This is a genomic window from Actinomadura vinacea (assembly GCF_039532545.1).
In the GTDB taxonomy this organism is placed as follows: domain Bacteria; phylum Actinomycetota; class Actinomycetes; order Streptosporangiales; family Streptosporangiaceae; genus Spirillospora; species Spirillospora vinacea.
Window position 1 is genome coordinate 113,103 of record NZ_BAAARW010000039.1, and the last position, 56,658, is coordinate 169,760.

Here is a 56,658-nt window from a genome sequence, read left to right on the forward strand (position 1 = left end):
CGCCGCAGCCGATGCCCGTGGCCAGTGCCGCCTTCCCGAACTCGCGCCACTCGTACAGGACGCGGGCCCGCCCGTACTGCGGCTTGCCGCGCGGCGGCGGGCCGCCGGCGAACCGGTGCGCGAAGCGCTCGTCGGCCCAGCGGACCATGCTGTGCCCGAACGCGACCGAGTAGCCCAGGTAGGCGGCCGCCAGGCCGTGGGTGACGTTGGCCGTGGCGCCGCCGCGCAGGTCGATGACCGTGGCGGTCAGCAGGACCACGTCCAGCAGCGGGACGCACACCAGCAGCGCGGCCCCCAGCCCCCGCTTGCGCAGCAGGTAGCGGACCGACAGCCCGGCGAGCAGCACCACCCAGAAGCCGATCTCGCAGGCGGCGATCAGTGCGAGCAGCAATGTTCCCCCTCGTTTCCGCCCTCGCGGGGCGCGGTTCTTCCTTGTGCGCCGTCCCTTCGATGGTTTCGCGGCGACCCGCGGCGCGCCTCCTCACGGACGCCGAAAACGGGGGTCGTCCGAACGATGTACGGCGCGCCGTCGCGGAGGCGGAGGCGGAGGACCATCGGAGGATGCTGAGATGGGAGCGTGCCACCGACCAGACCATCCGCGCGGCGCCCGCGCGTCACCCGGACCGACACGCTCGTGGCCGTGGCCGCGCTGGCCGGCGGCCTCCTGCTGATCGCGGCGAAGGGGTACGCGACCTGGGACGCCGGCCAGGACCTCGGCAAGGGCTGGCGGGTGGTGGCGCTGCTCGGGCTGGTCGCGGCGATCCCGTTCCGGCGGACGGCTCCGCGCGCGGCGCTGCTGGCCGCCACCCCGGCCCACCTGGCCGACGTGGCGATCGGGCCGGGGTTCGTCTCGGCGGTCATCTACGGTGACCTGCTGTACGCGGCGAGCCTGTACGGCCGGCGCCGGACCGCCGAGTGGCTGCTGGGTGCGACCATCACGGGCACGCTCGCGATGGCGGGTTTCGTCCTGCTCCAGTGGCACGCGGTCAGCGCGGCCGTGGTCGTCGCGGCCCTGGCCGGGGTGACCTGGGCGTTCCCGGTGATGACCGCGATGGCGGTGCGCGAGCACCGGTTCACCGCGCAGGCCGAGCGGCAGCGCGCCGAGCAGGTGGCGCGGCTGGCCGAGCTGGACCGGCGCGGCGCGATCAACGCCGAGCGGTCCCGGATGGCGCGGGAGCTGCACGACGTGATCGCCAACCATCTCAGCGCGGTGGCGCTGCACTCCTCGGCGGTGCTCAAGGTGCCCGATCTCGATCGGGACGGGATCAACCGGGCCATGGAGATCATCCGGGAGAACAGCGTCCAGGGCCTCGCCGAGATGCGCCGGATGATCAACCTGCTTCGGGAGGGGGACGGCGAGGGCCGCGACTCGCCCGCCGCGCCCCGCCTGGACGGGCTGGAACGGCTGGTCGGGCACACCGGCCGCTCCGACCTGAGCGCGGCGCTGGAGGTCGAGGGCGAGCCGCCGGAGCTGCCCGCCGCGGTCGAGCTGGCCGCGTACCGGATCGTGCAGGAGGCGCTGACCAACGCGCTCAAGCACGGCGGTCCCGGCGAGGCCCGGGTACGGCTCGGCTACCTGCGCGACCGGGTGGTCATCGAGGTGTGCAGCCCGCTGGGGCCGGACGGCCCCCGGCTGCCCGGATCGGGCGCCGGGCTGATCGGGATGCGCGAGCGGGCCGCCATGCTGGAGGGCACGTTCGAGGCCGGTCCCCGGGACGGCGTCTGGCGGGTGCGCGCCGAGTTGCCCGTCGCGCTGGAGCGGGAGGACATGGAGAGGGAGAGCGCGTGATCAGGGTGCTGGTGGCCGACGACCAGGCGGCGGTGCGGGCCGGGCTGGTGCTGATCCTGGGCTCCGCGCCCGGGATGACCGTGGTCGGCGAGGCCGCCGACGGGGAGCGGGCCGTGGAACTGGCCCGCGAGCTGCGCCCCGACGTGGTCCTGATGGACATCCGGATGCCCCGCCTGGACGGCATCTCCGCCACCCGGGAGATCGTCGGGTTCGCGGACGTGCTGGTGCTGACGACCTTCGACGTGGACGAGTACGTCTTCGGCGCGCTGCGGGCCGGCGCCGCCGGGTTCCTGCTCAAGGACGTCGACGCCGACCGGCTGGTGGAGGCGGTGCGCACGGTGGCCGCGGGGGAGGGGATCATCGCGCCCCGGGTGACCCGCAGGCTGATCGGCGCGTTCGCGTCCCGGCCCGCGCCCGCCCTGGCGCCGGCCGGCGGGCCGGCCGAGCTCACGCCGCGGGAGCGGGAGGTCTTCGCCTGCCTGGGGGAGGGGCTGTCGAACGGGCAGATCGCCGAGCGCCTGGAGATGGCCGAGACGACCACCAAGACGCATGTCAGCCGGATTCTGGGCAAGCTGGGGCTGCGCAGCCGCGTCCAGGCGGCCATCCTCGCGCAGGAGACGGCCGCGGCACCCGGCCCGCCGGGCGACGCCGCCGGTCCGGGTGCCTGACCCTTCCCCCGGTGGTCAGGGCTGGTCAGGGGCGGTCAGGGCGACAGGCTGCGGATCAGGTCGGCGACCCGGACGATCCCCAGGCAGCGGCCGACCTCGTCGATGACGACCAGGTCGTCGTACACCCGGTCGTTCTCCCGGCCCGCCGCCCGCAGCGCCGCTACGGCGGGGACGGTGCGGGGGACCAGGCGGGGCGTGTCGGCGAGGTTGGCGGCGGGCTTGTGCGCGTACAGGGCGTGCCCGTACGCGCCCGACAGCCGCAGCAGGAACCGCGTGCGGTCGACCGTCGCCCAGGGGCGCTGCCGCTCGTCGAGCAGGACCACGCAGGTGGTGCCGGTCTCGGCGTTGAGGACGTCCAGGACCTGGCCGGCGGTGGCGTTGTGCGGCGCGGTGACCGCGGGAAGGGTGAACTCCGAGACGCGCGGGCCGAGGCTGTTCTCGGCCCGTTCCTTGCGGGGCTCGTCCTTGGCGGTCACCGGCACGGTGACGCGCATGCCCGGCCGCCATTCCGGCGGCGCCAGCGCGGGACCCTGCACCAGCCGGACGCCCAGCTCGCGCTGGGCCAGGACCTGCTCCTCGGTGGCCAGGCCGGGCGCCAGGACGTGGGTGCCGAGCCGGTGCGCCAGGTCGACCAGCGAGGACACCAGCGCGGCGCGGCGCGGATCGGACCCGGCCCGGCGGGCCAGTTCCGGATCGATCTTGACCAGGTAGGGGGATCCGTCCACCAGCAGGTCCAGCGGGGCGTGCACGGCGCCCAGCCCGGCCAGCCCGATCAGGTAGCCGGCCTGCCGCAGCCGGCGCATCGCGGTGCCGACGGCGGGTCGCTGAGCGGGCGGGAACCCGCCGTTCACACAGAGGATGATCTCGTTCGGGCGGCGTCCCGCCTCGCCGAGCCCGTGGTGCAGCTCGCCGAGGAAGGCGTCCCCGTGCGCGAGCGTCTCGGCGCGCAGGCCGATCTGGAGGGGCAGCGGGGTGCGCAGGTCGGCGATGGCGCGGGCGGCGGCCACGGCCCGCCGGACGTCCTCGCCGGCCGGATCGACGCGCATCGGGGGCCGGTCGTGCGCGTGCGCCTCGGCCGCCTGCGCCGCCGGTGGGCCCGCGTGCGTCTCGACCGCGACGACGTGGCCGGTGTCGAGATCGACCACCGGCTGGAACACCGCCCGGGAGGGGAGCAGGACATCAACGGCTGACACATCCGCATCATGCCGTATGAAAAGGGATGAAACTGCACTTGTTAGGAGATGTTTACGCACAATTCGTCGGCGACGCCCCTGGTCACCGCGGGTATGCCGGCCGCCGGCAACGCCCCGTCACCGTCATTCCGGCAGGGCCGCACGCCCTCGGCACGGCCTTACAGGGTGCGCGCGGCCGCGAGCGCCGACAGCACGTAGGTGCCGCCGGCCAGCGCCGCGAGCCACACGTACGGCATGACGTCGGCGCCGCGCAACCCCTGCACCACCACCGCGCCCACCAGCGCGCCGGTGACGACGTCGCCGGTCATGGCGGCCGCCCGCAGGTGGGCGCGGGCCCGGTGGCCGCTGCCGAAGCCCTCACTGATCGTCAGTGCCGGCTCGTTGCGCCGGTAGGCCAGGGCGGCGGCGTAGCCGGCCAGCACCGCGAGCGCGATGAGCCCGGTGTTCGTTCGTCCGTCGGCCGTCAGCACCGCCGCGACCACCGCGCCGGCGCCGAGCACGAGCGCGGGCACGATCCACCGGCTGAGGCTCCGGTTCTCGGGGGCGATCCACATGACGGCCATCCTTCCTGATCGGCACCGCGAACGGGGCGCGCAACGCGCCGTTTTTTGCGTGCCCCTGCCCGCCCGTCTCCCCTCCCGTTTCCCTCGCCGCGCCCAGCCCACTCCGGTCCGGGACACGGGGAGGCATCCGGTTGATCGTCCCGAGCGGCGACCCAGCCGGTATCTTGTGGCCTCGTGGCGCAATTCCGAATGAACGGCTCCAAGATGCTGGCCGTCGATCTGGCCGGCGAGACGATCAGAGCGCTGAACGGGTCCATGGTCGCCTACGAGGGGCAGATGTCCTTCAAACGGCAGGGCATGACCGGGGGCGAAGGCCTGCGCGGGGCGCTCAAGCGCCGCATCGCCGGCGAGGGCATGACGCTGATGGAGATCAGCGGGCAGGGCACCGTCTACCTGGCCAGCGAGGCCACCGAGGTCACGCTCGTGCCGCTGCCCGGCGACACGCTGTTCGTGGAGTCGGAGAGCCTGCTGGCCCTCGACGGGCAGCTGCAGACGGGCGTGGAGTTCATCGGCCTGCGCGGCATGGGCACCGGCCAGGGCCTGGCCACCACCAAGGTGAACGGCCACGGCACCGTGGCGATCCTGTCCAACGGCCCCGCGATCGCGCTGGAGGTCACCCCGCAGATGCCGCTGTGCGTCGACCCGCACGCCTACATCGCCCACCACGGACAGCTCCAGCAGGACGTCGTCACCGACGTCAACTGGCGCACCGTGCTCGGCCAGGGGTCGGGGGAGAGCGTGCAGTTCCGGTACCAGGGGCACGGGCTGGTCTACGTCCAGCCGGCCGAGCGCGGCGGAATTCTGGAGATCTGAGCATGCCCGGATACGAGTCGATCAACTCCAAGATGCTCCAGGTGGCGATCGCGCCCGGCCGGGAGGTCTACAGCAAGCGCGGCGCGATGCTCGCCTACACCGGTCAGGTGTCGTTCGCGCCCACCAGCACCGCCGGGCAGGGCGTCGGCGGCACCCTCGGCCGCGCCGTCGCGGGCGAGCACACCTCGATGATGCACGTCACCGGGCAGGGCACCGCGATGTTCGGGCACGCCGGGCTGCAGGTGGAGGTCATCGAGCTGAACGGCGCCGACACCCTGGTGGTCGAGGCCGACCGGCTGCTGGTGCACGACGCGACCCTGCAGGTCGGCACCATGTTCATGGGAAAGGACGGCGGGATCGGCGGCGTGATCCGCGGCGCGGTCAGCGGCCAGGGCCTGTTCACCACCACGCTCAACGGGCACGGCTCGTGCGCCCTGCTGTCGCACGGCGGCGTCATGGAGCTGCCGATCAGCCCGCAGCGCCCCGTCCACGTCGACCCGCAGGCCTACGTCGCCCACCGCGGCCAGGTGCAGAACAAGCTCACCACCGCCATGGGGCTGCGCGACCTCGTCGGACGGGGCTCCGGCGAGGGCTTCCAGCTGGAGCTCAGCGGCACCGGCGCCGTCTACGTCCAGGCGAGTGAGAGGAAGATCTGACCGTGAACATGCCGCCGCCCGGGCCCGCACCTGCCCCGCCCGCCACGTTCAACGCGATGACGCTGCCGTCCAACGACAACGTCAACCCCTACTCCTTCAGCGTGGACCTCAACGGCCAGTGGTTCGCCCAGAAGGGCAAGATGATCGCCTACTACGGGCAGATCAGGTTCGAGGCGCTCTCGGCCGGCCCGCTGGACTCGCTGGTCGGCGCCACCTTCCACTCCCCGCTGTACGCGCACGACTGGATCGTCGCCCAGGGGCAGGGGAAGCTGGTGCTGGCCGACCGGGGCTTCGACGTCAACTCCTTCGACCTGGACGAGGGAAACCTGACCATCCGGGCCGGGAACCTGCTGGCCTTCGAGCCCGGCCTGGAGCTCAAGCAGTCGATCATCCCGGGGTTCCTCACCCTGATCGGCACCGGCCGGTTCGTGGCCGCCTCCAACGGCCCCGTGCACTTCGTCGAGCCGCCCATCCGGGTCGACCCGCAGGCGCTGCTCGGCTGGGCCGACTGCCCCTCGCCGTGCCACCACTACGACCACTCCTACATGAGGGGCGTGCTCGGCGCCGCACGCATGGTGTTCGGTATCGGGGGCACCTCGGGCGAGGAGCACCAGTTCGACTTCACCGGGCAGGGCACCGTCCTGATGCAGTCGTCGGAGGCCGTCACCAACGAGGACACGATGCTGCGCGACCTGGAGGGCCAGGTCGGCATGCTCGGCACCAACGGGCTGCAGCGGCTGCACCAGACGATCGGGCAGCGACTGGCCGCCGAACGCCAGGAGTGACCGGGCCGGAGCGGGCAGGGCGTATGCCCGCTCCGCTCCGGCCGCCGTGTCTCCACGGCTACATCTCGGCGGGCTTCATCAGCCGGAACTCCACCCCGAAGGGGTCGTTGACCGTGGCCATGCGGCCGTAGGGCGTGTCCTCGGGCTCGGCGAGGACCATACCGCCGTTCTCCCGCACCAGCTCCGCCGCCTCGTCGGTGTTCTCCACGTCGAAGTAGGTGTACCAGGCCGGCGAGGCGGTCCCTGGCACCCCCATGACCCCGCCGATGCCGTGCCCGTCGGGACGGTGCAGGACGATGTAGTCCATCTCGCCCTGGATCGGCTCCAGCGTGCAGTCGAACACCGACCGGTAGAAGTCGGCGGCTCGCCCCGAGTCCGGGGCCACCAGCTCGTTCCAGACGAACGAGCCGGGCTCGTTGACGATCCGGGAGCCGATGTGCGCGCGGCCCTCCCACAGGCCGAACTGGGCGCCCGACGCGTCCTTGAGGATGGCCATCCGGCCCTGGTCCATCACGTCCATCGGGGGCTCCACGACGCTGCCGCCCGCGTCGGTGACCCGCTTGACGGTGCCGTCGCAGTCGTCGGTGGCGAAGTAGACGCTCCACCAGTGGTCGGCGCCGGCGTCGGGGTTCTCCATCATCCCCGCCACGGGCTCGCCGCGCAGCAGGCAGGCGTGGTAGTGGCCCGCCTCGGCGCCGTAGTCCTGGAACTCCCAGCCGAACAGCCGGCCGTAGAACTCCGCTGCCTGCTGCAGATCGGGGATGCCGAGGTCGAGCCAGGTGGGCGTGCCCGTCGGCGGATTGCCGGTGAGAAGGGTCATCGGACGCACACTCCTTCGTGTGGTTGTTCGTGTGGTTGCGGTTCGCTCGTCGGATTCGTGTCCGTGCGGTGCTGCGGCGTGCCCCCCGGGGCGCGGCCGCGTCCTGTCGCCACCGCGCCGGCCCCTCGTCCGTACGGACGGGTCCGGGCGCGGCCGGGACCGGCCTCCGGCGTCACGTACACTGATCAGATGCTGTCGTTCCCGAGCTGACCGGTCCCAAGCGCGTCATGGTCACGGATCGTGACGCGCTCTTTCGCGTCCGTGCGATCTCGCTCGCCAGGGTCCCGCGCCGGGTCCCGCCCCCTTGCCGTTCCTCCGAGCCACACCCCCGTGCCAGTCGTCCGTGTCAGTCGTCGTGTCCTCCGTCAGGGGAAGCCCTCACCGTGATCATTGCCAACGACATCGAGCTGCGCGCCGGATCCCGGCTGCTGATCGAAGGCGCCACCTTCCGCGTCAACCCCGGCGACCGGGTGGGCTTCGTCGGCCGCAACGGCGCCGGCAAGACCACCCTCACCAAGGTCCTGGCCGGCGAGTCGCAGCCCGCCCAGGGGGCCGTCACCCGCTCGGGCACGGTCGGCTACCTGCCGCAGGACCCGCGTGGCGTCGACCTCGAGGAGCTGGCCCGCGACCGGATCCTGTCGGCGCGCGGCCTGGACGAGGTGATCCGCGAGCTGCGCGAGGCCGAGGAGCGGATGGCGACCGCGACCGACGGCGACCGCGACCGGGCCGTCCGCCGCTACGGGCGGCTCGAGGAGCGGCTGCACGTGCTCGGCGGCTACTCCGCCGAGGCCGAGGCCGCCTCGATCGCCTCCAGCCTGGGGCTGCCCGACCGGGTAATGGCCCAGCCCCTGGGGACCCTCTCCGGCGGGCAGCGGCGCCGGGTCGAGCTGGCCCGCATCCTGTTCTCCGACGCCGACACGCTGCTGCTGGACGAGCCCACCAACCACCTGGACGCCGACTCGATCGTCTGGCTGCGCGACTACCTCAAGTCCCACCAGAGCGGCCTGGTGGTGATCAGCCACGATGTGGAGCTGCTGGACGCGGTGGTCAACCGGGTCTTCCACCTGGACGCCAACCGCAGCGTGATCGACATCTACAACGTCGGCTGGAAGAAGTACCTCGGCCAGCGCGAGACCGACGAGCGGCGGCGAAAGCGCGAGTCGGCGAACGCCCAGCGGCAGGCGGACGCGCTGCTGTCGCAGGCGGACAAGATGCGGGCCAAGGCGACCAAGGCCAAGGCCGCCCAGCAGATGGACCGGCGCGCCCGGCAACTGCTGGCCGGGGTGGAGGGCGAGCGGCGGGCCGACAAGGTCGCCAAGATCCGCTTTCCCGATCCGGCGCCGTGCGGCAAGACCCCGCTCACCGCGGAGGGTTTGTCGAAATCGTACGGATCCTTGGAGATTTTCACCGATGTGGATCTGGCGGTCGACCGCGGCAGCCGGGTGGTCATCCTGGGGCTGAACGGCGCCGGGAAGACCACCCTGCTGCGGCTGCTGGCCGGCGTCGACAAAGCCGACACCGGCACGGTCGTGGCCGGACATGGCCTGCGCGTCGGCTACTACGCCCAGGAGCACGAGACCCTCGACGTCGACCGCTCGGTGCTGGAGAACATGCAGTCGGCCGCGCCCGGCCTGGCCCCGGTCGAGACCCGCAAGATCCTCGGCTCGTTCCTTTTCACCGGCGACGACGTCGACAAGCCCGCGGGCGTGCTCTCGGGCGGTGAGAAGACCCGGTTGGCGCTGGCCATGCTGGTGGTGTCCAGCGCGAACGTGCTGCTCCTGGACGAGCCGACCAACAACCTCGACCCGGCCAGCCGCGCCGAGATCCTGGCGGCGCTGCGCACCTTCACCGGCGCCATCGTCATGGTGACGCACGATGAGGGCGCGGTGGACGCGCTCCGACCGGAAAGAGTGATTTTGCTGCCAGATGGTGTAGAAGACATCTGGAGTGACGAGTTTGCCGATCTAGTGGCGCTTGCGTGACCTGCACGGCATCCCACGCAGATCTTTTCTGGTGGAGTGGGTAGCCGAACGCGCGGGAATGACTGATCATGGCGGGGGATAACGCAGCGGTCACCACATCACTACGGGAGGTACTCGTGGCCGAGACCCTTAAGAAGGGCACCCGCGTGACCGGTGCCGAGCGCGACAAGCTGGCGGCGGAACTCAAGAAGAGGTACGACTCCGGCGAGAGCATCCGCGCCCTGGCAGCCGCCACCGGCCGCTCGTACGGGTTCATCCACCGGATTCTCACCGAATCCGGCGTCAACCTGCGTGGTCGCGGTGGCGCGACCCGCGGCAAGAAGTCCTGAACGGAGGCCCACCACCCCCGATTGAGCGCACCGCCCGACCCGCCGCCCGGCCGAGCACGTTCGGCCGCGGCGGCGGGCGGGCCGGGGAGGACCGTTTCCCGTCTCCGCCGCGCGTCCGGTGCGTGCCGCACCCGGCGCGGCAGGCACGCGGCACGCGCGGAGGAGACGGCGGACGGGAAGGTCGTGGAGACACGACCGGAACCGGCCACGGCCGGGGAGGGGGAAGCCCGGGGCGACCCCCGGGAGCATGACCGGCGGGCCGGCCGGGGAGGGGCCGGCCCGGACGGCTGTGTTTTCGCAGTCCCGGCCCAGGGGCTCGCCTGGCGGCTCGCACCCTGACCGGGCCTGGGCGAGCGCGACATCGCTTCGCGATCTGGCCGGTGAGGCTCGCCTCCGGCATTGCCTCACCGGCCAGGTAACGCGCTCGCGCGTTACCTGGCCACTTCGAGACAGGCCCTAGCCCAGGGCCTCGCGGGCGCCTCCAGGCGAACGCCGTAGGTCGGCACTTTGAGCACGGCCCCCGGGCCGGAGGCCCCGGACGCGAGGGCCGTGCTCTTCAGATTCTCAGCCTCTCGGTTCCCAGCGCAGCGCTTCGCGGCCGCCGCGGGCGAGCGGGAGCCAGACTTTGCTGACGCCCGGCCGCAGTGACAGCCGGGTGCCCGCGGGGTAGCGCAGCGTGTGGTCGTAGTCGGTGGACAGGACGATCACGCCGAGCCGGTGGCCCGGCTTGACGACATAGTCGGTGGGCTCGAAGTCCCAGCGGAAGTCGTACATCTTCCCGGGCGTGACCGGCTCGGTGCGGGACGGGTCGCGCCGGTTGCGGGCGTCCAGCCAACCACGCGTGATGATCTTGAATGCGGCGGTCTCGGTCCGGTGCGCCTGCCGGGTCGTGCACCCGTCGTCGCCCGGGACGCCCTCGCCGAAGCAGACCCGCTCGCCGGTGTCGACGCGCGCGCCGGTCGGACGGGTGTCGGTCCCGTAGTCGACCAGCAGCGCCGTCAGGTACGGCGAGCGGCCGTCCAGGGACGCCCTGACGTCCGCCTTCGGGATGCCGTTGATCCGGACCGGCTCCTTGACCGCGGGGGTGAGGAAGGCCAGCCGGTTGGGGTCGGCCTGGTCCTCGTTCACCAGGAGCTGCTCGGCGGTGCGGGTCCGCCCGGCGTCGACCAGGGACTGCACGGCGCCCGGGCGCGGGCGCGGGGACAGGTCGCCGGGCTGGCCGGCGCCGGCGCCCGCGTTCAGGCTGAGCGGCACGTCGCGGGTGCCGGGGACGGGCCAGTCGCGCGCGGTCTCCCACTGCCCCGGCGCCCGCTCGATGTCGACGCGGGGCTCCTTGGTGATGCCGTTGTCGATGTTGTAGAGCCACCGGTCGAACCAGCGGTGGGTCTGCCGCAGCCACTCCTCCAGCCGCCAGCGGAACGGCGTGGCGTGGTTGGCCTGGTGGAGCCACAGCTTGCGCGGCACGCCCGCTTGCTTGAGGGCGTTCCACCACTGCACGGAGTTCTTGACCTTGACGTTCCAGTCGTTGAGACCGTGCACGACCATGACGGCCGCGCGGACCTTGCGGGCGTCGCGGACGTAGTCCCGCTCGGCCCAGACCCGGCTGTAGTCGCCGGTCACGCGGTCCTGGGTCGCCGTCAGCTCGTCGATGACCTTCTGGCAGACCTCCGGGTTCTGCCGGGTGAGCACGACCTTGGCGAGGATGTCGAGGTCCTCGCCCTGGAACCCGCCCGGCGCGACGACGCCGCCGTTGGCCCGGTAGTAGTCGTACCAGCTGGAGATGGCGGCGATCGGCACGATCGCCTTCAGCCCCTCGACGCCGGTCGCGGCCGCCATGTTCGGCAGGGTGCCGTTGTACGACTGGCCGATCATGCCGACGTTGCCGGTGGACCAGCCGGCCTTGACGGGGGAGCCGTCCGGGGCCCAGCCGCGGGCGCGGCCGTTCAGCCAGTCGACCGCGGCCTTGGTGCCGAGCTGCTCGGCGCGGTCCCCGGAGGTCGGGCAGCCGGTCGAGCCGCCGGTGCCGATGCTGTCGAGGTTGGCGATCGCGTAGCCGCGCGGCAGGAAGTAGTTGTCGTAGTAGCCGGGGAAGATCTCGGCCAGGTTCCGCTTGGCGGCGGCGCCCTTCTTCGCCTGCGCGCCGTCGACGTCCACCGGGTAGAGCGGGATGTCGTGGGTGCCGGCCCAGTACGGGCTGGGCTCCAGGATGGTCGGCACCTTGAGGCCCTGGTCGGTCTCCTTGGGCCGCATGATCCGCATCCGCACCCGGTCGCGGACGCCGTCCCGGTCGCTGTCGACGGCGGTCTCGATGTCGACGGTCTGGGTGACCGCCTCGGCGCGGGAGAAGACGGGCCTTGTCTCGCCGTTCTCCACCTTGATCCTGGGCGGTGCCGCGGGTGCGGGCGCGGCCCCGGCGGGCGGCGCGGTCGTGGCGAGCAGCGCGGCGACGAGGGTGATCACGCCGGCGCCGCCTCGCATGAGGCGTCGGGTCACGGGGGCTCCTGGGGGTGATGAGCCTGACGATGTTGATCACTTTTATCCCGCCGGGCCGGAGGCGTCCAGCACGGCGCCCGGTATCGGCCGTGTCGAGGCGGGAGTTACGCCGTGAGCGGAGCCGGGAAGCCCGCGCGGCACGCGGGCGTTCTAGGGCGCGGACGCTGAGAGGCTTACTTGATTACGCGTCTCTCCGCGCGGACCGGTTCCGGGTGGGCCGGTGCGGGCGGTGTCGAAGAGATCTCGGAGGCTGCAAGTGGGGATGCCGGGGACGCCGGGCAACGGCTGGCAAGTGATGGCCTCGTTCCGCCGCGACGGATCGGTCACCCAGCAGCGGCTGAAGCCCGGCACCGTCAAGCGGATCGCGGGGTACGCCCGCCCGTACACGCGCGAGCTGGTGCTGTTCCTGGCGCTGAACGCGCTCGGTGCCGTGATCGTGGTCGCCAACCCGCTGCTGCTCAAGGCGATCATCGACCGCGGGATCGTGCCCGCGCGGCACGACCTGGTGATCTGGCTGGCGGTGGCGGTGGCCGGGCTGGCGCTGCTGGAGGCCGTGCTCGGGCTGGCGCAGCGCTGGTACTCGGCGCGGGTCGGCGAGGGCCTGATCTACGACCTGCGCACCCAGGTGTTCGGGCACGTGCAGCGGCAGCCGGTCGCGTTCTTCATGCGGGCGCAGACCGGCTCGCTGGTCAGCCGGCTCAACAACGACGTGATCGGCGCCCAGCGCGCCCTCACCACCACGCTGTCCTCGGTGGTCTCCAACGTGATCAGCCTGATCCTGGTGCTGATCACCATGCTGGTGCTGTCCTGGCAGGTCACGCTGATCGCGCTGGTGCTGCTCCCGGTGTTCATCCTCCCGGCCAAGTGGGTCGGCAAGCGGCTGTCCGGCATCAGCCGCGAGCAGATGAAGCTGGACGCCGAGATGAGCTCGCTCATGACCGAGCGCTTCAACGTGGCCGGCGCGATGCTCGCCAAGCTGTACGGCCGTCCCGCCGAGGAGGAGGAGAACTTCTCCCACCGCGCCGCCAGGGTCCGCGACATCGGCGTGGTCGCGGCGATGTACGGCCGGGTGTTCTTCACCGCCCTCACCCTGGTCGCGGCGCTGGCCACGGCCATGGTGTACGGCGTCGGCGGCTTCCTGGTCGTGGACGGCGCGTTCCAGCTCGGCACCCTGGTGGCCCTGGCCACCCTCCTGACCCGGATGTACGGCCCGCTGACCGCGCTGTCCAACGTCCATGTCGACGTGATGACCGCGCTGGTGAGCTTCGACCGGGTGTTCGAGGTGCTCGACCTCAAGCCGCTGATCGCCGACCGGGACGACGCCCGCGTCCTGGGCGGCGACGGCGCCGCCTCGCCGGGCGGGGTGCCGGCGGCACCCGTGAACCTGGGCAAGGGGAGCGCCGCGGCGAGGCACAAGGCGCCGTCGGTGGAGTTCGACGACGTCGCCTTCGCCTACCCGTCCGCGGAGGAGGTGTCGCTGGCCTCGCTGGAGTCGATCGCCCGTGCCGACACCGCGCCGAGCCGCGAGGTGCTGCACGGGGTGTCGTTCACGGCCGAGCCCGGCCGGCTGGTGGCGCTGGTGGGCCCGTCGGGGGCGGGCAAGTCCACCATCACGCACCTGGTCTCCCGCCTGTACGACGTGACCGGCGGCGCGGTGCGGATCGGCGGGCAGGACGTCCGCGAGGTGACCCTGGAGTCGCTGCGTTCCCAGATCGGCGTGGTCAGCCAGGAGGCGCACCTGTTCCACGACACCATCCGGGTCAACATGCGCTACGCCCGTCCGGACGCGACCGACGAGGAGATCACGGCCGCGCTGGACGCCGCGCACATCGGCGAGCTGATCAGGGAGATGCCCGAGGGGCTGGACACGGTCGTCGGCGACCGCGGCTACCGGCTGTCGGGCGGCGAGAAGCAGCGGCTGGCGATCGCCCGGCTGCTGCTGAAGGCGCCGTCGGTGGTGGTGCTGGACGAGGCCACCGCGCATCTGGACTCCGAGTCCGAGGCCGCCGTCCAGCGGGCGCTGCGCACCGCGCTCGCGGGCCGCACCTCACTGGTGATCGCGCACCGGCTGTCGACGATCCGGGAGGCCGACCAGATCCTGGTGATCGAGGACGGCCGGGTGGCCGAGCGCGGGCGGCACGAGGAGCTGCTGCTCCAGGGCGGGCTGTACGCCGAGCTCTACCGCACCCAGTTCGCCCACCAGGCCGGCGGCGCGGCCGCGAGCGGTGACGGGAACGGCGACGGCCGGCGGGGTTCACTGCTTTCCCAGGAGTGAACACCGGTTTCCCGGGAATCACCCGTATCCGCGCGCAGGATGCGGTTTCCTTGTCTTTCTTTCGCCGCGCCGGGACGGAAACCCGACGGCCATCTGCGCGCGTCACAGTCAACGTGAGAGCCGATGGCGCGCGGCGTCCGCCCGATCCGCGCGGCGCGGATCGGCGTGCGGCGTCCCCCATGCGGCGTCGCACGGACACGAAGAGGAGCAGCAAGGTGCGTTTGATGATCGGCCCGGTGCCCAGCCCGGCACGGGTGACCAAGAGCGGCCCGGCGCGCTACACGGTTCTGCTGGTGGGGCTGGGCGCGGCGGGGGTGGCCATCGGATGGCTCGGCCCCCGGTTCCCGGCCTCCCCGGCCGGGCTGCTGCGCCGGCGCTGACCGGCCGAGAGCCGAGAGGCGCCGCCCGCCGGCCCTCGCCCGAGGGCCGGCCCGGGCCCCGACCGGGCCCGCCGGTCAGCCGCCGGTGCTGAGCGGGTAGCCGAGACGGCTCAGCTCGGTACCGGCGATCCGTTCCACCTGGGCGAGCTGGCGCGGGGTGAGCCGCTCCCGCCAGCCGCCGATCCGGGCGTCGCCGCCGTCCCGGTCGTTCCTGCGGCCCTCGCCGCGGCGCCGGTCGCCGCGCCGCCCGTCGCCCTTGCGGAGCTCGCCCTGCCGCGGCTCGCCCCTGCGCAGCTCGGCGCGGCGCGGCTCGGCACGGCGCATCTCGCCTCTGCGCATCTCGCCTCTGCGCATCTCGCCTCTGCGCGGCTCGGCGCGCCCCTCGGCCTCGCGGACCAGGTTGGTGAGCGCGAGCTTGGAGAGCTGCGACCCCAGATACTCCGAGACCTCGTCGGAGACCTGGCCGGGTCGCCGCACCAGATCCTCGAACCGGACGGTCATCAGCTGCTCCTCGGGCGTCTGGGCCCGCAGTTTCGCGCTGAGCCGCACGGAGCCGCGCCACCGCAGCGCGCATTTGACCGCGGCGGCCGCGCGCGGCCAGCGGGTGCGCTCCACGACCTCCTCCACGCCCAGGAACGGGTTGGGGAACACCTCGTCCAGGTTGGTCAGGCCCGGTTTGAACCAGGCCAGGCAGCGCTCGTCGTCGAGCATGTCGGCGACCACGTCCCGGCCGTCCCTGATCACCTGGAGCAGCTGGGCGTCGGGGAAGGCGTCCAGCAGCACGTCGGCGCTGTAGAGCAGGTCGGGGGAGGCGTCGGCGAAGCGGTCGACGCCGCGCGGCTCCACGCACGGGCCGGTGTCGGCCTCGGCGGACTCGGGCAGCCGGCGCAGCCCCGCGGCTTCCCAGCACTCGGCGGGGCATTCCGCGCAGCCGCGCCCGGAGATCTGCCACGCCTCGGCGTAGGCGTCGCGGAGCACCCGGGCGGCGCCCCGGCCGCGGTCGGTCGCGATCGAGGGCCGCCGCGCGAACGCGTAGGTCACCCGGAGCACGCCGGGCCGCCCGACCGTCAGATGGAACCCGGCCGAGCGCTTCACGGCACGGGCCAGCAGGTCGGCACCGGAATGCGGGGAGCCCAGAACGAACACCGGGCGCCGGACCTTGGTCCCGTTGATCACCAGGATGTGCGGCGTTGCCTTCATACCACCGCCCAGTCTCTCACTTCGGCGAGGGTGGGACTCCCCGGCGACCCAGTCCCCTGTGACTGCCCGTAGCCTGCCAGAATAATCAGTCCAGAATGGGGCGTTCCGGTCTTAGCCTGTGACCATGAGCGTGACGACGCTGGCCGGCTGGCTGCCGGACTCGGGCATGATCACCGTACTCACCGGGGCCGGCATCAGCACCGACAGCGGAATCCCCGACTTTCGCGGCCCGCAGGGCGTGTGGACCAAGGACCCGTCCGCCGCGGCGATCTCCACGATCGACGCGTACCTGGCCGATGCCGACGTCAGGCGGCGCGCCTGGCGGTCCCGCCGCGACCACCCGGCCTGGGCCGCCGAGCCCAACGCCGCGCACGCCGCCCTGGTCGAGCTGGAGCGCGCCGGCCGGCTGCGCGCGCTGATCACGCAGAACATCGACGGCCTCCACCAGCGCGCCGGATCCGGCGCCGGCGCGGTGATCGAGATCCACGGCACCATGCGCGAGGCCGAGTGCCTGGCGTGCGGGCTGCGCACGCCGATGCCCGAGGTGCTCGCGCGGGTGGACGCGGGCGAGGAGGATCCGCCCTGCCCCGAGTGCGGCGGCATCCAGAAGTCGGCGACGATCTCGTTCGGGCAGGCGCTCAAGGAGGACGTCCTGGACGCCGCGATCCGGGCCTCCCGCGCGTGCGGGTTGTTCCTGGCCGTGGGCACCTCGCTGACCGTCCAGCCGGCCGCCGGACTGTGCCTGGAGGCGGTGGAGCGCGGCGCCCGGCTGGTGATCGTCAATGCCGAGCCGACGCCGTACGACGAGCTGGCCGACGCGGTGCTGCGCCGGCCGATCGGCGAGACGCTGCCCCGGCTGGTCGGGCTGGCGCTGGGTTCGCGCACGTGACGGGCCTGCCGGGCCGCCCGTCGGCCCTGTCGGACACCGTGTTGACCGCCGCGTCGAGTACCGCGTTGAACCCGCGCCGCCCGCAGGCCGTACAGCACGTTGTGTCTCTGGGCGGAACGTCGGGCGTGTCCATCGCCGGGCGTTCCGGGGCGGGATCGGTGCGGTGGAGGTAACGGTTTGTTGGCGGGTCGTGACCGGCGCCCTCTTCCCCTCCGGCCTCAATCCTGACAAGCTCTATCCGTTGCGGAGCGAGGAGGGATCGGGTTGGTGAGCGGGGTCGCCCGCGCGGGGGCAGAGGACGACCGCCGGAGCGTGTCCGACCGGCCACTTGACCGTACCGCCGATCGCCTGTCCGGATCGGCCGGCGAGCGCGACGGCGAACCGGGCCGTGATCCTGTTCATGATCCGGCTCATCGGCCGGAGGCCGGAACCGGTCCCGGACGTCGCCGGTTCGCCCGGCTGAGACCGGGCGACCGGGTGGTCGTGATCGCTCCCAGCGGCCCGGTGGACCCGGCCCGGCTGGCGGCGGGCGCCGAGGTGCTGCGCGAACTCGGGCTCGAGGTGGACGTGGCAGGCCACGCGCTCGACCGCCGCGGCCTCGCCGGGCCCGAGCGTCCGGGCTGGCAGCGGCTGGCCGGCGAGGACGCCGACCGGGCCGCCGACCTGCAGGCCGCCTGGTGCGACCCGCGGGTGCGCGCGGTGCTGTGCGCCCGCGGCGGCTACGGCGCCACCCGGCTGCTCGACCGCCTCGACTGGGACGCGCTGGCCGCGGCCGTCCGAGGGACCGCTCCAAAGATCCTGCACGGCTCCAGCGACATCACCGCGCTGCACGCGGCGTTCGGCGCCCGGCTGGGCGTCACCACCTCCTTCGGGCCGATGCCCGCCGGCGAGCTGTTCGCCGAGGGGCGGGGCGAGCGGCGCGACCGCTCCCTGGCGCACTTCCGGAAGATCCTTTTCGGCGACCCGGACGAGCCCGCGGTGGCCGGCACCGGCGCGCCGTGCCCCGGACGCGCCGAGGGCCCGCTCACCGGCGGCACGCTCTCGCTGCTCGCCGCGCTGCTCGGCACCCCCGACGCCCCGCCCCCGGCGGCAGGCCGGATCGTCTTCCTGGAGGACGTGGCCGAGGCGCCTTACCGGATCGACCGCATGCTCACCCAGCTGCTCCAGGCCGGCTGGTTCGACGGTGCGGCCGGGATCGCGCTGGGCACCTGGACCGACTGCGGCGATCCCGCCGAGGTCGAGGCCGTCCTGGCCGGGCGGCTGGCCCCGCTCGGCGTGCCGATCATGACCGGAATCCCCGTGGGGCACGGGCCGTGCCAGCTGACCCTGGAGCTGGGCGCCCCCTACCGGCTCGACACCGGCGCGCTGACCCTGGCCGCGTCGCCGCAGGGAGGTGCGCGATGACCGGGCGGCACGCCCGTCCCGACCCGTCCGACGACGGCACCCTGGATTCCCTCCTGGTGCTGGTCGCCGAGAGCCTGGGCTACGCCTCCCGGCGGGTGCCGGGCGACGTCATGCTGCTGGAGGGCGCCACCCGCCTGCACGTCAGCATGCGCAACCTGCGCCAGCTCGCGCGGATGGTGCCGCGCGACGACTGGCCCGCGCTGGTGTCCGACCACGTCACCACGATCGTCACCGCGATCGAGGAACCGCTCGACCTCAGCGACTTCGACCTCGCCCAGCACCTGCTGCGCACCCGCATCTACCCGGCCGAGGCCGACAACGGCGTGCTGGCCGCCCGGCCCTTCGCGCCCGGCCTGATCGAGGCCGTGGTCGTCGACACCCCCACCACCGTGCGGACCGTCACGACCGAGGAGATGGAGGGCTGGCCGGTCTCCGGCGACGCGCTGTTCATGCTCGGCCGCGCCAACGTCCGCGCCGACGGGCCCCTCCAACTGGAGGAGCAGGACCTCGGCGGCGTCCGGGCGGCGGTCCTGCACGGCTGGACGTTCTACGCCGTCACCCATCTGGCCTGGCTGGAGGAGTACCTGCCGATCGGGCCGTACGGCGCGCTGGTGATCGCCCCCAACCGCAGCCTGATCGTCGCCCACCCCGTCCAGCCCGCCGAGGGCGGGCCGCGGGCCCGCTACCGGGCCGCCGCCGCGGCCGCCCGGGAGCTGCAGAGCCAGGCCCACACCGCCTACGAGGACGGCCCCGGCTCGCTGAGCCCGCACCTGTACTGGTGGCGCGCGGGCGAGCTGACCCTGCTGGAGACCCGGTACGAGGACGACGCGCTGGTGCTGCCCGCCGAGTTCGCGTCCGTCCTGACCACCCTGACCGCAGAGCCGTGATCGCATGAGCAGTACTTCCCGTCCGCCGCGCGTCGTCGTCGCGCCCGACTCGTTCAAGGGCAGCCTCGGCGCCGTCGAGGTGTGCGCCGCCGTGGAGGCGGGCGTGCGCCGCGCCTACCCCGACGCCGACGTGACCGCCGTCCCGATGGCCGACGGCGGCGAGGGCACTCTGGACTGCTTCCTGAGCGCTCTGGGCGGCCAGGAGATGGCGCTGACCGCCGCCGATCCGCTGGGCCGCCCGGTGCGGGCCCGGTACGCCCTGTCCGCGCACGGCGACTCGGCGGTCGTGGAACTGGCCGCGGCGTCCGGGCTGCCGCTGGTCGCCGACGCCGACCCCGATCCGCTGCGCGCCGACACGGCCGGGACCGGCGAGCTGATCGCCGACGCGGTCGACCACGGCGCGCGCGAGATCCTCGTCTGCATCGGCGGCAGCGCCAGCACCGACGGCGGCACCGGGCTGCTGCGCGCCCTCGGGGTGCGTTTCCTGGACGCCGCCGGTGACGAGCTGCCGCCCGGCGGCGCCGCCCTGGCCCGGCTCGCCGCGATCGACGACGAGGGCGTCGCCAAGACGGTCCGGGAGACCCGGTTCCGGGTGGCCTGCGATGTGACCAACCCGTTCGTCGGGCCGAGCGGCGCCGCGGAGGTCTTCGGCCCGCAGAAGGGCGCCACGCCCGATCAGGTGCGGGAGCTGGACGCCGCGCTGGCCCGGTTCGCCGACGTCCTCGCCGAGCACACCGGGGTGCGGGTGCATGACCTGCCCGGCGCCGGCGCGGCCGGCGGCACCTGCGGCGGGCTGGTGGCGCTGCTCGGCGCCGAGCCCGCCGGCGGGGCCGAGCTGGTGGCCGACACCGTCGGGCTGCCCGCCGCGCTGGACGGCGCCGACCTGGTGCTCACCGGCGAGGGCCGGGTGGACGGCCAGAGCGCCGGAGGCAAGGCCGTCTCCGTCGTCGCCGCGCTGGCCCGCGAGCGGGGCGTGCCGGCCGTGGCGCTGGCCGGGAGCGTCGCCGGGCCGTTCGAGGAGCTGCACGCGCTCGGCCTCACCGCCGCCTTCAGCCTGGCCGACGGGCCGCGGACCCTGGACGAGCTGACCGGCTCGGCCGCCCGGCTGCTGGCCGACCTCGCCGAGCAGGTCGTCCGGCTGCGGCTGGGCTGAGCCGCGCCGCCGCTCAGCGGCGGGCCGGCTCGGGATCGGGGTCGCCCGCGGCCTCCGGGACGGGCTCGGGCCGCGGCTCGGGCTCCTTGATCTCGAGCACGGGCAGCAGGACGTGCGTGAGCGGGCCGATCGCGACCGCGAACAGCAGCGTCCCGATGCCGACGGTGCCGCCCAGCAGCCAGCCGGCGGAAAGAACGGTCAGCTCGATGGCGGTGCGGACCACGCGGACGGAGCGGCCGCGCGCGGCCAGCCCGGTCATCAGGCCGTCCCGCGGCCCGGGGCCGAGCCCGGCACCGACGTAGTAGCCGGTCGCGAAGCCGCACACGATGATCGCGGCGACCAGGTAGGCCCAGCGGGCGGGCGGCGACCCCGGGTCGGGGAGCAGCCACAGGGACAGGTCGGCGAAGAGGCCCACGAGCACGACGTTGCTGATCGTCCCGATGCCGGGCCGCTGCCGCAGCGGGATCCAGGCCAGCATCACCACCGCGCCCACGATGATGATCCAGGTGCCGATCGACAGGCCGAAACGCAGTGACAGGCCTTGATGGAGCACGTCCCACGGGTTGTTCCCGAGTGCCGATGCCACCTGCAGGGCGATGCTGAGACCGTACAAGGCCAATCCCACGTACAGCTGCACCAGCCTACGTGCCATCAAGGCCATATCGCCACCCTCTCGGACACCTCGTCGCTCACTTTGACCAGTGTCCCGGCAACTGGCCTGGCTATTGAAGAGCCAATATGGAAAAGTGGCCTGTATGGGGACGCGTTATGTGGGCGGCTCGCAGCTGGCCCGGATGCTCGGTGACGTGCCGCAGGAACGGCCGTACTACGCCGCACTCGCCCGGGCGGTGCGCGGCCTGGTGCTGGACGGGCGGCTCGCCCTCCGCACCCGCCTGCCCGCCGAACGCGACCTGGCCGCGGCCCTGGGCGTCAGCCGCACGACGGTGACGGCGGCCTACGACCGGCTGCGCGAGGAAGGGTACATCGAGAGCCGGCAAGGTGCGGGCAGCTGGACGGCGCTGCCGCCCACCACCATGTCCGCGCTCGCGCCCCGTGCCGTGCCGGCGCGCGTCGGCGCGGCCGACACGCGGTTCGGGACGGCGCACCCGCTCGCCGCGACCCCCGGGTTCATCGATCTGGGCTGCGCGACACCCGGCGCGCCCGCCATCTTCGAGGAGGCGGTCGCGGCGGCGGTCGCCGAACTGCCCCGCTACAGCTCCGGCCCGGGGTACGAGCCCGCCGGGCTGGCCGGGCTGCGCGAGATGATCGCCGCCCGTTACGCCGAGCACGGCGTCCCGACCCGCCCCGACCAGATCGTGATCACCACGGGCGCGCAGAGCGCGTTCACGCTGCTCACCCAGACCCTCGTCGAGGCGGGCGCGCCGGTCATGGTCGAGCGGCCCACCTACCCGCACGCGCTGGGCGCGCTGCGGAGGCACGGCGCCCGCCTGGTGCCGGTGGGGGTGAACGAGGGCTGGGACGTGGAGCTGATCGCCGGGAGCATGCGGCAGGCGGCGGTGCGCCTGGCCTACACCGTCCCCGATTTCCACAACCCCACCGGCCTGCTGATGGGGGAGGACGACCGGGCCGCGCTGGTGGACGCCGCCCGCCGCGCCGACGCGCTGCTGGTCGCCGACGAGACCTTCGCCGAGCTGGCGCACGACCCGGCCGCCCCGCGGACCGCTCCGATGGCCGCCTTCGACACCGGCGGCCGGGTGATCAGCGTCGGGTCGGCGTCCAAGCTCATGTGGGGCGGGCTGCGGGTGGGCTGGATCCGCGCGACGGCGCCGCTGGCCCGCCGGCTGACCGTGGCGCGCGAGCCGGTGGACATCGCCAGCCCAGTGATCGACCAGCTGATCGTGCAGGAGCTGATGGCGCGCGTGGAGGAGGTCCGCGCGGAGCGGGCGCAGGCCCTGCTGCGGGGCCGGGACGCGCTCGCCGCCGCGCTGCGGGAGCGGCTGCCCGGCTGGGAGTTCGGGCTGCCCCAGGGCGGTATGTCGCTGTGGGCCCGGATGGGCGCCCCGGTGGCCACCGCCCTGTCGGAGGCCGCCGAACGGCGCGGGGTCCGGGTCGTGCCCGGATCGGTGTTCGGTGCGGACGGCGTGCTGGAGGACCGCGTCCGGCTGCCGTACGTGCTGCCGCCGGAAACGCTGCGCGAGGCCGTCGACCGGCTGGCCGCGGCCTACGAGGAGGTGCGGTCGGCCCCGCCGCCCCGCCCGCTGCCCGCCTATGTGTGAAACACGGCGGGGCGGGCGGCCGCGGCCCCGGAGCCTGGGGGGCGGTCCCGGGTCAGGGGGCGCGCTGGATGTAGTCGACCAGGTACTCCCGCTCGCTCTCCAGCTCGTCGATCGCGCTCTTGACCACGTCTCCGATGCTGACGATCCCGGCCAGCCTCCCGTCCTCCACGACCGGCAGGTGCCGGATCCGGTGCTCGGTCATGGTGCGGCGCAGATCGTCCACGCCGTCGCCGGGGCCGCAGGTGCGCACCTGCGAGGTCATGATCTCCGAGACCGGGCGGTCCAGCAGCGCGGCGCCGTGCTCGTGCAGGCGCCGGACCACGTCCCGCTCGGAGGCGATCCCGGTGATCGTGGCGGCGTCGGGGGAGACGACGACGGCGCCGATGTTGTGCTCGGCCAAGGCGGCCAGCAGGTCCCGTACGGTGGCGTCGGGACGCATGGTGGCCACCGTCGTCCCTTTTCTGCGTAGAAGGTCGCGGATCCGCATGTGCTCACGCTCCGGTGCCGGTTTCGGACGCCGCCCGGCGGGGCCGCGGTGGGGCGGTGCGCCGGGCGCCTTTTGCCAAGGTCGCATGTTCGGGCGGCCGGGAAAACCCCTGAGCGGTAAACGAAGCCGTGGATCAGCCGACGTCCAGGCGGGCGAGCAGCCGCATCAGCCCGGGCGAGAGCCGGGAACCGAGCAGGCCGAGCCGCGCCTCGGCGGTGACCGGAACCAGCGCCGCGTCGGTCCGCACGGCGGAGACGATACGCTCGGCGACGCGCTCCGGCCCGAAGCCGCGCAGCGCGTACGCGCGCGCCGCGCGCCGCCGGCTCGCCTCCTGCTCCGCGGCGGAGACCCCGACGAACGCCGCCGTGCGGGTGATGCCGGTGTTGATCAGGCCCGGGCAGACGGCGCTGACCCCGATGCCCCGGCCCGCCACCTCGGCGCGCAGGCACTCCGACAGCATCAGCACGGCGGCCTTGCTGGTGGAGTAGGCGGGCAGGACGCGCGAGGGCGTGTACGCGGCGGCCGAGGCGGTGTTGACGATGTGCCCGCCCTGCCCCCGCTCGACCATCTGCGCGGCGAACAGCCGGGAGCCGTGGATGACGCCCCACAGGTTGACGGCCAGGACGCGCCGCCAGTCCTCCGCCGAGTGGTCGAGGAAGGAGCCGGCCATGCCGATCCCGGCGTTGTTGACCACGATCTCGGGCACGCCGTGCTCGCGCCGGACCGATTCGGCGAAGTCCTCCATGGCCGCGCCGTCGGACACGTCGATCCGGTAGGGGTGCCCGGCGGTGCCGGCCAGTGCGGCCAGCTCGGCGGTGTGGCGCGCGGTCGCGAGGTCCAGGTCGGCGGCGACGACCTCGGCGCCGCGCTCGGCGAACGCCAGCGCGGTGGCCCGGCCGATGCCGCCGCCTGCGCCCGTCACCACGACCAGGGAGCCTTCGAACGGCCGCCGGCCCCGGCCGACCCGGGCGCGGCGCAGCGCCCGGGCCCCGGCGGCGGTGAGCGGCCCGCCGGAGGTCCCGGCGATGTGCTCGCCGATCCAGCGGGCGACGACGGCGGGGTGGGTGCGCGGCACCCAGTGCCCGGCGGCGATGGTCCGCAGCGACAGGTTCGGGACGCGCCCGCCCAGCCCCCGCACCAGGTGCGGGGAGACGTACCGGTCCCGGGTCGGCACGATCACCTGGGTGGGGACGTCCGTGCGGCGGTCGCGGGGCCGGCGCATCCGGTCGGGCATGTTGGCCCGGTAGAGGCCCACGCCCGAGGCGGCGTCGCGCGGCAGGGTGCGGGCCGGGTGCCCGGGACGGCTCTGGAGGCCCTCGGCGCGCTCCAGCCGCCGGCTGAGCGGCCCGACCAGGCCGGAGCGGAACAGCGTCTCCGGCAGCAGCGGCGTCTGGAAGAAGTAGATGTACCAGGACCGCAGTCCCTGCCCTGCCGCCTGCCTGAGGTTGCGCGGCGTGGGCCGGGTCAGGTTGCGGCGGGTCAGCCGGGCCACGTGGTCCAGGCACGGCCCGGAGATCGAGGTGAAGGAGGCGAACCGGTCCGGCATCGTGCAGACCGCCTCCCACGCCTGGATGGAGCCCCAGTCGTGGCCGACGAGATGGACCTCGCGGTCGGGCGCGGTCGCCTCCAGCACCGCCCGCAGGTCGGCCATCAGGTGCTCGAAGGCGTACCGGCCGCGCCCGAACGGCCGCGACGACGCCCCGGCGCCGCGCACGTCGTAGCGGACCACGTGGTGGTGCTCGGCGAGGTCGGCGGCCACCTCGTCCCACACCGCGTGGGTGTCGGGGTAGCCGTGGACGAGCAGCACGGTGGGGCGGGCCGGGTCGCCTTGCTCGTAGACCGCGAGGTCCACCTCGTCGCCGCGGACCCGCCGCCTCCGGACGGTTTTATTGGACACGCCGTTAATTAATCGCCGCCTCCCGTCCCGGTCAAGACGCCCGCGCAGTGACGCTCACCACGCCGGTGGGCGGGGCGGTGAACACCCGGCTCGGGTCAGCGGCCGACGTCGATCCGGTGCGCCCCGGTGTAGACGTTCATCGACTCGCCGCGCAGGAACCCGACCAGCGTCATGCCCGCGTCCTCGGCCAGCTCCACCGCCAGCGACGAGGGCGCCGACACCGCGGCCAGCACCGGGATGCCGGCCTGCATCGCCTTCTGCGTCAGCTCGAACGAGGCGCGCCCGCTCACCATCAGGACCCGGCCGGACAGCGGCAGCAGCCCCTTGTTGAGCGCCCAGCCCACGACCTTGTCGACGGCGTTGTGCCGGCCGACGTCCTCGCGCAGGACCAGCAGCTCGCCCGCCCCGTCGAACAGGCCCGCTGCGTGCAGCCCGCCGGTGCGATCGAACACCCGCTGCGCCTCCCGCAGCCGCCCGGGCAGCGCGGCGAGCGTCGCCGGGGTCAGCGAGAGGCCGTCGGCCGCGACGTCGTAGGGCCGCTGCACCCGCAGCGCCTCGATGCTGGACTTGCCGCACACGCCGCACGCGCTGGTGGTGGTGAACGCCCTGGTCATCAGGTCGTCCGGCAGCTCCACGCCGGCCGCCAGGGCCACGTCGAGGGTGTTCTGCTCGGTGGTGTCGGCGCAGTAGCGCATCGCCACCAGGTCGTCGGCGCGGCCGATGATGCCCTCGGCCGCCAGGAACCCGGCGACCAGGTCGAAGTCGTCGCCCGGGGTGCGCATCGTGATCGTCAACGGCCGGCCGGCCACCCGGATCTCCAGCGGCTCCTCGACCGCCAGCGTGTCGGGCCTGCGCCCCCGCACACCGGCCGTGCTCAGCTTCAGGACCGGCCTGCGTACGGTGATCCGCCCCATACCGTGACGGTACCTCCGAACGGCCCCGGACGCGATGCGCCTTTCCGCCGGACGGTCACGACGGCGTCAGTCGCGGCGGTCGATGCCCCAGTTGGCGACGACGGCGGCGAACGGCGGAATGATCATGGCGACCACCGACATCGCGATGGCCAGAGGCGGCGAGAACAGCCGCACCACCGCCCAGGCCAGCACGAACAGCGTCAGGCAGGTGCCCATCATGATCCCGTACGCCAGCTTCCGGCGTCGCATACCTTCAGGCTACGCCTCTGCCGCGCGGGGGGACGGTGGCGGAGACGTACGGGAATCGAACCCGCCGACCCGAGATGCTCGGGTCCCTTGGTTTTGAAGACCAGGAAGGCCACCAGGCGCTCGCACGCCTCCGCCGAGCACACTAGCGGTTGTAGAGCGCGTCGATCTCATCGGCGTACTTGGTGTGCACGATCCGCCGCTTGAGCTTGAGGGTGGGGGTGAGCTCCTCGCTCTCGGCCGTCCACTCGGCGGGCAGCAGCCGCCACTTCTTGACCTGCTGGACGCGCGCCAGCCGTGCGTTGGCGTCCGCGACCGCGCGGCCGACCTCCTCCAGGACCAGCGGGTGGACGGCCAGCTCCGCCGGGCCGGCGGGCTCGACGCCGTGCGCGGCCGCCCAGGCCGGGGCGACCTCGCCGTCCAGGGTGATCAGCGCGACCACGTACGGGCGGCGGTCGCCGTAGGCCAGCGCCTGGCCGACCAGCGGGTGCTCCTTGAGATGGTTCTCGATCAGGGACGGTGCGACGTTCTCGCCGCCGGCGGTGATGATCAGCTCTTTCTTGCGGTCCACGACCCGCAGGAAGCCGTCCTCGTCGAGCACGCCGACGTCGCCGGTGCGGATCCAGCCGTCCGGGCCGATCAGGTCCGCGGTGGCCGCGGGCCGGTTCAGGTAGCCGGGGGTGCAGGTCGCGCCGCGCACCAGGATCTCGCCGTCCTCGTCCAGCCGCAGCTCGACGCCGGGGAAGGCGCGGCCGACGGTGCCGAGCTTGAACGAGTCGGCGAGGTTGGCGGTGATCGCGCCGGTGGTCTCGGTCATCCCGTACGCGTCGAAGATCTTCAGCCCCAGCCCGGCGAAGAACCGCGCCACCTCCTCGGGCAGCGGCGCGGCGGCGCTGGACGCCTGCCGCACCCGGTCCAGCCCGAGCAGCGCCCGCATCGGGGTGAGCACGGCGGCGTCGGCCCGTTCGAACGCGGCGGCCAGTTCGGGCCCCGTGGTGTTGCCGTACTCCTGGCCCGAGACGTACCGGCGGCCGGTCTCCAGGGCCTGGGCTACGGCGGCCCGCCTCGCCTCGTCCCGCTCGCCGGCCAGCACCGCCTGGATGCCCGCCATGATCTTCTCCCAGACCCGGGGCACGCCGAAGAACGAGTGCGGCCGCACCTCGCGCAGCACGGTGGTGAGCCGCGCCGGGTCCGGGCAGAAGTGCACGTGCGAGGCCAGCCGGATCGGCAGGTAGTAGCTGAGCACCCGGTCGGCGATGTGCGCGAACGGCAGGTAGGAGATCCCGGACGGGTGGGCCGGCAGCACCGAACTGCCCGCCACCAGCGCGGCCTCGTGCAGCACCATCGAGTGGGTGATCCGGACGCCCTTGGGGTCGCCGGTGGTGCCGGAGGTGTAGAGCAGCGTGACGTCGTCGCCGGGGTCGAGGGCCCGCCCGCGCCGGTCGATCTCGGCGGCGCCGGCGGGGTCGGCCAGCCGCTCGCGGCCGAGCGCTGTGAAGGCGTCCCAGGTGAGGAAGCGGCCGGCGGGGTCGGCGGCACCGTCCGGGCAGGCGGCCGGATCGATCACGATGATCCTGCGCAGCGCGGGGAGCCGGTCCAGCGCGGGCAGCCAGCGGTCGACCTGTTCGCGGCCGTCCAGGACGGCGTACCGCGCCTCGCAGTCCGCCCCGATGAAGGCGATCTGGTCGGCGGCGAGCGTCGCGTACAGCGTGGCCGGGACGCCGCCCGCGTGCACGGCGCCCAGGTCGGCCAGGACGTGCTCGGACCGGTTGGGCATCATCAGCGCCACCGCCTCGCCGGGCTGCAGCCCGAGCGCGGCGAACCCGGCCGCCGTCTCCAGGGCGCGCCGCCGGACGTCCGCCCAGGTGAGGGTGCGCCACTCGCCGTCCACCCGATCCGAGTAGGCGGGCCGGCCGCCGTGCTCGCGGACGGTTCCGGCCAGCTCGGTGACGATCGTCCGGCCCGCCGGCGTCCGCTCCGGCTCCGGCTGCCGCAGCCGGGTCTCCGCCTGGTCCATCAGCGCCCCTCGTCGTCACGTCCGGCGTTCGCGCGCACCGCTGTAAGTGCGCACTTGCACGGCGGTATCGCACCATGCCCGGCCGTTCCAGGGCAAGGGGCCCCGCGCGAACGCGCCCGGTTTCGGGCGCGATTTGCCCTGGTCGTGTCATTGATTCGTACTCTGGGTATTTCGTCGGTGACGGGCCCGCATTCACCTGACCCGACGCCCAATGGCCCTAGGAGTGGACATGACCATCACGGGGATCATCACCGCCATCGTCTTCGGCGCGATCATCGGCGGGGTCGCACGCCTCATCGTGCCGGGCAAGCAGAACATCTCGATCTGGCTCACCGTCCTGGTGGGCATCGTGGCCGCCTTCATCGGCACCTGGCTGGCCAACGCGTTCGGCTTTCACACCAGGGGCTGGAACTTCTGGGAGACCATCTTCCAGATCGTCCTGGCGGTGATCGCCGTGTACCTGGTGGCGGCGTTCTGGCCGAGAGCCGGTACCCACCGGTAACACGGCCGGCCGGCGCCTACGGCGACGCCGTCGGCGAACGCAGGATCGGCCGCAGCTCCTCCAGCACGGCCGGATCCTCGATCGTCGACGGCACCGGCACGTCCCGGCCGTCCGCGATCCCCCGCATCACGCCCCGCAGGATCTTGCCCGACCGGGTCTTGGGCAGCGCGGGCACCACCGAGATCTCCTTCAGCGCCGCGACCGGCCCGATCTGCTCGCGCACCATCGCCACCAGCTCGTCCCGCAGCGCCTCCGGATCGACCACCGCGCCGCTCTTGAGCACCACCAGCCCGCGCGGCAGCTGGCCCTTCAACTGGTCCGCGACGCCGATCACCGCGCACTCGGCCACCGCCGGATGCGCCGCGATCACCTCCTCCATCGTGCCGGTCGACAGCCGGTGCCCGGCCACGTTGATGACGTCGTCGGTACGGCCCATCACCCACACGTAGCCGTCCTCGTCGACATGGCCGCCGTCCCCGGTGAGGTAGTGGCCCGGATGCCGGCCGAGATAGGACTCCACGAACCGCTCGTCGTCCTGCCAGAGCGTCGACAGCGCGCCCGGCGGCAGCGGCAGCCGCAGCACGATGTCGCCGTCGGTGCCCGGCGCGGCCGGAGTCCCGTCCGGCTGGAGCACGCGCACGTCATAGCCCGGCACCGCCACCGTGGGCGAGCCCGGCTTCACCGGCATCGGCTCCAGGCCGCGCGGATTCGCCACGATCGGCCAGCCCGTCTCCGTCTGCCACCAATGGTCGATGACCGGCCGGTCCAGCACCCGGGAAGCCCAGTGGTAGGTGTCGGGGTCCAGGCGCTCCCCGGCCAGGAAGAGCGTGTCGAGCGCCGACAGGTCGTACCCGGCGGGCAACGCCCCCTCCGGGTCCTCCTTCTTGATCGCGCGGATCGCCGTGGGCGCGGTGAACAGCGCCTTCACCCGATGCTGCGACGCCACCCGCCAGAACGCCCCCGCATCCGGCGTCCCGACCGGCTTGCCCTCGTACAGCACGGTCGTGCAGCCTGTCAGCAGCGGCGCGTACACGATGTAGGAGTGCCCGACCACCCAGCCCACGTCGGACGCCGCCCAGAACACATCGCCGGGACCGACCCCGTACACGTTCTCCATCGACCAGCGCAGCGCCACCGCATGCCCGCCGTTGTCCCGCACCACCCCTTTGGGACGGCCCGTCGTCCCCGACGTGTACAGGATGTAGAGCGGATCGGTCGCCGACACCGGGACGCACTCGGCGGGCGAGCCGCCCGCGACCGCCTCGTCCCACTCGACGTCGCGCGGACGGACCAGATCGGCATGCAACTGCGGGCGCTGCCGGACCACGCACCGATCCACCTTGTGCGAGGCCATCTCCAGTGCCTGATCGAGCAGCGGCTTGTACGGCACCACCCGCGACCCCTCGATTCCGCACGACGCCGACACCACAACCTTCGGCCGCGCGTCGTCGATCCGCACCGCCAGCTCCTTGGCCGCGAACCCGCCGAACACCACCGAATGCACCGCGCCGAGCCGCGCGCACGCCAGCATCGCCACCACCGCCTCCGGAATCATCGGCAAGTAGATGACCACACGGTCGCCGCGGTCGACGCCCAGCTCACGCAACGCCCCGGCGAACGCCGCCACCAGGTCCCTCAGCTCCCGGAACGAGAACGTCCGTACCGTACCGGTGACAGGACTGTCATAGATCAGCGCCGCCTGCTCGCCGCGCCCCTCCTCCACATGACGGTCCACCGCGTTGTCGCACGTGTTCAACTCCCCGCCCGTGAACCACCGGTAGAACGGCGGCGCCCCGTCGTCCAGCACCCGGTCGGGCGGCACCAGCCACCGCACATCGCGGGCGGCCAGCCCCCAGAAGCGCGTGGGATCGGCGATGCTGCGTTCGTACGCGGCGGTGTAAGCACCCATGACTCGACCTCCGGAGCGGCGTTTCGCTGCCCCAATACCCAATTCGGGGCGCCTCCCTATAGGGCACACCGCAAGGATCGTTAGTCAAGTGCTGTGTCTATCTGGGGGGCGCCCCCCCCAGACCCCCACGGCCGGGACGCGCGTCCCCTTCAGGCGCTGGCGCTCCTTACGGGGCCGCCCGCCCCTTGGCAGGGGGCTCCGCCCCCCGCACCCCCCGGCTGGGGGGGCTCCGCCACCCCTCGTCCCTCATCCCCTGGGGCTTCGCCCCTTGCCCCCATTTCTGGCGGGCTGGTGTTTAGGCTGGGCGGTGGCGGAGGCCGTTTGCCAGGGCGACCACTGCGGCCAGCAGGGCGCCTCCGGCGCCTATCCAGAAGCACAGGACGTAGGCGCCCTGTGTCGGGACGCCGCTGGTGCCCGCGATGGTGAACGCGGCCAGCACGGCGGCGGTGACGGCGCCCGCGATGCTGCCGCCGGTGGTGCGGACGAGCGAGTTGATGCCGCTGGCGATGCCGCTCTGGTCCATCGGCACGTGCTGGACGGCCAGCGTGCCCAGGGCGGCGTAGGCGATGCCGAATCCGGCGCCCTGGATGGCGCTGAACGCCAGCATGTCGATGGGGTGCGCGTGCGCGATCGCGACCCAGACGTAGCTCAGCGCCGCCACGAGGGAGCCGATGGCGAGGGTGAACGCCGGGCCGATCCGGGCGGTGACGCGGCCGGCCATCGTCGAGGAGAGCAGCATGGTGACGGTGCTGGGCAGCATGTAGAGGCCCACGTCCAGGACCGAGCCGCTCAGACCGTAGCCGAGGCGGTCGCGGGGGGCCTGGATGAAACCGGCGATGAGGGTGAACATCGCGAACATCGCGAAGCCGAGCAGCAGCGAGGCCAGGTTGGCCGACATCGAGTGCCGGCCGACGAGCAGGTTCAGCCGCACCAGCGGTTCGGGCACCCGCAGTTCGACGGCCACCCAGACCGCGCACAGCACGGCGGCCGCGACGAACAGCGCCAGTACGCGGGGGGACGTCCAGCCCCACCGGTTGCCCTGGCTGATGCCCAGCAGGAGGCACACCAGGCAGGAGGCCAGCAGCAGCGCGCCGGGCAGGTCGGGACGGCCGCCCGCGCGTTCCCCGGCCTCGGGCGCGCTGTAGGCGATCAGTGCCAGGCCCGCCACGGCCAGCCCGGTGGTGATCCAGAACACCGGGCGGTGGCTGCTGGTGTGGTCGGCGATCAAGCCGGTGACGATCATGCCGATGGTGCCGCCCACGCCCATGGTCGCGCTGAGCACGCCGATCGCGGTGGTCACCCGCTCGGCCGGGAAGGCGTCCCGGATCGTTCCGATGGCCAGCGGGATCATCGCGACCGACACGCCCTGCAGGGCCCGGCCCGCGACGAGGACCGCCAGCGTGCCGGACAGCGCGCACACCACCGAGCCGGCGGCCAGCGCGCCCAGGCACAGCAGGATCATGCGCTTCTTGCCGTACATGTCGCCGAACCGGGTCAGCAGCGGAGTGGCGACCGCGCCGGCCAGCAGCGAGGCGGTGAACACCCAGGTCACCGCCGTCATCGAGGCGTCGAAGCGGGTCATCAGGCTGGGCAGAAGCGGGATCACCAGCGACTGCTGGACCGAGACGATCAGCCCCGCGGTGGCCAGCGCGACCAGGGTGAGCGCCCCGGGCGCGGGCCGCACGGACGGTTCGAGCCGTTCGGGCGCCTTCGTGATCGCGCCGGACACAGGACCTCCAGGGCCGCGCACGCGCGGCGGTCGGGGGGAAGGACGAAACGGGCGAAGCCCGGAAATGCCGGGAACGCTCCCGGCTCTCGCAGTGTACTTACTTAAGTTAAGTAACGGGCGGGTAGGGTGCCGTCATGCCACCCCCGCCCCCGCCCTCCGGCATCGTCGAGATCGAACGGGCGCTCAGCAAGATCTCGCATTTGCTCACCCGCGCCCGGCGGCACGACCGGACGGTCGCCGAGGCCGGCGTCCCGGTCGACCGTGCCGCCGTGCCGCTGCTGCGCCTGCTCGCCGACGCCGGAGAGCCGATGCGGCCCGGCGAGCTGGCAGCGCGGCTGGCGGTGGAGGCGCCGCACGTGACCCGGCTCGTGCAGCGGCTGGAGAAGGCCGGTTACGTGGAGCGCGTGCCCGACCCCGGCGACGGGCGGGCGCAGCGCGTCCGGCTCCGCGCGGCCGGCCGGGACGCCGTCGACTGCATCTGCGAGGTCGGCCACCGCTGGATGGCCGAGGCGCTGTCCGGCTGGTCGCCCGAGGACCGCCGGCGGCTCGCCGACCTGGTCGACCGCATGGCCGACGACATCGCCGACGTCCATCTCCGCCGCGGATCCCACGACGTGCCCGGGATCGGCTTTGTTGACGGGGTCCGCCGTCCATAGGGTTGGTGGTCGTGGATCCCCGGCGACTTGTGCCCCGTACCGATGCCGTCCTGGCGGACCCCCGCCTGGCGGCGGCCGCGGGAAGGCTCGGGCCCGCGATCGTCCGCTCCGCCGTCGCGGCGGCGCGGCAGCGCGCCCGCGACGGCGAGATCCCGCCCGGGGACGTGCCCGACACCGCGGTCGCCGCGCTGCCCGAGCGCGCCTGCGGCCTGCACCCGGTGGTGAACGCGACCGGCGTGCTGCTGCACACCAACCTGGGCCGGGCGCCGCTGTCGGCGGCGGCCCGGGACGCCGTCGCCGCCGCGGCCGGGTGCGTGGACGTGGAGTACGACCTGGCGACCGGCCGCCGCGGCCCGCGCGGGCGCGGCGCCCTGGACGCCCTGCGCGCGGCCTGTCCCGCGGCGGGCGCGGCGCAGGTCGTCAACAACAACGCCGCCGCGCTCGCGCTGGCCGCCACCGCGCTGGCCGCCGGCCGCGAGATCGTCATCGGCCGCGGCGAGCTGGTCGAGATCGGCGACGGGTTCAGGCTGCCCGACCTGCTCGCCTCCACCGGGGCGCGGCTGCGCGAGGTCGGCACGACCAACCGCACCACCGCCGCCGACTACGCCGGGGCCGTGGGCGCCGAGACCGGATTCATCATGAAGGTGCATCCGTCCAACTTCCGGATCGAGGGGTTCACCGCGGCGGCGGACGTCGCCGACCTGGTACCGCTGGGCGTCCCGGTCGTGGTCGACATCGGCTCCGGGCTGCTGGCCCCCGACCCGGCGCTGCCGGACGAGCCCGACGCCGCCTCGGTGCTGGCCGCCGGCGCCGCGCTCGTCACCGCCAGCGGCGACAAGCTCCTGGGCGGCCCGCAGGCGGGGCTGCTCCTGGGCGAGCCCGGCATCGTCGAGCGGCTGCGCCGGCATCCGCTCTACCGGGCCCTGCGCGTCGACAAGATGACCCTGGCCGCGCTGGAGGCGACGCTGCGCGGGCCCCGGCCGCCGGTGACCCGCATGCTCCACGCCGACGTCGCCGGGCTGCGCGAGCGCGCCGAGGCCCTGGCCGGGGAGTTCCGCGCGCACGGTGTCGACGCCCGCGCCGCCGACTCGACCGCGGCGGTCGGCGGGGGCGGCGCGCCCGGCGTCGGCCTGCCCAGTGCCGCGGTGTCGCTGCCGTCCTCCTGCGAGCCCGCGCTGCGCGCCCGCGGCGTCATCGGGCGGGTCGAGGACGGCAGGCTGCTGCTGGACCTGCGCTCGGCCGGCCCCGCCGCCGACGGCGCGCTGCGCGAGGCCGTCCTCGGTGCCGCGGCCCCGGCCGCCCGGGAAGGGAACTGATGCAGGTCGTCGCCACCGCCGGGCATGTGGACCACGGCAAGTCCAGCCTCGTGCGCGCGCTCGCCGGCACGCCCGCCGGGGAGCGCCGCGGCCTCTCCCTCGACCTCGGGTTCGCCTGGACCACCCTGCCGTCGGGGGAGCGGCTGGCCTTCGTGGACGTGCCCGGCCACGAGAGGTTCGTGACCACCATGCTCGCCGGGGTCGGGTCCGTGCCCGCGGTGCTGCTGGCCGTCGCCGCCGACGAGGGCTGGATGCCGCAGACCGGGGAGCATCTCGCGGCGATCGACGGGCTCGGCGTGCGGCACGGCGTGCTGGCGATCACCCGGTCCGACCTGGCCGACCCCACCCTCGCGCTGCGCCAGGCCCGCGAGCGGGTCGCCGGGACGAGCCTGCGCGGCGTCGAGGCCGTCACCGTCAGCGCCGTCACCGGGCAGGGCCTGGACGGGCTGGCCGCCGCGCTGGACCGGCTCGCCGCCCGCCTCCCCGTCCCGGACGGGACGGCCCCGGTGCGGCTGTGGGTCGACCGCGTGCTCGCCGGCGCCGGCGGCCGCACCGCCGACGGCGCCGCCGTCACCGGGACCCTGGCCGCCGGCACCGTGGCGGTCGGGGACGAGCTGATCCTGACGCCGTCCGGCGAACGGGCGCGGGTGCGCGGCATCGAGTCGGCCAGGGAACCGCTCGACCGGGTGAGCGGTGTCGCCCGCGTCGCGCTCGTCCTGGGCGGCGTCCCGCGCGAACGGCTCGGCCGCGGGATGGCGCTGGTCGGCCCCGGCCGCTGGACGCACACCACCTCGGTGGACGTGCGCACCCGATCCGGCGAGGCGACGGGGCGGCTGCCCCGGCGGCTGATCCTGCACATCGGCTCGGCCGCGGTGCCCGTCGGGCTGCGCCCGCTCGGGCCCGACACGGCCCGGTTGACGCTCAACGCGCGGCTGCCGCTGCACATCGGCGACACCGCCCTGCTGCGCGATCCGGAGCGGCGCGTGGTGGCGGGCGTGCACGTCCTGGACGTCCGGCCGCCCACCCTGGTGCGGCGCGGCGCGGCGACGGCCCGGGCCCGCGAGCTGGCGTCCTGGCCGGACCGTCCCGACGGCGCGCGGGTGCTGCGCCGGCACGGCGTGCTGCGCCGCTCCGACCTGGCGGTCATGGGCTGCGCCGCGCCGCCGTCCGCGATCGGGATCGACGACGAGTGGCTCGCCGACCCCGACCACTGGGAGGACCTGCACCGGCGGCTGGCCGAGGAACTGGCGGCGCACGGCGAAGCCAACCCCTTGGCCCCGGGCCTGCCGCTGGAATCGGCGCGGCTGCGCCTGGGCCTGCCCAGCCGCCGCCTGGTCGCGGCACTGGCCCGGCCGCCGCTGCGGCTCAAGGACGGGCGCGTCCACGGGCCGGACCCCGAACTGCCCCCCGAGGTGGCCGGCGCCGTACGGCGCCTGCACGCCGAGACCGGCGGCCCGTTCGAGGCGCCCGGCGCCGAGCGGCTCGCCGAGCTGGGGCTCACCCCGGAGGCCCTGGGCGCGGCGGCGCGGGCGGGCGCCGTGCTGCGGCCGGCGGACGACGTCGTCCTGCCCCCCGGCGCCGACCGCGAGGCGCTGCGGATCCTGTGCGCGCTGCCGCAGCCCTTCACCGTCGGGCAGGCGTGCGAGGCGCTGAGCACCGGCCGCCGGGTCGCGGTGGCGCTTCTGGAGCACCTGGACCGCCAGGGGCTGACGCGCCGGCTGGGCGACGGGCACGCCTTGTCCGGCGATTCCGTGGAAGGCCGGACCGCGGGAAAATGAATTGAACCGGAGAGCCCTTCTCTGGCGTCATAGATCACGGTCCGGAACACACTTCCACTGTTGGAGAGGAGCAGGTGGTGCCGTACCAGACGCTCAAGGGCGGCCGCGTTCCCATCCGGATGTGGACCGACCCGGCCACCGTCGAGGACGTCGCGCTGGAGCAGCTGCGCAACGTCTCAAGCCTGCCGTGGGTGGAGGGGCTCGCGGTGATGCCCGACGTGCACTACGGGAAGGGCGCCACCGTCGGCTCGGTGATCGCGATGCGCGACGCGGTGTCCCCGGCCGCCGTCGGCGTCGACATCGGCTGCGGGATGACCGCGGTGAAGTCCACGCTCACGGTCGAGGACATGCCGGACGACCTGGCGCTGCTGCGCGGCCGTCTGGAGCGGGCGATCCCGGTCGGCCACCACTCGCACAAGCAGCCGGTGGACCCCGACGCGCTGCCCGGCCTCAAGGAACGCGGCTGGTACGCGTTCTGGAAGGAGTTCGACGACCTGCACCCGGCGGTCCGCGGCCGGTTCGGCCGGGCCCGCGGACAGCTCGGCACCCTCGGCGGCGGCAACCACTTCCTCGAAGTGTGCGCCGACACCGGCGGCGCGATCTGGGTGGTGCTGCATTCCGGGTCGCGCAACATCGGCAAGGAACTGGCCGAGCACCACGTCGAGGCGGCCCGCAAGCTGCCGCACAACCAGGATCTGCCGGACCAGGACCTGGCGGTATTCCTGACCGGCACCAGCAAGATGGACGAATACCGCCGCGACCTTTTCTGGGCGCAGGAATACGCGCGGCGCAATCGCGCCGTCATGCTCGCCCTGGCGCAGGGCGTGCTGACCAAGTATTTCGGCGCCAAGCGCTGCAAGTGGGGCGAGCTCATCTCCTGCCACCACAATTACGTGGCCGAGGAGGTCTACGACGGGGTCGAGCTCCTGGTGACCCGCAAGGGCGCGATCCGGGCCGGCGCGGGCGACCTGGGGATCATCCCGGGGTCGATGGCGACCGGCACCTACATCGTGCGGGGCCTGGGCAACGACTCCGCCTTCAACTCCGCCTCGCACGGGGCGGGGCGGAGGATGAGCCGCAACAAGGCGCGCAAGTCGTTCACGCTGGACGACCTCGCCGAGCAGACCAGGGGCGTGGAGTGCCGCAAGGACGGCGGCGTCCTCGACGAGATCCCGGGCGCCTACAAGGACCTGGAGTCGGTCATGGAGGCGCAGTCCGACCTGGTCGAGGTGGTGGCGCACCTCCGCCAGCTGGTCTGCGTGAAGGGGTGACCCGCACCCGCGGGCGATCCGCCCGGAGGCAGCGGCCCGCCAACGCGCGGGCCGCCGCCGACGGCATGAAGCTGCACCGCCGCACGATGCGCCTGGACGGCCGCGAGCACACGATCATCGGGCTGCGCCCGGGCACCGCCGTGCGGTTCAGCACCAACCTGTTCCACGGCGCCTGGCACGTGCTGTCGGACCAGCACGGGGCGCGGATGCTCGCCCGGCTCCTGTGGGGGCTGGCCTACCAGTCGCGCCCCGGGACGGTGGTGGTGATCGACCGGCCGTTCCTCAGCCCGACGCCGTTCGACGCCGACCCGGCGGACCCGATCGTGATCGTCCCGGCCTGGCACACGCCGTTCGGCGCGCAGGCCGCCCGCGCGCTGGCGCGGGCGCTGCCGCTGCGCGGCGCGCCGGACGGCACGGTGCGCTGGCGCACCCACGGCCTGGACGCCGCCCTCGCCGATTCGCAGGCCTGGTTCGACGGGAACGACCCGCACTGGATGTCCGTGGACCGCGGCCTGGTGGAGCGGGTCAACGGGCTGATCGCGCTGCGGCCCTCGAGCGCCGCGGAGATGCTCCGGTGGGCCGTGTTCACCGGGCAGCTGGACGCCACCCGCCGGTTCGGGATGGACTACGCCTACCTCGGCCTCGGGTGGCGCTGCCACGGCGGAGAGATCCAGATCTTCCGCGACTTCCGGCGGAACGTCTCGGTGGCCCGGCGGGCGCGCTCGGACGTGCTGGCGCGGCCCGGCGCGCCACGGGACGGCGCCGAACTGCGCCCGCTGATCTGGGACCGGGCATACGCGATCAAACAGCGCGGGTCATGCTGACCGCGCCGCCCGTCGCCGTGCTGCACTGCGCCCGCTGCGCTGCCGCGCTGACCGGCCCGGTCCGCCGCGTGCCGCTGCCGGAGCCGGGGACGGCGCCGCCGCTGCACCGGCCGGGCCCGAACCTCATGCCCGCGCGGACCTACGCGACCGACCCCGCCCCGCACTCGGCCGCGCGGCTGTGCGGCACGTACGTGCTCGCCCCCGGCGACGTCCACCACGTGCGGTTCATCCTCGAGAATTGCGAGATCGGCTGCTTCGGCCTGGACGGGTACCACGGCCCCAATCTGGCGTGCGCCGGGTGCGGCGCCGAGGTCGGTTCCCGCGCCGACGACTGCTACATGTGGCAGGAGACCCGGCTCTACCCCTCGGCGGTATGCGCGGAGAGCGCCGCCGCCGACGTCGTCCCGGTGGTCGCGGACGAGGGCCTCGGCCGGCGGCCGTTCCAGGACGGCGGCGACCCCGACTGGTTGTGGTTCGGGAACCTGGCGGTGGCCGCCGCCGGGGTGCTGGCACGGTCCGGGGGAGTGCCCGTCCGCTTCACCGAACGCGTCCTGCCCGTCAGGGACTTCCTGGCCGGGGCCCTGTACCGGACCTCCCACCGCGACGCCCTGCGCGGCCCGTCCGCCGGGCCGGGGGACGGGCCCTCCGTCGTCTGCGACCTCGGCGCGCCGTGGAACCTCACCGTCGGCCGCGACGACGTCCGCGTTGACGAGCACGTCTGGGCCTACCTCGCCGACGACCGCGGCAGGACCGCCGGCACCCGGTGGCGGCCCGGTCTGGCGGCGGTCGTCCACCGGGACGAGCCCGTCCACTGGGCGCACAGCGCGGACATGCTCGGCTACGGCCACTTCACCGGTCACCGCGATGTCGCCCGCGCCCTGGGGCATCGTCCGGAGCGGCACGACCCTTGGCTCGCCGGTCTCCTCCGCGAGCTGGCCCCGTTCAGGCCAGGACGCGGTCGATGAACGCGGTCACGTCGCCCAGCACCTCGTCTCGGTTGGTCTCGTTGAAGACCTCGTGCCGCGCGTCCGGGTAGATCTTCTCGGTGAGGTCGGAGCCGCGGATCGCCTCGATGCCGGTCCGGCTGCCCTCCAGGGGGACGAGCCGGTCGTCGGAGCCGTGCACCCAGAACGTCGGCAGCGCCCCCAGGGAGCCGTGCTCGTTGATCCGCCCGACGCAGTCCTGGAGCGCCCGCAACGTGGTCCGCTTGAACGGGCCGTGCCAGATCAGCGGGTCGGCGGTGTAGGCCTTCCCGACCTCGGGGTCGCGGGAGAGCGTGGCGGTGTCGATGGGGGCGTCGGGGATCTCCTCCGCCGCGAGGAGGTCGGTGAGGACGTCCCAGCGGCCCAGGACCGGCCCCGACAGCACCAGCGCGGTCAGCCCCGCGCCGTGCAACTGGGCGTAACGGGCGGCGATCAGCCCGCCCATCGAGTGCCCGATCAGGACGACCGGCGGCCCGGGATGGTCGGCGCGGGCCGACTCCACCACCGTGCGCAGGTCGGCGACGATGTCCTCGACGTCCTCGATCAGGACCCGCTCGCCCGCGGACCTGCCGTGCCCGAGGTGGTCGGGCCCGCAGACGGTCGCGCCGTGCCGCAGCAGCGTCTCGGCGACGTGCTGGTAACGGCCGAGATGCTCGCCGTAGCCGTGCGCCAGGACGGCGACGTAGCGCGGATCGGGATGCGCCCAGATCCGGGCGGTGACCGCGCCGCGCGTCCCGGCGAACTCCCATTCGCGTGCCGTCGTCGTCACGCGGACCTCCCCGTGCCAGGACCCGCCGCGCGAGGCGCGCGGGCTCGGTGATCGTCTGGCCGCTACCGTCTCCCCTGGTGCGCCGAAACGTCAACCTCGCGATTAGTGTGGAGATCTCAGGCAAATACCAGGACTCACGAGGAAAGGGGCACCCGTGCTGGTCGACAGCTTCGGTCGTACCGCGACGGATCTGCGGGTCTCCCTCACGGACCGGTGCAACCTGCGCTGCACGTACTGCATGCCGCCCGAGGGACTGGACTGGCTGCCCAAGCCGGAGCTGCTGACCGACGACGAGGTGGTGCGGCTGGTCCGGCTGGGCGTGCAGCGGCTGGGCATCACCGAGGTCCGCTACACCGGCGGTGAACCCCTGCTGCGCCGCGGCATCGCCGACATCGTGCGGCGCACCGCGGAGCTGAGCCCGCGCCCGCAGATCTCCGTGACCACCAACGGCATCGGCCTCGCCCGGCTGGCGGCGCCGCTGGCCGACGCGGGCCTGGACCGCGTCAACGTCTCGCTGGACACCCTCGACGCGGAGGTGTTCAAGCGGCTGGCGCACCGCGACCGGCTGGCCGACGTGCTGGCCGGCCTGGCCGCGGCCCGCGCCGCCGGGCTGCTCCCGGTCAAGGTCAACGCCGTGCTGATGCGCGGCGTCAACGACCACGAGGCGGTGCCGCTGCTGCGCTACTGCCTGGACCAGGGCTACCAGCTGCGGTTCATCGAGCAGATGCCGCTGGACGCCCAGCACGGCTGGACCCGGGAGAACATGATCACCGCCGATGAGATCCTCGACCGGCTCGGCGCCGCGTTCACGCTGGAGCCCGACGAGCCCGCCGAACGCGGCAGCGCCCCCGCCGAGACCTTCGTCGTGGACGGCGGCCCGGCCCGGGTCGGAGTGATCGGCTCGGTGACCCGCCCGTTCTGCGGGGCCTGCGACCGGGTCCGGCTGACCGCCGACGGGCAGATCCGCAACTGCCTGTTCGCCACCGAGGAGTCCAACCTGCGGGACGCCGTCCGCGCCGGGGCGTCCGACGAGGATCTGGCCGGCCGCTGGCGGCAGGCGGTCTGGACCAAGCGCGCCGGGCACGGCATCGACGACCCGTCCTTCCTGCAGCCGGCCCGGCCGATGTCGGCGATCGGCGGCTGAGCCCGGTGCCCGCGGACGGGGTCCGCCCGCGCGACCGGCGGTACGACGCGGTGGTGCTGGCGGGCGGGCGCGCGCGGCGGCTCGGCGGCGCCGACAAGCCGGGCGCGGCGGTGGGCGGCCGGCCGCTGATCGGCTGGGTCGCCGACGCCGTCGCGGGCGCCGGACGGCTGATCGTCGTCGGCCCGCCGCGGCCCGGGCTGCCGCACGCCGTCGTCGTGCGGGAGGATCCGCCCGGCGCCGGGCCCGTCCCGGCGCTGCGCGCCGGGCTGGCCGAGGCGCGCGCGCCGTGGACCGTGCTCCTGGCCGCCGACCTGCCCTTCCTGCGCGCCCCCCACGTCGCCGCACTGCTGGACGCGGCGGGCGAGGGCGGGGCCGTGCTGGTCGACCAGGACGGGCGCGAGCAGTGGCTGGCGGGCTGCTGGCCGACCGGCGCGCTGCGCACCGCCCTCGCCGCCTACGCGGGCGGCTCGCTGCGCGGACTGCTCGGCCCGCTGGTCCCGGTCCCGGTGTCCTTGGCGGCGGGGGAGCGGCCGCCGTGGTACGACTGCGACACCCCGGACGCCCTCGTCCACGCCGACCGGCTGGCGGCCCCGTACGATCCGTGATGATCTGACGTGAGCCGGAGGGAGCCCTCGTGCTGGAGGACTGGATGGAGGCGGTCTGCCTGGAACTGGGCCTGGACCGCAAGGACGTCGACCGCGATCTGGTGCTGGACCTGGCCCGGGACGTCGCGCACGGCGTGGCGCGTCCCGCCGCGCCGCTGACCACGTTTCTGCTGGGCCTGGCCGTGGGGCGGGGCGTGCCCGCCCGGGACGCCGCCGCCCGCATCACCGAGATGGCCGAGCGCTGGCGGCCCGAACGGGCGGGCCAGGAGGGCTAGGGCCTGCCCCGAAGCGGCCTCAGGTACCGCGCGAGTGCGCTACCTGGCCGGGGAGGCGATGCCGGAGGCGAGCGTCACCGGCCAGATCGCGAAGCGATGCCGCGCTCGCACCAAGCCCGGTCAGGGTGCGAGCCGCCAGGCGAGCGCCCTGGGCCGGGATTGCAAAAAATCAGGGCCGGTCGCGTTCGTCGACGGGGACCACGTCGCGCAGGAATTCGCGGCGGTCCAGGAACGCCGACAGGCTTTCCCGGTGCTCGTCGCAGGCCAGCCAGATCTTCCGCCGCTCCGGGGTGTGGATCTTGGGATTGTTCCAGCGGAGCGCCCACACGGCGTCGGCCCGGCAGCCCTTCGCCGAGCACTGGAGTTCTTCGGTCACCCGTTCACCTTGGCACAGGCCGCCGCGTCCCGGACCGGCCGGGCGGGGTTTGCGGCGCCCCGCCCCGGACATGATCAGTTCCGTGCGGACCGAGAGCACCGGCACGGACCGGCGCCGCTGGCAGGCGCTTTCGGTGTGCCTGGTGGCCGCGTTCATGACCTTGCTGGACATCAGCATCGTCAACGTCGCGCTCCCCTCGATCCGGGAGGGCCTGCACGCGTCCGAGGGCGCGCTGCAATGGACCCTGTCGGGGTACGCGCTGGCGTTCGGGCTGGTGCTCGTCCCGGCCGGGCGGCTGGGCGACGCGCGCAGCCGCCGCGCGGTCTTCATGACCGGCCTCGCCCTGTTCACCCTCGCCAGCGCGCTGGCCGGGGCGGCTCCGGCGATGTGGTGGCTGATCGCCGCCCGGCTGCTGCAGGGCGTCGCGGGCGGCGTGCTGAACCCGCAGGTGGCGGGGCTGATCCAGCAGCTGTTCCAGGGCGCCGAACGAGGCCGGGCCTTCGGGGCGCTGGGCGCCACCATCGGGGTCGCGACCGCGGTGGGCCCGATGCTGGGCGGCGCGCTGATCTCGCTGGCCGGCACCGAGCACGGCTGGCGCTGGATCTTCTTCGTCAACATCCCGGTGGGCCTGGTCGCGCTGCCGCTGGCGTGGCGGCTGCTGCCCGCCCCGGTGCGCGGGGAGCGGCTCGCCCTGGACCCGGTCGGGGTGGTGCTGCTCGGCGCCGGGGTCGTGACCGCCATGCTGCCGTTCCTGCAGGAGCGCCAGTGGCAGGGCCTTGCCAAGTGGCTGCTCATTCCGGTGGCCGCGGTCGTGCTCGCGGGCTTCGTGGCCTGGGAGCGGCGGCACCCGGCCCCGCTGGCCGACCTGGGCCTGTTCCGGCGGCGCTCGTACGCGCTGGGCGCGGCGATCGCGCTGCTGTACTTCGCCGGGTTCACCGCGATCTTCTTCATCTTCACCCTCTACCTCCAGAACGGCCTCGGCTACAGCGCGTTCTACGCCGGGCTGGCGGTCACGCCGTTCGCGGTCGGCTCGGGGGTGGCCGCCGCGATCGGCGGACGGCTGGTGTCGCGGTTCGGCCGGCCGCTGGTCGCCTTGGGCCTGGTGCTGGTGGCGGCCGGCCTGGTCGCCGTCTGGATCGCGGTCGAGGTAAACCCGGGCCGCGGGGTCGCCTGGGTCACCGCGCTGCCGCTGCTGGTGGTGGGCGTGGGCAGCGGCCTGGTGATCGCGCCCAACCAGACCATCACGCTGTCGGAGGTGCCCTACACCCAGGGCGGCAGCGCGGCCGGGGTGCTGCAGACCGGGCAGCGGATGGGCACCGCCGCCGGGGTCGCGGCGGTCGGCGCGGTGTTCTTCGCGACCCTCGCGGGGACGCGCGGCGACTGGGCGGCGGCGTTCCGGCACGGGCTGGTGGTGATCCTGGGGTTGGTGCTGGCCGCGCTGGCCACCGCGCTGGCCGACCTGGTCGCCGGACGGCGTCGCGCCCGCCCTTCCGGCCCTAGCGGGACCGGCGGGACCGGCGGGACAGCGCGCGAACCGACAGCGCGGCCGCCAGCGTGAGCCCCGCCACCGCCCCCGCCGCCGCGCCGAGGACGAGGTTCTGCCGCCGCAGCCGCGCCGGGATCTGCGCGTACGGGACGGTGGTGAACGACACCAGTTCGTACCGGGAGGCGTACCGTCCGGCCAGCCGCCGTTCCAGGGCGTGCTGTGCGGCCCGCGTCAGGCGGAACACCGGCGAGGACACCCTGTCGCGCATCTCGACGAAGTTGTCCAGGGCCATTTCGGCGATCGCGTCGGTGTTGGGCTTGCGCCGCTCCTGGTAGAGGGCGAGCGCCCGGTCCCAGCGGCCCCCTGTCTCCTCCAGGCAGCGGTCGATCTCGATGCAGTCCTCGAAGGCGCAGTTGGCGCCCTGCCCGAAGAACGGCACGATTGCGTGCGCGGCGTCGCCGAGCAGCGCCACCAGCGTCCCGCCGGCGTCCCGTACCCAGGGCCGGCAGCGCACGGTGACCAGCGAGCCGACCGGGTTGCGGGCGAAGTCGCCCGCGAGGTCGGGCATCAGCCCGGCCGTGTCCGGATAGTGCTCCTTGAAGTGGGCGAGGACCCGTTCGGGGGTGTCGAGCGCGGCGAAGTCGCCCTTCGGCCAGAACAGCGTGCAGGTGAAGGAGCGGTCCAGGTTCGGCAGTGCGATCATCATCGCGGTGCCGCGGGGCCAGATGTGCAGCGCGTCCGGGTCGAGGGCGAAGCCGTCCCCGCGCGGCGGGATCGTCAGCTCCTTGTAGCCGTGCTCCAGGAAGTCGTGGTCGCGGCCGAAGCCGTCGAGCGACCCGCGCACCGCGCTGTAGGCGCCGTCACAGGCAAGGACGACGCCGGCGGGGTCGCCCGGGAGGCCGTCCACCAGCAGCCGGCCGCCCTCGACGCCGGTCACCCGCTGGGAGAAGCGCAGCCGCACGCCCGGGGTGGACTCGGCGGCGTCCAGCAGCGCGTGGTTCAGCTCGGCGCGGCTGATCGAGTTGATCGCGCGGCCGCCGTCGGCGCTGTAGGACTGGAAGTTGGGCGCGGCGTGCTGCCCCCGGGAGGGCGGGTGGACCATGCGGCCGTGCATGGGCAGGGCGCGCTCCAGGGCCTGCTTGCGCAGCCCGACCTGTTCCAGCGCGGCCAGCCCGCGCGCCGAGACCGCCAGGTTGATCGAGCGGCCGCGCTCGGGCCCGGCGGCCCTGGGGTCGGGGCGCCGCTCGTACACCGTCACCTCGATGCCGCGCCGCCCGAGCAGGGTGGCCAGGAGGCAGCCCGCCAGCCCGGCCCCGACGATCGCGACCCGCTCCGCCGTCTCATCCGTCATGGCCGGCCGTCTCCTCGATCTGCGAGCGGACCTCCCAGAGATCCGGGAACGCGGGCGTGAACAGCGTGGAGCGCAGGTAGTCGGCGCCGGCCGAGCCGCCGGTGCCGAGCTTGGCGCCGATCGTGCGCTCCACCATCTTGACGTGCCGGTACCGCCATTCCTGCACGCCCTCGTCGACGTCCACCAGGGCCTCGCAGACCTCGGCGGCGGGCGCGTTCTCGTCGGCGTACACCGCCAGCAGCGCCCGCTGCACGGCCGGGTCGGGCGTCCACGGCGCGGCCGGGTCGCGGTCGAGCGCGGCGCGCGGGACGGCGTACCCGTGGTGGTCCAGGTAGCGCAGCAGCGAGTCGAACAGCGACGGGCGGGCCGCCGCCGCGCGCAGCCGCGGGTCGGCTCGCAGGTCGGAGGCGGGGAAGGCGCGGCGGCCCAGCACCGCCTCGATCTCGCGGAACTGCTCGGACTGGAAGCCGCTGGAGGTGCCCAGCGCGTCCCGGAAGGAGGCGAACTGGCGGGGCGTCATCGTCTCCAGGACGTCCAGCTGCCCCACCACGGTCTTGAGGATCTTGGCGATCCGGCGCGCGGTGTGCAGCGCCCCGGCGCTGCGGCCCTCCTCCAGCCTGCGCTGCAGCAGCTCGGCCTCGTGCAGGATCTGCTTGAACCACAGCTCGTACACCTGGTGGATGATCACGAACAGCAGCTCGTCGTGCGCCCCGGTGCGCGGCTCCTGGCAGTCCAGCAGCCGGTCCAGCCGCAGGTAGCCCCCGTAGGTGAGGGGATCCGGATCACCCTTGGGCATGGTCATCGACGCTCTCCTCGAGCCCGCCGCCCCGGCACCGCGCCGTACCGGCCGATCTTCGGCAGACTATCCCGCGGGAAGGCCGTCCACCAGGAGGGTCTGCAGCGCCCGGCCGAACCCGCCGGAGGAGTCGGCGAGCCGGGCCTCGGCCAGCGCGCTGCCGCCCGGATCGGCGTTGATCCGGGCCCGCATGAAGATCCACTCGCCGACCGGGTCGCGGTGCAGCGCCACGGTGAGGTCGGTGTTGATGATCAGCCATTTGGCGAGGTCGAGCTGGCTGCCGATGCCCGAGGCGCTGTCGGCCAGCGTCAGCGCGCGCACCAGCGGCGAGTCGGCCTCCCCGGCGACCAGCGGCACGCGCGCGCGGGCCCACACCGCGCCGGGCCCGGGACGGTTGAAGGAGCCCTCGACGGGGCGCCACTCCATCGCCGCCAGGTAGCCGTCCGCGTGCATGCCGGGCCACCGGTCGATCGGACGGGACGTCGTGGGCAGCGGCGGCGGGGGCGGGGAATGGTCGGTGGACTCCAGCCGGCCGGGCGCGGCTGCGATCCGCCAGGCGGTGGCGCGGACGATCGGGCCGTCCTCGCCCAGCAGTTCGCCCTCCAGCAGGGAGACCCGGCGGCCGGGCCGGACGGTGCGGACGACGGCTCGCAGCGGCGCGACCGGCACCGGTCCCAGGATCTCCACCGTCACCCGCGCCACCCGCGTGCCGGGGGACGGGTCGTGCCGCTCGAACGCCCGGCCGACCAGCGCCGACACCGGCCCGGCGTGCTGGAAGCCAGGGGACCAGGGGCCCGCCGTCGCCGTGGTGCTGGTGAAGCGGTCCTGGTCGAGCGGCTCGTAGAAGGCCGCGGCGGGCAGGGGCGGCCCGTCTTCGCTCATCTTTCCCTCCCGGTCGGTGTCGCGCGGGATCAGGCTACGGCACGTGCGCTACCCTTCCCGAATCACGTTCGGTTCGCGCGAGGGAGGGTGCGGATGGCCGGGCTCGGCAGGGAGGTCGGCAGGGAGATCGCCAGGGAGTTCGTCGGTCTGCCGTCGCCGCTGATCGGCCGGGCGGGCGCGGGCGGCCACCCGTGCCAGGGCCTCTACCACCGTCCGGCGAGCGGGCCGGCGCCCAGGACGGCGTTCATCGCCGCGCATTACAACGTCGACTTCTCCGAGCACTACCTGGCCTCCTACCTGGCCGAGCGCGGCTACGGCTTCCTCGGCTGGAACACCCGGTTCCGGGGGAACGAACCGTACTTCCTGCTCGACCACGCCCTGGCCGAGATCGGGGTCGGCGTCCGCTGGCTGCGGGAGCGGGCCGGGGTGGAACGGGTGATCCTGCTCGGCAACTCCGGCGGCGGCTCGCTGATGGCCGCCTACCAGTCGCAGGCGGTGGAGCCGAACGTCGTCCCGGTGGCCGGGATGCGGCCCGTCGAGGCGATCGAGAATCTGCCCGCCGGGGACCTGTTCGTCGCGCTGGCCGCCCACTCGGGCCGTCCCGAGGTGCTCACCGCCTGGATGGACCCCTCGGTGACCGACGAGACCGACGCGCTGTCGGCCGACCCGGCGCTCGACCCGTTCGACCCGGAGAACGGGCCGCCCTACGGCGCCGCGTTCCAGGAGCGCTACCGGGCGGCGCAGCGCGCCCGCAACGAGCGCATCACCGACCGGGTGCTGGCCGAGCTGGACGCGCTGAAGGGCACCCGGGCCCGGGACCGGCTGTTCAACGTCCACCGGACCTGGGCGGACCTGCGGATGATCGATCCGGCGATCGAGCCGTCCGAGCGCGTCCCGAACCGGTGCTACCTGGGCGATCCGCGGGCCGCCAACTACGGCGTCTTCGGCATCGGCTCGGTGTGCACGCTGCGTACGTGGCTGTCGATGTGGAGCCTGCGCACCTCGCAGTGCGTCGCAGCCCCGCACCTGGCGCGCATCACCGTCCCGTCGCTGGTGGTGCACGCCACCGCCGACGAGTGCGTGTACGACAGCGACGCGCGGGCGGTCTTCGGGGCGCTGGCCGCGCGGGACAAGCGCCTGGAGTTCATCAAGGACGAGCACTATCTGCGCGCCTCCCGCCCCCGCGCGGCCGACCTCATCGACGCCTGGGTCCGCGAGCGCTGACCATCAGCGGGGCTCGCCGGTGACGTCCCCGGCCGAGACGCGGACGGTGTGCAGCGCCCGGGTGATCGCTGCGGCCTGCTCGGGGGTGAGATCGGGCAGTCCGAACTCGGCCTCGTGCAGAGCGGCGGTCGCCTCCTCGGCCAGCTCCCGGCCCGCCGGGGTGATGGCCGCCAGCACGACGCGGCGGTCGTCGGGGGAGGGGCGGCGCTCGACCAGCCCGCGCTGCTCCAGCCGTCCGATCACGTTGGTGACCGAGGCGGGATGGACCATCAGGCGGGCGCCGACCTTGCCCATCGGCAGCGTGCCGGTGCGGGTGAAGGCCAGCAGGCGCAGCGCCTCGTAGGCCGCGAAGGTGAGGCCGTGCGGCTTGAGCGCCGCCTCGACCATGCTGAGCAGCAGCTGCTGGGCCCGCATCACCGAGGTGACGGCGGCCATGCGGTCGGCGTGCTCGGGCCACCGGGCGCTCCACTGGCGGTGGGCCTCGGCGATCGGGTCGGGGGCGTCGGGCACCGCACCACCGTACGTCACCTGCGCTGTCTTGACGGGCTCGCTCACGGAAAGTATTTTAGCTTCCAAATATTAGAAGTCCAAGGGGTTGGAATGGACATGCACGTCCCGGAGCATCCGGTGCGGTTCGTGACGGCGGCCGCGCTGTTCGACGGGCACGACGCGGCCATCAACATCATGCGGCGCATCCTGCAGTCGCAGGGCGCCGAGGTGGTCCATCTGGGACACGACCGCTCGGTCCGCGAGGTCGTCGACGCGGTCCTGGAGGAGGACGCCCAGGGCGTCGCGATCTCCTCCTACCAGGGCGGGCACGTGGAGTACTTCGAATACCTCGCGCGCTCGCTGGCCGAGGCCGGCGCCGGGCACGTGCGGGTGTTCGGCGGGGGCGGCGGCGTCATCGTCCCCGAGGAGATCGAGCGGCTGGCCGCCGCCGGCGTGCGGATCTTCTCGCCCGAGGACGGCCAGCGGCTCGGCCTGGCCGGGATGATCAACGAGCTGGTGCGGGACTGCGACGTCGACCTGGCCGCCGAGCCGGTCCCCATCGAGGCCGTCCTGGCGGGGGAGCGGCCCGCGCTGGCCCGCGCGATCACCTGCCTGCAGGCCGGCGCGCTGCCGGACGGCGACCGGCGGGCGCTGGCCCAGGCCGCGGCGCGGCGGACCGTGCCCGTGCTCGGCATCACCGGCACCGGCGGCTCCGGCAAGTCCTCCCTGACCGACGAGCTGGTCCGGCGGCTGCGCACCGACCAGCAGGACAAGGTGCGGGTCGCGGTGCTGGCCGTCGACCCGACCCGGCGGCGCGGCGGCGGCGCGCTGCTGGGCGACCGCATCCGGATGAACGCCCTGGACGGCGACCACGTGTTCTTCCGCTCGCTGGCCACCCGCGGCGCCCGCGAGCTGCCCGAGAACATCGAGGGCGTGATCGAGGCGTGCAAGGCCGCCGGCTACGACCTGGTGATCCTGGAGACCCCCGGCATCGGCCAGGGCGACGCGGCGATCGTGCCGCTGGCCGACGTGTCCCTGTACGTGATGACGCCCGAGTTCGGCGCCGCGTCCCAGCTCGAGAAGATCGACATGCTGGACTTCGCCGACGTGGTGGCGATCAACAAGTTCGAGCGGCGCGGCGCCGCCGACGCGCTCCGCGACGTGTCCCGCCAGTTGGTGCGCAACCGGGAGGCGTTCGGGGCGCGGCCGGAGGACATGCCGGTGTTCGGCACCAGCGCCGCCACGTTCAACGACGACGGCGTCACCGCCCTCTACCAGCACCTGATCGGGGCGCTGGGCGTCGAGCGCGGGGTGCTGCCCGAGGTCGGCACGAAGATCTCCACGGGCGCGGCGCAGATCGTCCCGTCGGCCCGGGTCCGCTACCTGTCGGAGATCGCCGAGACGGTGCGCGGCTACCACGCCGAGACCGTCGCGCAGATCGCCGCGGTGCGGCGCGTCCAGCGGCTGGACGAGGTCCGCGGCGAGCTGGCCGAGGGCGGGTCGGACGCGGCCGCGCAGGAGGTCGGCGGGCTGCTGGAGAAGGCGCGCCGGGAGGTCTCCGCCGAGTCGGGCGGGCTGGTCGAGGAGTGGCCGGCGGTGGCCGAGTCCTACTCCGGGGACGAGCAGGTCGTCCGGATCCGCGACAAGGAGCTGCGCACGGCGCTGACCCGCGAGTCGCTGTCGGGCAGCCGGATCCCCCGCGTCGCCCTGCCCCGCTACCGCGACCACGGCGAGCTGCTGCGCTTCCTGCGGAACGAGAACCTGCCGGGCCGCTTCCCGTTCACCGGCGGGGTGTTCCCGTTCAAGCGCGACAACGAGGACCCGGCGCGGATGTTCGCCGGGGAGGGCGACCCGTTCCGCACCAACCGGCGCTTCAAGCTGCTGTCGGAGGGGCAGCCCGCGACCCGGCTGTCGACCGCGTTCGACTCGGTGACCCTCTACGGGCGCGACCCCGACGAGCGGCCCGACGTGTACGGCAAGGTCGGCACCTCCGGCGTCTCGATCGCCACGCTGGACGACATGAAGGCGCTCTACGACGGGTTCGACCTGTCCGCGCCGACCACCTCGGTGTCGATGACCATCAACGGCCCGGCCCCCACCATCCTGGCGTTCTTCCTCAACACCGCGATCGACCGGGGCCTGGACGCCTTCCGCGCCGAGCACGGGCGGGAGCCGTCCGGGGAGGAGGCGGCCGCGATCAGGGCGCGGGTGCTGGGCACGGTGCGCGGCACCGTCCAGGCCGACATCCTCAAGGAGGACCAGGGCCAGAACACCTGCATCTTCTCCACCGAGTTCTCGCTGCGGATGATGGGCGACATCCAGCAGTGGTTCATCGAGCAGGGCGTCCGCAACTTCTACTCGGTGTCGATCTCCGGCTACCACATCGCCGAGGCGGGGGCCAACCCCATCAGCCAGCTGGCGTTCACCCTCGCCAACGGCTTCACCTACGTGGAGTCGTACCTGGCCCGCGGCATGGACGTCGACGACTTCGCGCCCAACCTGTCGTTCTTCTTCTCCAACGGCATGGACCCCGAGTACTCGGTGCTCGGCCGGGTCGCGCGGCGCGTGTGGGCCGTGGCGATGCGCGAGCGGTACGGCGCGAACGAGCGCAGCCAGAAGCTGAAGTACCACGTGCAGACCTCGGGCCGCTCGCTGCACGCCCAGGAGATGCACTTCAACGACATCCGCACCACCCTGCAGGCCCTCATCGCGATCTACGACAACTGCAACAGCCTGCACACCAACGCCTACGACGAGGCCGTCACCACGCCGACCGCCGAGTCCGTCCGCCGCGCCCTGGCCATCCAGATGATCATCAACCGGGAGTGGGGCCTGGCGATGAACGAGAACCCGCTGCAGGGCTCGTTCGTCATCGACGATCTGACCGACCTGGTCGAAGAGGCGGTGCTGGCCGAGTTCGACCGGATCAGCGAGCGCGGCGGGGTGCTGGGCGCGATGGAGACCGGCTACCAGCGCGGCCGCATCCAGGACGAGTCGATGCTGTACGAGCACCGCAAGCACGACGGCTCGCTGCCCATCATCGGCGTCAACACCTTCCGCAGCCCGGGCGGCGACGGCGACGAGGGCGGCAAGGCGCTGGAGCTGGCCCGCGCCACCGAGGAGGAGAAGCGCTCGCAGCTGGACCGCGTCCGCGGCTTCCAGCAGCGCAACGGCGGCGAGGCGCAGGCCGCGCTGGAGGCGCTGAAGGAGGCGGCCCGGTCCGGCGGGAACGTCTTCGCCGTCCTTATGGACGCGGCGCGGGTGTGCAGCCTCCAGCAGGTCACCGAGGCGTTCTTCGAAGTGGGCGGCCAGTACCGCCGCAACGTCTGACGGGTCCGCCGATGGCTCCGCCGAGAGACGACACCGGCGCCCCGGTCCCCGTCCCGGACCGGGTGCGCCGGGTCGTGTCCCTGGTCCCCTCGCTGACCGAGACGATCGCCGAGACCGCGCCCGGGCTGCTGGCGGGCGCGACCGACTGGTGCACCCACCCCGCGGGCCTGGACGTGCCGCGGGTGCGCGGCACCAAGAACCCCGACCTGGACCGGATCGCCGGCCTGCGCCCCGACCTGGTGGTCGGCAACACCGAGGAGAACCGCGTCCCCGACATCGAGGCGCTGCGCGGACGCGGGATCCCGGTCTGGATGACCGAGATCCGCACGGTCGACGAGGCCCTGGTCTCGCTGCGCCGCATGCTCGCCGAGGCGTGCGGCGTCCCGGCCCCGGGCTGGCTGGACGCGGCCGCCCGCGTCTGGGGAGGGCCGCGGCCCGAGGGGCCCCGCCGCCGCGCGATCGTCCCGATCTGGCGGCGGCCGTGGATGGTCGTGGGGCACGGCACGTTCACCGGCGACGTCCTGGCCCGGCTCGGCGTGGACAACCTCTACGCCGGCCACGCCGAGCGCTACCCGAAGATCCCGCTCGGCGAGCTGAACGCGGCCGGTGCCGATCTGGTCGTGCTGCCCGACGAGCCGTACCGGTTCACCGCCGGCGACGGCCCCGAGGGCTTCCCCGGCCTCGACGCGGCGCTGGTCAGCGGCCGCCACCTGACCTGGTACGGCCCGTCGCTGGTGGAGGCGCCGCGGGTGCTGGCGCGGCAGCTGGACGAGCCCGTCCGCGCGGATCCCGGCGGGGCCCGGCCACCGCGCGGCCGCCGGGCATGACCGGTCGGGCTTCGGGCCGCCGGGGCGTCAGACCCCCAGGTCCTTGGCGATGATCGTCTTCAGTACCTCGCTGGTGCCCCCGTAGATGCGGGTCACGCGGGCGTCGGCGTACAGCCGCGCGATCGGATACTCCAGGATGTAGCCGTACCCGCCGTGCAGCTGCAGGCACTTGTCGACGACGCGGGCCTGGACCTCGGTGCAGAACAGTTTGGCCTTGGCGGCGTCGGCGGGGGTCAGCTCCCCGGCGTCCAGCGCCTCCGTGCACCGGTCGACCAGCGACTGCGCCGCCTCCACCTCCGTCGCGCACTCGGCGAGCACGAACTTGGTGTTCTGGAACGAGGAGACGGTCTTGCCGAAGACGGTGCGCTCCTGGACGTACTTCTTGGCGAAGTCCACGGCGGCGGCCGCCGAGGCGTAGGAGGACGCCGCGATGCCCAGCCGCTCCTCGGCCAGGTTGTGGGTGAGGTACTCGAATCCGCGTCCCTCCTCGCCGAGCAGGTCCCCGGCCGGCACCAGCACGTCGCTGAACGACAGCTCGGCGGTGTCCGAGCTGCGCAGCCCGATCTTCTCCAGCTTGCGGCCGACCGCGTAGCCCTCGCTCCTGGTGTCCACCGCGAGGATGGACAGGCCGGCGCGGCGGTTCTCGGGGTCGGCGGGGGAGGTGCGGGCCACCACCAGCACCCGGTCGGCCAGCACGCCGCCGGTGATGAAGGTCTTGGCGCCGTTGAGGATGTAGTGGTCGCCGTCGCGTTTGGCGGTGGTCTGCACCCCGGCCAGGTCGGAGCCGGTGCCGGGCTCGGTCATCGCGATGGCGGTCATCATGTCGCCGGACACGAAGTCGGGCAGCCAGCGCTTCTTCTGCTCCCGGTCGCCGTACTTGAGCAGGTAGGGCAGGACGAGGTTGACGTGCACCCCGTAGCCGCCGAAGCTCACTCCGGCGCGGGCGCACTCCTCGGAGATCAACAGCTGGTACTTGAAGCCGGCCTCGCCCGCGCCGCCGTACTCCTCGGGCACCGTGATGCCGAAGACGCCCAGCTCGCCCAGCTTGTTGTAGAAGTCGCGGGGCGGGTGCCCGGCCTCCTCCCACGCGTCGTACACCGGTGCGACCTCGGCGGCGATGAAGTCCCTGACGGTCGCCCGGAACGCCTCATGGTCCTCGTTGAACACGGTACGGCGCACGGCCCGCTCCCTCTCTGGTCCGGATTGCAACGGAACGCCAAGCTACTTGGAATCCGATTCTAGAATCAATCGCGGCCGGTCAGCAGGACGGGGCGCAGACCCGGCGCGAGACCGCCTGGAGGAACAGCTTCTGCACCTCCCCGGGCGTCTGGGCCACCAGCACGTCGCCCCGGGTCGCGCGGGCGATCTGCCGCAGCTCGTCCACGTCCACGTCCCGGCCGTAGCCGAACATGATCACCTGGACCGGGCGCCCGGGGTCGTAGGCCGCGCCCAACCGGTCCAGGGTCTCCTTCAGGCTCGGGCCGCCCGGGTCGTCGTTGCGGCCGTCGGTCCACAGCAGCACCGAGTTCACGAACTCCGGCTTGTAGGTCCGCTTCATGTGGTCGAACGCGGCCACGACCGTGTCGTACAGGCCGGTGTCGCCTTCGTGCACGGCCCGGATCCGCGCGAACGCCGACAGGACCAGCTGGCGCCGGGTGGCCGACCCGAGCCGCTCGCCCAGCGGGCCCACGCTCACCAGCTCGCGCCAGTCCTGGCCGCCCTCCAGCCCGGTGGAGAACACCCACTGCCCCAGTTCGGTGTCGTCGGGCAGCAGCGACAGCCCGCCCTGCGCCGTGCGCACCGTGGACTGCAGCCGGGTGACGTCCGGGGCGACCTCCTCCTCCATCGAGCCGGAGACGTCGATGACGCTCAGCATCCGGATGCCCAGCGACAGCCGCGCCCACGACTGCATGATCCGCTGGACGTCGGCGGGGGCCGGGGCGGGCAGCAGCCGCGGCGACCTCGGGTCCACCCCCCGCTGCCCGCCGAACGCGCCCGGGGCCTTGCCGCTGGGCGAGCGGAACCCGAGGCCCTGCAGGTCCCCCCGGGTCCTCTCGCCGGTCAGCTCCTCCTCCAGGAGCCGGGCCGCCTGCGCCTTGCCGTCGTCCCCGCCGCCCCCGGAGCCCGCGGCCCCGACCAAGGTGATCTGGTAGTCCATCGCCATCGTCCCCTCGGACGGGTACACCGCGACGGCGGGCTCGGCGGGCCCGCGCCCGTTGTAGGCGAAGACCGCCTGCTCGGGCGCGAGCGCGACCGGGTGCCGGCCCTGCCGGTCGCGCCGGAACGAGGCGAACTCGGCCTGCACCGACGGTGTCACGCTCTCGCGCAGCGTCCGCACCACGCCGGTGAACCCGGCGTCCCCGCCGCCCCCGGAGTTCAGCAGTTCGTCGGCCAGCAGCACCGAGCCCATCCCGGTCGCGGTCCGGGCGGGGTCGGGCACCTTCAGCCGCACCAGCCCCGGCGGGATCCGGGTCGTCGCCGCGCCGGCGGCCGGGTCGTCGCCCGTGGCGCCCGCGGCGGTGAGGAGCTCCGCCCAGGACGGCGGGGCGCCGCTCTGGGCGCCGAGGCGCTGCGCGAGCGTGCCGGGCACCGCCACCACGATGGGGGTGGACGCCAGCGACCGGCGGGGCACGATCGGCACGTCGTCCCCTCCGGCGGTCCGTCCGCCGCTGAGCGGACGCTGCGCCATGACGGCCCACAGCGACGAGTCGGGGATCCACACGTCCGGCCGTTCGGTGACGCCGGCGACGCCCCGTCCCGACAGGAGCGTGGACACCGCCGCCGGGTCCGAGGCGGTGACCCGGGCGCGGGCGCAGCGGTCCCCGATCTCGTGCCCGGCGTCGTTGAACCGGCCCGCGGCCTCGGTCACGACCGCGGCGACCTCGGGCGCCGCGGACACGTTCAGCGTGATGGCGTCCTCGCCGCCGCAGTCCCCGGCGCCGGCGAGCGCGAACACGCTCAGCCCGGCCAGCACGCTCAGCGCCGCCGCGCCCGCCATCGGGCCCCAGAACGGGGCGCCGCGGCGCCGCCTGCCCGGCGCGGTGTGGCGGCCGCCCGGGGCGGTGTGGCGGCCGGGCGGGCGTGCGGGCGGGCGGACGGGCCCGGCCGGGCGCGGGGGCGCGAGGTGGGGCCGGGCGGGCGGACGGGGCCGGAACGGTCCGGGCACGGGACGGCCGGGTCCGCCGCTCCGGCCAGGCGGGACGGCCCGTCCGGCAGGCTCGCGGTTCTTCGGGATCCACTCGGGCACGTCGTCGCGGCCGTTCATCGCCGGACTCCCGTGATCGTCATGACTGGCACCTTCGCCGCGCGGGGACGGATCTTGAGACAGATGGATGATCTGTCTCAGTGAGGTTGTGATGCTCGTCTCCTTCACCGCGCCCGTCAAGCGGCACACGCAAGGAATCCAAGGAGACGCAGGCAAGATCAATCCGGCCGGGGATCGATGGGCCTGGCCGGACAAGGCCAGAGTCGGGTCTTGCCATCCCCGGCGCCGCCGTCGGCGGGCGGGAGGGCCGCCTGCCGGACCCGGCCCGGTCGGCACGCCGGTCGGCACGCGGCGTGTCCGCCTTTGCCTTTTTTTGAAGGACGGCCTGGGGGCGGTGTCCTGTGCCAAGCGGAGGCGATGACCCGTGCATGGCCGGGTAATCCCGGCCGGTGGGCCCGGCCAGCCCCGGCTCCGGCGATGTCCGGCCAGGTCAGAGCCCGGATACAGGGGGCCGGAAAGTGAAAGCGACGCCGGGTGGATACGGGGGCAATCCACCCGGCGTCGCATCATCGGTGTTCCGACGGGGGCCCGGAACACCGGCACGGGCGCCCCGACGGGGGACCAGAGCGCCGGTACAAATCGTACACCGAACCCCCCCGCCCCTAGTCAAGAGAAAGTCACGACCCGATTTCCGGTCGTTGTCCGGAAACACCCTTGTGGTGCGGGCTATCGGGACCGTCGAACTTGGCGCGGGGCTGCGGCTCCCGGCCGCCGTTGGCGAAGATGACGCTGATGTAGGGCAGGAACAGCGCCCCGGCCACGAGCAGGCCGACCGCCCAGAGCGGGGCCCCGAG

52 protein-coding genes and 1 tRNA gene (2 of these 53 running past the window's edge) are annotated in these 56,658 nt (G+C 73.9%); 28 read left to right on the top strand and 25 right to left on the bottom strand.

The features are described 5' to 3' along the window. Positions 1–391, bottom strand: partial view of a hypothetical protein gene (locus ABD340_RS41790; protein WP_344596959.1) — the 5' portion only. It extends 197 nt beyond the left edge of the window; 391 of the gene's 588 nt are visible here — the first part of the coding sequence; its start codon is at positions 389–391; its stop codon lies beyond the left edge, outside the window. 186 nt (positions 392–577) lie between these two features. Here ABD340_RS41790 and ABD340_RS41795 point away from each other — a divergent pair, with 186 nt between their 5' ends. Next, the gene (locus tag ABD340_RS41795; RefSeq protein WP_344596961.1) at positions 578–1,789 is read left to right on the top strand and encodes a sensor histidine kinase; all 1,212 of its coding nucleotides are present in this window, start codon (positions 578–580) and stop codon (positions 1,787–1,789) included. Then, entirely contained in the window at positions 1,786–2,457 is a 672-nt protein-coding gene (locus ABD340_RS41800; RefSeq protein WP_344596963.1) for a response regulator, read from the top strand. Before ABD340_RS41795 ends, ABD340_RS41800 begins: the two co-directional genes overlap by 4 nt. Positions 2,458–2,492: 35 nt before the next feature. On the opposite strand, the gene ABD340_RS41805 is transcribed toward ABD340_RS41800, so the two are convergent. Together ABD340_RS41805 and ABD340_RS41810 are read right to left on the bottom strand one after the other, a co-directional pair. Then, complete coding sequence (locus ABD340_RS41805; RefSeq protein ID WP_344596965.1) at positions 2,493–3,650, bottom strand: EAL domain-containing protein; 1,158 nt, start codon at positions 3,648–3,650, stop codon at positions 2,493–2,495. Positions 3,651–3,808: 158 nt separating this feature from the next. Beyond that, positions 3,809–4,204: an ABC transporter permease gene (locus ABD340_RS41810; protein ID WP_344596966.1), complete on the bottom strand. Its 396-nt coding sequence runs from the start codon at positions 4,202–4,204 to the stop codon at positions 3,809–3,811. 183 nt (positions 4,205–4,387) lie between these two features. On the opposite strand from ABD340_RS41810, the gene ABD340_RS41815 reads away from it, so the two are divergent. From ABD340_RS41815 to ABD340_RS41825, 3 genes are read left to right on the top strand one after another with little or no spacing between them, the layout of a single operon-like run. Further along, positions 4,388–5,026, top strand: coding sequence for an AIM24 family protein (locus ABD340_RS41815; RefSeq protein ID WP_344596968.1), 639 nt, complete (start codon positions 4,388–4,390; stop codon positions 5,024–5,026). A gap of 2 nt (positions 5,027–5,028) precedes the next feature. Further along, complete coding sequence (locus ABD340_RS41820) at positions 5,029–5,682, top strand: AIM24 family protein (RefSeq protein WP_344596970.1); 654 nt, start codon at positions 5,029–5,031, stop codon at positions 5,680–5,682. Between the two features lie 8 nt (positions 5,683–5,690). Then, the gene (locus tag ABD340_RS41825) at positions 5,691–6,467 is read left to right on the top strand and encodes an AIM24 family protein (RefSeq protein WP_344597530.1); all 777 of its coding nucleotides are present in this window, start codon (positions 5,691–5,693) and stop codon (positions 6,465–6,467) included. A gap of 58 nt (positions 6,468–6,525) precedes the next feature. On the opposite strand, the gene ABD340_RS41830 is transcribed toward ABD340_RS41825, so the two are convergent. Then, positions 6,526–7,287, bottom strand: coding sequence for a VOC family protein (locus ABD340_RS41830; RefSeq protein ID WP_344596971.1), 762 nt, complete (start codon positions 7,285–7,287; stop codon positions 6,526–6,528). A gap of 383 nt (positions 7,288–7,670) precedes the next feature. Between ABD340_RS41830 and ABD340_RS41835 the strand changes: the two genes are divergently transcribed. After that, positions 7,671–9,269: an ABC-F family ATP-binding cassette domain-containing protein gene (locus ABD340_RS41835; protein ID WP_344596973.1), complete on the top strand. Its 1,599-nt coding sequence runs from the start codon at positions 7,671–7,673 to the stop codon at positions 9,267–9,269. A gap of 116 nt (positions 9,270–9,385) precedes the next feature. Continuing rightward, positions 9,386–9,598, top strand: a complete 213-nt coding sequence (locus tag ABD340_RS41840; protein WP_012852589.1) for a helix-turn-helix domain-containing protein — start codon at positions 9,386–9,388, stop codon at positions 9,596–9,598. A 564-nt stretch (positions 9,599–10,162) separates the two neighbouring features. Here the strand turns inward: ABD340_RS41840 and ABD340_RS41845 are convergent. Then, positions 10,163–12,091 carry a Xaa-Pro dipeptidyl-peptidase gene (locus ABD340_RS41845; RefSeq protein WP_344596975.1) on the bottom strand — a complete coding sequence of 643 codons (1,929 nt, stop codon included), beginning with the start codon at positions 12,089–12,091 and terminating at the stop codon, positions 10,163–10,165. 262 nt (positions 12,092–12,353) lie between these two features. Between ABD340_RS41845 and ABD340_RS41850 the strand changes: the two genes are divergently transcribed. Then, positions 12,354–14,366: an ABC transporter ATP-binding protein gene (locus ABD340_RS41850; protein WP_344597531.1), complete on the top strand. Its 2,013-nt coding sequence runs from the start codon at positions 12,354–12,356 to the stop codon at positions 14,364–14,366. 215 nt (positions 14,367–14,581) lie between these two features. Further along, positions 14,582–14,746, top strand: a complete 165-nt coding sequence (locus ABD340_RS41855; protein WP_344596976.1) for a hypothetical protein — start codon at positions 14,582–14,584, stop codon at positions 14,744–14,746. Between the two features lie 75 nt (positions 14,747–14,821). Here ABD340_RS41855 and ABD340_RS41860 read toward each other — a convergent pair whose 3' ends face one another. Continuing rightward, complete coding sequence (locus ABD340_RS41860) at positions 14,822–15,946, bottom strand: sulfotransferase family protein (RefSeq protein ID WP_344596978.1); 1,125 nt, start codon at positions 15,944–15,946, stop codon at positions 14,822–14,824. A gap of 124 nt (positions 15,947–16,070) precedes the next feature. Between ABD340_RS41860 and ABD340_RS41865 the strand changes: the two genes are divergently transcribed. After that, positions 16,071–16,835, top strand: a complete 765-nt coding sequence (locus ABD340_RS41865) for an SIR2 family NAD-dependent protein deacylase (RefSeq protein ID WP_344596980.1) — start codon at positions 16,071–16,073, stop codon at positions 16,833–16,835. Between the two features lie 234 nt (positions 16,836–17,069). On the opposite strand, the gene ABD340_RS41870 is transcribed toward ABD340_RS41865, so the two are convergent. Continuing rightward, entirely contained in the window at positions 17,070–17,237 is a 168-nt protein-coding gene (locus ABD340_RS41870; RefSeq protein WP_344596981.1) for a hypothetical protein, read from the bottom strand. An 81-nt stretch (positions 17,238–17,318) separates the two neighbouring features. On the opposite strand from ABD340_RS41870, the gene ABD340_RS41875 reads away from it, so the two are divergent. From ABD340_RS41875 to ABD340_RS41885, 3 genes are read left to right on the top strand one after another with little or no spacing between them, the layout of a single operon-like run. After that, a complete protein-coding gene (locus ABD340_RS41875) occupies positions 17,319–18,239 on the top strand; it encodes a S66 peptidase family protein (RefSeq protein ID WP_344596983.1) in 921 nt (306 codons plus the stop codon). Next, the gene (locus tag ABD340_RS41880) at positions 18,236–19,126 is read left to right on the top strand and encodes a hypothetical protein (protein WP_344596985.1); all 891 of its coding nucleotides are present in this window, start codon (positions 18,236–18,238) and stop codon (positions 19,124–19,126) included. The genes ABD340_RS41875 and ABD340_RS41880 overlap by 4 nt, the downstream gene beginning before the upstream one ends. 4 nt (positions 19,127–19,130) lie before the next feature. Continuing rightward, positions 19,131–20,279: a glycerate kinase gene (locus ABD340_RS41885; RefSeq protein ID WP_344596986.1), complete on the top strand. Its 1,149-nt coding sequence runs from the start codon at positions 19,131–19,133 to the stop codon at positions 20,277–20,279. 13 nt (positions 20,280–20,292) lie between these two features. On the opposite strand, the gene yczE is transcribed toward ABD340_RS41885, so the two are convergent. Then, positions 20,293–20,940 carry a membrane protein YczE gene (gene yczE, locus ABD340_RS41890; protein ID WP_344596988.1) on the bottom strand — a complete coding sequence of 216 codons (648 nt, stop codon included), beginning with the start codon at positions 20,938–20,940 and terminating at the stop codon, positions 20,293–20,295. Between the two features lie 94 nt (positions 20,941–21,034). Between yczE and yczR the strand changes: the two genes are divergently transcribed. Then, complete coding sequence (gene yczR / locus ABD340_RS41895) at positions 21,035–22,516, top strand: MocR-like transcription factor YczR (protein WP_344596989.1); 1,482 nt, start codon at positions 21,035–21,037, stop codon at positions 22,514–22,516. A gap of 52 nt (positions 22,517–22,568) precedes the next feature. On the opposite strand, the gene ABD340_RS41900 is transcribed toward yczR, so the two are convergent. From ABD340_RS41900 to ABD340_RS41925, 6 genes are all read right to left on the bottom strand, one after another. Beyond that, the gene (locus ABD340_RS41900) at positions 22,569–23,003 is read right to left on the bottom strand and encodes a CBS domain-containing protein (protein WP_344596990.1); all 435 of its coding nucleotides are present in this window, start codon (positions 23,001–23,003) and stop codon (positions 22,569–22,571) included. Between the two features lie 133 nt (positions 23,004–23,136). Further along, positions 23,137–24,900, bottom strand: coding sequence for an SDR family oxidoreductase (locus ABD340_RS41905; RefSeq protein ID WP_344596992.1), 1,764 nt, complete (start codon positions 24,898–24,900; stop codon positions 23,137–23,139). Positions 24,901–24,995: 95 nt separating this feature from the next. Next, a complete protein-coding gene (gene fdhD, locus ABD340_RS41910) occupies positions 24,996–25,814 on the bottom strand; it encodes a formate dehydrogenase accessory sulfurtransferase FdhD (protein WP_344596993.1) in 819 nt (272 codons plus the stop codon). Positions 25,815–25,880: 66 nt separating this feature from the next. Continuing rightward, positions 25,881–26,063 carry a DUF3099 domain-containing protein gene (locus ABD340_RS41915; RefSeq protein ID WP_344596995.1) on the bottom strand — a complete coding sequence of 61 codons (183 nt, stop codon included), beginning with the start codon at positions 26,061–26,063 and terminating at the stop codon, positions 25,881–25,883. A gap of 36 nt (positions 26,064–26,099) precedes the next feature. Next, positions 26,100–26,195: transfer RNA gene (locus ABD340_RS41920), tRNA-Sec, on the bottom strand. Positions 26,196–26,205: 10 nt separating this feature from the next. Beyond that, a complete protein-coding gene (locus ABD340_RS41925) occupies positions 26,206–28,077 on the bottom strand; it encodes an AMP-dependent synthetase/ligase (protein ID WP_344596997.1) in 1,872 nt (623 codons plus the stop codon). Positions 28,078–28,306: 229 nt separating this feature from the next. Between ABD340_RS41925 and ABD340_RS41930 the strand changes: the two genes are divergently transcribed. Beyond that, a complete protein-coding gene (locus ABD340_RS41930; RefSeq protein ID WP_344596999.1) occupies positions 28,307–28,579 on the top strand; it encodes a GlsB/YeaQ/YmgE family stress response membrane protein in 273 nt (90 codons plus the stop codon). 16 nt (positions 28,580–28,595) lie between these two features. Here ABD340_RS41930 and ABD340_RS41935 read toward each other — a convergent pair whose 3' ends face one another. Both ABD340_RS41935 and ABD340_RS41940 read right to left on the bottom strand, forming a co-directional pair. Beyond that, on the bottom strand, positions 28,596–30,488 hold the full coding sequence (locus ABD340_RS41935) for a propionyl-CoA synthetase (protein WP_344597000.1): 1,893 nt from the start codon (positions 30,486–30,488) through the stop codon (positions 28,596–28,598). A 295-nt stretch (positions 30,489–30,783) separates the two neighbouring features. Beyond that, the gene (locus tag ABD340_RS41940) at positions 30,784–32,217 is read right to left on the bottom strand and encodes an MFS transporter (RefSeq protein ID WP_344597001.1); all 1,434 of its coding nucleotides are present in this window, start codon (positions 32,215–32,217) and stop codon (positions 30,784–30,786) included. 134 nt (positions 32,218–32,351) lie between these two features. Between ABD340_RS41940 and ABD340_RS41945 the strand changes: the two genes are divergently transcribed. The 6 genes from ABD340_RS41945 to ABD340_RS41970 all read left to right on the top strand — a co-directional run bounded on the left by ABD340_RS41945 (position 32,352) and on the right by ABD340_RS41970 (position 39,027). Continuing rightward, entirely contained in the window at positions 32,352–32,873 is a 522-nt protein-coding gene (locus tag ABD340_RS41945) for a MarR family winged helix-turn-helix transcriptional regulator (protein ID WP_344597002.1), read from the top strand. A gap of 11 nt (positions 32,874–32,884) precedes the next feature. Then, positions 32,885–34,189 (top strand): L-seryl-tRNA(Sec) selenium transferase, encoded by a 1,305-nt coding sequence (selA, locus tag ABD340_RS41950; protein ID WP_344597004.1) that lies wholly within the window; start codon positions 32,885–32,887, stop codon positions 34,187–34,189. Beyond that, positions 34,189–35,967 (top strand): SelB domain-containing protein, encoded by a 1,779-nt coding sequence (locus tag ABD340_RS41955; protein WP_344597005.1) that lies wholly within the window; start codon positions 34,189–34,191, stop codon positions 35,965–35,967. The genes selA and ABD340_RS41955 overlap by 1 nt, the downstream gene beginning before the upstream one ends. A gap of 77 nt (positions 35,968–36,044) precedes the next feature. Further along, entirely contained in the window at positions 36,045–37,238 is a 1,194-nt protein-coding gene (locus tag ABD340_RS41960; RefSeq protein WP_344597007.1) for an RtcB family protein, read from the top strand. After that, positions 37,235–38,062, top strand: coding sequence for a hypothetical protein (locus ABD340_RS41965; RefSeq protein ID WP_344597008.1), 828 nt, complete (start codon positions 37,235–37,237; stop codon positions 38,060–38,062). The genes ABD340_RS41960 and ABD340_RS41965 overlap by 4 nt, the downstream gene beginning before the upstream one ends. Then, positions 38,056–39,027 (top strand): hypothetical protein, encoded by a 972-nt coding sequence (locus tag ABD340_RS41970; protein ID WP_344597009.1) that lies wholly within the window; start codon positions 38,056–38,058, stop codon positions 39,025–39,027. Before ABD340_RS41965 ends, ABD340_RS41970 begins: the two co-directional genes overlap by 7 nt. Here the strand turns inward: ABD340_RS41970 and ABD340_RS41975 are convergent. Further along, positions 39,005–39,814: an alpha/beta hydrolase gene (locus ABD340_RS41975; RefSeq protein WP_425547520.1), complete on the bottom strand. Its 810-nt coding sequence runs from the start codon at positions 39,812–39,814 to the stop codon at positions 39,005–39,007. The genes ABD340_RS41970 and ABD340_RS41975 overlap by 23 nt on opposite strands. A 154-nt stretch (positions 39,815–39,968) precedes the next feature. On the opposite strand from ABD340_RS41975, the gene moaA reads away from it, so the two are divergent. Genes moaA through ABD340_RS41990 form a run of 3 tightly spaced genes read left to right on the top strand, consistent with a single transcriptional unit; the run spans position 39,969 to position 41,838 of the window. Then, positions 39,969–40,958: a GTP 3',8-cyclase MoaA gene (gene moaA / locus ABD340_RS41980; protein ID WP_344597010.1), complete on the top strand. Its 990-nt coding sequence runs from the start codon at positions 39,969–39,971 to the stop codon at positions 40,956–40,958. A gap of 5 nt (positions 40,959–40,963) precedes the next feature. Beyond that, a complete protein-coding gene (mobA, locus tag ABD340_RS41985) occupies positions 40,964–41,563 on the top strand; it encodes a molybdenum cofactor guanylyltransferase (protein ID WP_344597011.1) in 600 nt (199 codons plus the stop codon). Positions 41,564–41,592: 29 nt separating this feature from the next. Further along, positions 41,593–41,838: a DUF6457 domain-containing protein gene (locus ABD340_RS41990; RefSeq protein WP_425547521.1), complete on the top strand. Its 246-nt coding sequence runs from the start codon at positions 41,593–41,595 to the stop codon at positions 41,836–41,838. A 169-nt stretch (positions 41,839–42,007) separates the two neighbouring features. Here ABD340_RS41990 and ABD340_RS41995 read toward each other — a convergent pair whose 3' ends face one another. Next, a complete protein-coding gene (locus ABD340_RS41995) occupies positions 42,008–42,214 on the bottom strand; it encodes a hypothetical protein (protein WP_344597013.1) in 207 nt (68 codons plus the stop codon). 82 nt (positions 42,215–42,296) lie between these two features. Between ABD340_RS41995 and ABD340_RS42000 the strand changes: the two genes are divergently transcribed. Beyond that, positions 42,297–43,772 (top strand): DHA2 family efflux MFS transporter permease subunit, encoded by a 1,476-nt coding sequence (locus tag ABD340_RS42000; protein ID WP_344597014.1) that lies wholly within the window; start codon positions 42,297–42,299, stop codon positions 43,770–43,772. On the opposite strand, the gene ABD340_RS42005 is transcribed toward ABD340_RS42000, so the two are convergent. From ABD340_RS42005 to ABD340_RS42015, 3 genes are read right to left on the bottom strand one after another with little or no spacing between them, the layout of a single operon-like run. Then, positions 43,711–45,051 (bottom strand): FAD-dependent oxidoreductase, encoded by a 1,341-nt coding sequence (locus tag ABD340_RS42005; RefSeq protein ID WP_344597015.1) that lies wholly within the window; start codon positions 45,049–45,051, stop codon positions 43,711–43,713. The two genes, ABD340_RS42000 and ABD340_RS42005, sit on opposite strands and share 62 nt — an antisense overlap. Further along, positions 45,041–45,853 (bottom strand): tryptophan 2,3-dioxygenase, encoded by an 813-nt coding sequence (locus tag ABD340_RS42010; RefSeq protein WP_344597017.1) that lies wholly within the window; start codon positions 45,851–45,853, stop codon positions 45,041–45,043. The genes ABD340_RS42005 and ABD340_RS42010 overlap by 11 nt, the downstream gene beginning before the upstream one ends. Before the next feature lie 60 nt (positions 45,854–45,913). Then, positions 45,914–46,729 carry a thioesterase family protein gene (locus ABD340_RS42015; protein WP_344597019.1) on the bottom strand — a complete coding sequence of 272 codons (816 nt, stop codon included), beginning with the start codon at positions 46,727–46,729 and terminating at the stop codon, positions 45,914–45,916. Between the two features lie 93 nt (positions 46,730–46,822). Between ABD340_RS42015 and ABD340_RS42020 the strand changes: the two genes are divergently transcribed. Next, a complete protein-coding gene (locus tag ABD340_RS42020; RefSeq protein ID WP_344597021.1) occupies positions 46,823–47,953 on the top strand; it encodes an alpha/beta hydrolase in 1,131 nt (376 codons plus the stop codon). 3 nt (positions 47,954–47,956) lie between these two features. On the opposite strand, the gene ABD340_RS42025 is transcribed toward ABD340_RS42020, so the two are convergent. Further along, positions 47,957–48,508, bottom strand: a complete 552-nt coding sequence (locus ABD340_RS42025; RefSeq protein ID WP_344597022.1) for a MarR family winged helix-turn-helix transcriptional regulator — start codon at positions 48,506–48,508, stop codon at positions 47,957–47,959. Positions 48,509–48,559: 51 nt separating this feature from the next. On the opposite strand from ABD340_RS42025, the gene icmF reads away from it, so the two are divergent. Next, complete coding sequence (gene icmF / locus ABD340_RS42030) at positions 48,560–51,772, top strand: fused isobutyryl-CoA mutase/GTPase IcmF (RefSeq protein WP_344597537.1); 3,213 nt, start codon at positions 48,560–48,562, stop codon at positions 51,770–51,772. Positions 51,773–51,783: 11 nt separating this feature from the next. After that, positions 51,784–52,599 carry a helical backbone metal receptor gene (locus tag ABD340_RS42035; RefSeq protein ID WP_344597023.1) on the top strand — a complete coding sequence of 272 codons (816 nt, stop codon included), beginning with the start codon at positions 51,784–51,786 and terminating at the stop codon, positions 52,597–52,599. A gap of 27 nt (positions 52,600–52,626) precedes the next feature. Here ABD340_RS42035 and ABD340_RS42040 read toward each other — a convergent pair whose 3' ends face one another. From ABD340_RS42040 to ABD340_RS42050, 3 genes are all read right to left on the bottom strand, one after another. After that, entirely contained in the window at positions 52,627–53,778 is a 1,152-nt protein-coding gene (locus ABD340_RS42040; RefSeq protein WP_344597024.1) for an acyl-CoA dehydrogenase family protein, read from the bottom strand. 79 nt (positions 53,779–53,857) lie between these two features. Next, positions 53,858–55,864: a substrate-binding domain-containing protein gene (locus ABD340_RS42045; RefSeq protein WP_344597026.1), complete on the bottom strand. Its 2,007-nt coding sequence runs from the start codon at positions 55,862–55,864 to the stop codon at positions 53,858–53,860. Positions 55,865–56,481: 617 nt separating this feature from the next. Next, positions 56,482–56,658 carry the 3' portion of a DUF3099 domain-containing protein gene (locus ABD340_RS42050; protein WP_344597028.1) on the bottom strand. Its footprint extends 153 nt past the window's final position, so 177 of the gene's 330 nt are visible here — the last part of the coding sequence; its start codon lies off the right edge, out of view — the gene reads right to left on this strand; its stop codon occupies positions 56,482–56,484.

Coding starts and splice junctions, on each gene's coding strand:
- ABD340_RS41850 (WP_344597531.1), top strand. CDS start 12,354: ATGCCGGGGACGCCGGGCAACGGCTGGCAAGTGATGGCCTCGTTCCGC.
- ABD340_RS41900 (WP_344596990.1), bottom strand. CDS start 23,003: ATGCGGATCCGCGACCTTCTACGCAGAAAAGGGACGACGGTGGCCACC.
- yczE (WP_344596988.1), bottom strand. CDS start 20,940: ATGGCCTTGATGGCACGTAGGCTGGTGCAGCTGTACGTGGGATTGGCC.
- ABD340_RS41865 (WP_344596980.1), top strand. CDS start 16,071: ATGAGCGTGACGACGCTGGCCGGCTGGCTGCCGGACTCGGGCATGATC.
- ABD340_RS42045 (WP_344597026.1), bottom strand. CDS start 55,864: ATGAACGGCCGCGACGACGTGCCCGAGTGGATCCCGAAGAACCGCGAG.
- yczR (WP_344596989.1), top strand. CDS start 21,035: ATGGGGACGCGTTATGTGGGCGGCTCGCAGCTGGCCCGGATGCTCGGT.
- ABD340_RS41860 (WP_344596978.1), bottom strand. CDS start 15,946: ATGAAGGCAACGCCGCACATCCTGGTGATCAACGGGACCAAGGTCCGG.
- icmF (WP_344597537.1), top strand. CDS start 48,560: ATGCACGTCCCGGAGCATCCGGTGCGGTTCGTGACGGCGGCCGCGCTG.
- ABD340_RS41825 (WP_344597530.1), top strand. CDS start 5,691: ATGCCGCCGCCCGGGCCCGCACCTGCCCCGCCCGCCACGTTCAACGCG.
- ABD340_RS42020 (WP_344597021.1), top strand. CDS start 46,823: ATGGCCGGGCTCGGCAGGGAGGTCGGCAGGGAGATCGCCAGGGAGTTC.
- ABD340_RS41970 (WP_344597009.1), top strand. CDS start 38,056: ATGCTGACCGCGCCGCCCGTCGCCGTGCTGCACTGCGCCCGCTGCGCT.
- ABD340_RS41880 (WP_344596985.1), top strand. CDS start 18,236: ATGACCGGGCGGCACGCCCGTCCCGACCCGTCCGACGACGGCACCCTG.
- ABD340_RS42010 (WP_344597017.1), bottom strand. CDS start 45,853: ATGACCATGCCCAAGGGTGATCCGGATCCCCTCACCTACGGGGGCTAC.
- ABD340_RS42035 (WP_344597023.1), top strand. CDS start 51,784: ATGGCTCCGCCGAGAGACGACACCGGCGCCCCGGTCCCCGTCCCGGAC.
- ABD340_RS42005 (WP_344597015.1), bottom strand. CDS start 45,051: ATGACGGATGAGACGGCGGAGCGGGTCGCGATCGTCGGGGCCGGGCTG.
- ABD340_RS41870 (WP_344596981.1), bottom strand. CDS start 17,237: ATGAACAGGATCACGGCCCGGTTCGCCGTCGCGCTCGCCGGCCGATCC.
- ABD340_RS41945 (WP_344597002.1), top strand. CDS start 32,352: ATGCCACCCCCGCCCCCGCCCTCCGGCATCGTCGAGATCGAACGGGCG.
- ABD340_RS42015 (WP_344597019.1), bottom strand. CDS start 46,729: ATGAGCGAAGACGGGCCGCCCCTGCCCGCCGCGGCCTTCTACGAGCCG.
- ABD340_RS41885 (WP_344596986.1), top strand. CDS start 19,131: ATGAGCAGTACTTCCCGTCCGCCGCGCGTCGTCGTCGCGCCCGACTCG.
- ABD340_RS41810 (WP_344596966.1), bottom strand. CDS start 4,204: ATGTGGATCGCCCCCGAGAACCGGAGCCTCAGCCGGTGGATCGTGCCC.
- ABD340_RS41820 (WP_344596970.1), top strand. CDS start 5,029: ATGCCCGGATACGAGTCGATCAACTCCAAGATGCTCCAGGTGGCGATC.
- ABD340_RS41830 (WP_344596971.1), bottom strand. CDS start 7,287: ATGACCCTTCTCACCGGCAATCCGCCGACGGGCACGCCCACCTGGCTC.
- ABD340_RS41930 (WP_344596999.1), top strand. CDS start 28,307: ATGACCATCACGGGGATCATCACCGCCATCGTCTTCGGCGCGATCATC.
- ABD340_RS41955 (WP_344597005.1), top strand. CDS start 34,189: ATGCAGGTCGTCGCCACCGCCGGGCATGTGGACCACGGCAAGTCCAGC.
- ABD340_RS41925 (WP_344596997.1), bottom strand. CDS start 28,077: ATGGACCAGGCGGAGACCCGGCTGCGGCAGCCGGAGCCGGAGCGGACG.
- ABD340_RS41915 (WP_344596995.1), bottom strand. CDS start 26,063: ATGCGACGCCGGAAGCTGGCGTACGGGATCATGATGGGCACCTGCCTG.
- fdhD (WP_344596993.1), bottom strand. CDS start 25,814: ATGGGGCGGATCACCGTACGCAGGCCGGTCCTGAAGCTGAGCACGGCC.
- ABD340_RS41935 (WP_344597000.1), bottom strand. CDS start 30,488: ATGGGTGCTTACACCGCCGCGTACGAACGCAGCATCGCCGATCCCACG.